Genomic DNA, 53,208 nt, shown 5'->3' with positions numbered 1-53,208 from the left:
AAAGCTTGGCGATATTTACGCCGCCGCGCAGCAGCCGTAGCCATTCCTTCGGATCGCGCAGCCGCGCTGCATAATGCGAGCGGATCGCGGCGGCGGGGGGCAGATCGTCGGTCGATTCGATCGTCCAGGGATTGGCGAGCAGCAATGCGTCGATCCCCGCCTGCCTGTGGAAGAAGGCGAGCGAGGTGGCGGCGTCGCAATTCCCGAACGCGACGATGCGCGTGGCACCGGCGGCGCGGAAGGCGGTGGCGGCGGCGGCGATATCGTCCGCGGTGCTTTCGAAGCCCTCATTCTCTCCAGTCGAATCGCCGATGCCGCGGCGGTCGAAGCGGAGGACGGGGTGTCCGGCCTCGGCGACGCGGGCGGCGAGCAGCGCCATGCCGCGATGTGCTCCCATGCGGATTTCATTGCCGCCGGAGACGATCAGGAGGCCGGTAGTGCCCTCAGCCTCATCGAGCGAGCCGATCAGCGTTTCGCCGGCACAGGGGAATTGGATCAGCCTTCGCATGCGCGGACCCAGGTGGCGATGTCGTCGGCGAGGAATTGAGCCAGGGCGGGATCGTTATCAGGCTCGGCACGCCGCCAGAGGGGAGCGCCGGGGACCTTGAAGTCCGCCGCCTTGGCGTCAGTTTCGTGGCGGACGATGCGTGCAGACTCGGTGATGGCTAGCTCAAGTTCGGCCAGCAGGGTGGAGCCTAATCGATTGCCGCCGAAATCGTCTGTGCCGCCGGTCTGGCGCAGGCGATTCAGCTCTCGGAGCAGTTCGGAGCCTTGTTGGGGCGCGAAATGCCAGCGGCCCCTGCGCTCCCCATCGTCGAGCAGCGCGCCGCTGCGGATCGCTAGCGTGTACTCGCCGGGCACGGCTGCGAAGGCGCCGCGCATGTCTGCAAGGGACGCGGCTTCGGTGGGAATCATGCTCTCGCCCTGGCCTGGCAGATCAGGCAGCGCGCTTGCTATCCCGCGTTCCGCTAGGGCACGCAGCAGTGTCACCACGAAGGTCCGCGTGCGATTCGCTTCCTCGAAGAGCGGCAGCGCCGCGACTATGACCGGGCCGGTATCGGGACCGAAACGGAGCATCGCTTCTCGGCCCCCTTCCCAATCATAGTAATCGATCACCCGAGCGCCTTGGACTGGGCGAAGCGGGTGAGGGCGCCGAAGGTCTCGAGCATCTCGCCATCGACTTCGTCATCCTCGATCAGGATGCCGAGCCGGTCCTCGATTTCGGTCAGCACGCCAGCAACGGCCAGCGAGTCGAGCTCGGGCAGGGCTCCGAACAGGGGAGTGGCCTCGCGGAAGGCGGCGGCGCGCTCGGCGCTGAGGCCAAGCACGTCGCGGAGCACCGCGCGGACTGCGTTTTCGACTTCGAGCGACCCGTCGGGCTGCACTGATACCCCCTGCGACAATTTTTCATGGCCGTAAGGCTATGCGAAGGTCCTGCCAAGTATAAGGGTGCGACCATGGTGCCGCTCGATCCCGCTCCGCATCCCATCGACGCGCTTCCCTTGCGAGGCGCGCGCAATGCCGTGGCGCTAGAGGACAAGGGCGGAACGCTGACTTATGCCGAGCTGGAAGCCGCGGTCGGCGGGATGGCGCATTGGCTTTCGCGGCTGGGCTTGGCCAAGGGGGAGCGCGTGGCGACGTGGCTGCCCAAGACACGCACGGCATGCCTGATGCCGCTGGCGGCTCCGAGAGCGGGACTGGTGCATGTGCCGATCAATCCGGTGCTCAAGCGGGCGCAGGTGGCCCATATCCTGACCGATAGCGGCGCGCGGGTGCTGGTGACCCAGAGCGCGCGGATCGCATCGCTGGAGCCGGGCGACGTGCCGGCCGATTGCCGCGTGGTGACGGAGGAGGAGCTGATCTGGTCTGACGCCATGCCGGTGTCCAGGGCCGACACCAACGCGCTGGCGGCCATTCTTTATACATCCGGATCGACCGGAAGGCCCAAGGGCGTGATGCTCAGTCACGCGAATTTATGGCTCGGCGCGATCAGCGTGGCGCATTATCTTAAGATTGAGTCTGAAGATCGGGTGCTCGGCGTCTTGCCGCTCAGTTTCGACTACGGGCAGAACCAGTTATTTTCGACCTGGGCTGCCGGAGCGAGGATCGTTCCGCTCGACTATCTTACCGCGCGCGACGTGGTGAAGGCAGTGGATCGCTTCGGGGCCACTTCGCTCGCCGGGGTTCCGCCGCTCTGGGTCCAGTTGCTGGAGGTGGAATGGCCGGCGGAGACCGCCGCAAGGCTCAGGCGGCTGACCAATTCGGGCGGGGCGCTGACGCGGGGCATGGTGAAGGGGTTGCGCGAGCGGTTTCCGAACGCCGATCTCTATCCGATGTATGGGCTGACCGAGGCGTTTCGCTCGACGTACTTGCCGCCCGAGCTCGTCGATGCGCATCCCGATTCGATCGGGCGCGCAATTCCCTTTGCCGAGGTACTGGTGGTCGGGCCTGACGGCAAGCGTGCCAAGCAGGGCGAGCTGGTCCATGCCGGGCCGCTGGTGGCGCAGGGCTATTGGCGCGACGCCGAGCGGACCGCGCAGCGCTTTCGCCCGGCTCCGGAATTCGCCACAAGCGGCGGCATGGCAGTGTGGTCGGGGGATACAGTGAGCGAGGACGAGCAGAGCCTGCTGCGCTTCGTCGGGCGTGACGACGAGATGATAAAATCGGCCGGCAACCGGATCAGCCCCAGCGAAATCGAGGAAGCCGTGCTCTCGGGCGGCGAGGTGGCCGAAGCGGCGGCCTTTGGTGTGGCGGATGCGCGGCTGGGCCAGGCGATCGTGGTAGTGGCGCGGGGCGATGCGGCACGAGAGGATGATCTGCGCGAGCGGCTGCGGCGCGAACTGCCTAGCTTCATGCAGCCGGCGCGCTATGACTGGCGCGAGGAATTGCCGCGTAATGCCAATGGCAAGCTGGATCGAAGCGCGTTGAAGCTACAAGTCTCCGCTCACCCTGAGCCTGTCGAAGGGTCGTCGCATGGCCTTCGACAAGCTCAGGCTGAGCGGGGTGGGGATTTGCAATGAAGGCGTTTGGGCCGATCCCGCCTGAGTTCAAGGAACTGCGCGCGTTGCAGTGGGTGAGCGAGGCGACGCCGGCTTATATCTATGACTTCGCCATCGTCTCCGCCCGGATCGCGGGACTACGCGCGGCGATGCCCAAGGCGCTCGATATTCATTACGCGATCAAGGCCAACCCCATGCCGGCCCTGCTCGCCGCCATTGCGCCGCTGGTGGATGGCATGGATGTGGCTTCGGCGGGCGAGATGACTCGCGCTCTTGGCGTCATGGCCGGCAACCGGATCAGTTTTGCCGGCCCGGGCAAGCGGGATGCCGAACTGGAGGCCGCGATTCGGGCGGGAGTGACGCTGAACCTCGAATCGATCAGCGAATCGCAGCGTGCATTGGCGATCGGCAAGGCGCTGGGCGTTCGGCCTCGGCTGGCGATCCGGGTCAATCCCGACTTCGAATTGCGCGGATCGGGGATGAAGATGGGCGGGCGCGCCTCGCCGTTCGGAGTCGAGGTGGAGCACGTGCCCGAGCTGGTGCGCGGCATCGTGGCGGGCGGCGGGGATTGGCGCGGCTTTCATATCTTTGCCGGCTCGCAATCGCTGGACACCCAGGCGATCATCGAGACGCAGGCGGCCACGGTGGCGCTGGCGGGGAGGCTGGCAAAACTCGCCAAGCTCGCGCCGCCGCTGGTCAATCTGGGCGGCGGATTCGGCATTCCCTATTTTGCCGGAGACACTCCGGTCGATATCGTCGCGATCGGAACGGCGCTGGGAAAGGCGTTGAAAAAGCTTCCGAAAATCCTCTCCGGCACGCAGTTCGCCATCGAGCTGGGGCGGTATATCGTGGGCGAGGCCGGCGTGTATCTGGCCCGTGTCATCGATCGCAAGATCAGCAGCGGCGAGACCTTCCTGATCGTTGATGGGGGCCTCAATCATCATCTGGCCGCGACGGGCAATTTCGGCACGGTAGTGAAGCGCAATTATCCAGTGGCGGTGACGCACAGGATGCAGGATGTGGCCGAGGAGACCGTCACTATCGTCGGGCCGCTCTGCACTCCGCTTGACAGGCTGGCAGACCGGGTTGCGCTGCCACGGGCCGAAATGGGGGATGTCATCGCCATTTTCGCGTCCGGCGCCTATGGCGCTAGCGCCTCTCCGAGCGCCTTTTTGGGACACGCTCCGGTTCGGGAATTGCTGGTCGATTCGCGCGGGCATTAGTCGCGGAAATCCTCCGAAAAGCGGCAAATCCTAACCCGATGTTTACCTCTACCTTGCATAGCTGAGGCTGACCCAGCCGGGTTTGCTGTCGAGACGTCGGCCGCTTTTACCCCGGATGGCGAGGAGCTCGAACATGCGTTTTTTCTCCGTTGGCAGGGCCTTGCTGGCCCCCGTATTCGCCGCGGCTTTCCTCTCCGGCTGTGTCGGCGGCGGAGGCCGTCCCGAACTGCCGCCCGCCAGCGCGGTGGCCGGGCGCGAGACCCCGAGCGAGGAATATATCATCGGTCCGATGGACCAGCTCAACATTTTCGTGTGGCGCAATGCCGAGCTTTCTACGAAGGTTCAGGTGCGCCCCGATGGCCGCATCACCGTGCCGCTGATCAACGACATGCCCGCAGTCGGCAAGACGCCGGCGATGCTGGCGGACGACCTGAAATATGCGCTTGGCGAATATATCAAGGACCCGATCGTATCGGTGATCGTAGAGAATTTCTCGGGCACTTATAGCCAGCAGGTCCGCGTCGTGGGCGCGACCGAGAAGCCGGCTTCGATTCCTTATCGCGCCAACATGACTGCGCTCGATGCGATGATCGCAGTCGGTGGCCTCAGCGAATTCGCCTCGGGCAATCGCTCGCGGCTGGTGCGCGTAGACAGGGCGACGGGGCGGCAGCGCGAATATACCGTTCGCCTGAACGATCTGCTCAAGAACGGCGACATCAGCGCGAACGTGAAGCTAGAGCCGGGCGACGTGCTCATCATCCCCCAGAGCATGTTCTAGGGAGCGCGCCGGGGATGGGCAGCCTTTTCGACGAAGTGCGCGCAGCGCTCCACGCCGTCTGGATGCGGCGCTGGGTGGCGCTCGCGGTCGCCTGGGGGCTTTGCCTCGTGGGGTGGCTGGTGGTGTCGCAGATGCCCAACAATTATGAATCGCGTGCGCGGATATTCGTCCAGCTTCGCCAGATCCTGCCCGGCGCCGATGGCGCTAACCAGGCGGCGCAGCAGCGCGACATCGATCGCGTGCGCCAGACGCTGACTTCGGCGGTGAACCTGGAGAAGGTGGTGCGCGGCACCGATCTTGCCCGCACCGTGGCAAACGATCGCGACATCGCGGACCGGATCGCGGGGCTGCAAAAGGCGATCAAGCTGACCGCGCAGCAGGACAATCTCTTCGAAATCTCGGTGACTGCCCCCAGCGGCAAGCTGGCCAAGCAGATCGCGCAGAAGCTGATCGACATCTTCGTCGAGGGCAATCTGGCCGACAATCGCGATGCCAGCAGCCAATCGATGCAGTTCCTGGACCAGCAGCTCGATGCGCGGCAGAAGCAGCTTCAGGAAGCCGAGGCAAAGAAGGCTGACTTCCAGGCGCGCTACCTGGGCTCGCTGCCGGGCACGGGATCGCTCAACGATCGCATCGCGGCCGCGCGGACGCAGCTTGCTCAGGTCCAATCGGACCTTGCCGCGGCACAGAGCGGCCTCAACGCCGTCAACGGCCAGATGGCGGGCACTCCGGCCAGTGTGGCGGGCGCGGGCGGCGGCGCGGTCGCGGGCCCGGCGCGTGCGCGGCTGCAGGCGATCCAGGGCCAGATCGCCAACGGCCAGTCGCAAGGCTGGACCGACAATCATCCGGATATGGTGGCGCTTCGCCGCCAGCTCGCCCAGGCGACCGCGGCTGCGCGCGGGGAACCGATGGTCGGCGGGGGTGGAAGCTCCTCGTCGAACCCGCTCTATCTGAGCCTGAGGGCCATGCAGGCCGACAAGAGCGCGCAAGTCGCGGCCCTGGTCCAGCGCAAGAACCAGATCGAAGGCGATCTGGGGGCGCTGGAGGCGAAGATTGCCGAGGCGCCCGGCGTCGCCGCCGAGCAGGGCCAGATCGACCGCGAATATCAGGTGCTCAAGGACCAGTATGACAAGCTGCTGACCGATCGCGAGCAGCTCAAGGTCACGAGCTCGGCGCAGACCGTGTCGGACACAGTGAAGTTCAACGTCATCGATCCGCCCACCCAGCCGCGCAGCCCGACCGCGCCCAACCGGCCCATGCTGCTGACGGCGGTGCTGATCGCTGGCCTGGGCGCAGGCGCGGCGGCGGCGTTCGCGCTCGCCAAGCTCAAGGCGACCTTTTCGACTGCGACGCGGCTGGAGAAAACCAGCGGGATGCCAGTGATCGGATCGATCGGAGAGGTGCTTACCCAGGCGCAAGTCGCGATGCGGCGCAAGAAGCTGACGCTGTTCGCGGGCGGGATCGGCGCGCTGTGCCTTGCCTATGTCGGGCTGATCGGGGTCGAGTTCCTCCAGCGTGGAATGGGGGCCTGATCGCATGAACGACCAGACGCCTCGCAAGTATCGCGGCACCCTGCTCGAACGGGCGGCTGCGCAATTCCATTATGCGCCGACCGGCGCTGTTGCGCCTGCGCCTGCGCCGGCGCATCGCGCGCCCGTCGCCCCGATGCCGGCTTACGAGCCCGAGGGTCCCGCGCTTCGCCGTGGCGGCCCCGAGCATGACTCGGTCAGCATCGCAGTGCCGCGCGCGGAAGGCCGCCGCACCGCGCCGATCGACCGCACGGCGTTACGCGCCGGCGGAATGATCGTGCCGGGCAGCGCGATCACGCCGCTGGCGGAGGAATTCCGCATGGTGAAGCGCCAGCTGCTGCTCACCGCGCGCGCCGTCGCGGCCAAGGACGACGCCAAGGCCGCCGACCGGGCCCGGATGGTGCTGGTGTGCTCGGCCAATCCGGACGAGGGCAAGACCTTTTGCGCGATCAACCTGGCGCTTTCGATGGCGGCGGAGAAGGACGTGGAAATCCTGCTGGTCGATGCGGACATCGCCAAGCCCGACATTCTCGAACGGCTCGGTATTCCCAGCGGCCCCGGCCTGCTCGATGCGCTTTCGGGCGCGGTGGCGAGCGTCGAGGACTGCATCATCGACACCGACGTGCCCCAGCTTTCGGTGCTGCCAGCCGGCGCGAAGAGCAACAGCGACACCGAATTGCTCGCCAGCGACCGCGCGCGCGCGATCCTGGACGGGCTCGCGAGCGCCAACCCGCGCCGCATCGTGATCTTCGATTCGCCCCCCGCGCTCGCGGCGTCACCGGCTTCGGTGCTCGCGCTGCATGTGGGGCAAGTTCTGGTCGTCGTCCGCGCCGATCAGACCAGTGAAGGCGACCTCAAGGCCGCCGTGAATAGTCTCGACGGGTGCGAGCATATCCAGCTCGTTCTCAATTCGGTCTCGTTCCAGCCCGGCGGCCGCCGGTTTGGAAGCTATTATGAGGAGGCGGGCAAGTGACCCGGCTGATCTTCGTTACCCTGAGCATCGCCTGCACGGCAGGAATCGCATCGCCCGCCAGCGCCCAGCGCACTCGCGTGAGCCCGTATATCGAGGCGAGCCAGGTGGTGGCCGCCGACCTTAACGGCGGCGACGTGCTGACCTATTCCACCGTGGCGGTGGGGGTCGATGCGTCGGTGCACACGCGGCGCATCGAAGTGCAGGGCAGCTACAAATACGAGCGCCGCTTCGACTATCAGAAACCGCTCAGCAAGGATGACATGCATTCGGGCCTGGTGCGCGCCAAGGCGGCGCTCGCCCCCGGCTTCAGTATCGAGGCGGGCGGCATCGCGACGCGGACACGCTCCGACAATCGCGGCGATGCGCTGCTGACCAGCCAGGGCAATACGCGCAATTCGGCGCAGGTCTATTCGGCCTATGTGGGGCCCAATCTCGCCTCGCGCATCGGCCCACTCTTCGCGAACGCGGCCTATCGCTTCGGCTACACCAAGGTCGAGGCGCCGGGCGCCACGGGCGTTGCCCCCGGGCAACCGCGGCTGGATGCCTATGACGATTCCACGGTGCATGTCGCCACCGCCAGCCTGGGCGTGAAATCGGGCACGGTGCTGCCCATCGGCGTAACCGCAAGCGCTTCGTACACCCGCGAAGACGCCGGCCAGCTCGACCAGCGCTATGAGGGCAAGTTCGGCCGTGTTGACGCGGTGCTGCCGATCGCGCGCGGCTTCGCCATCGGGGGCGGCATCGGCTATGAGAAAATCCAGATCCGCCAGCGCGACGCCGTGCGCGATGCGGCCAACAACCCGGTGGTCGACGCCAATGGCCGCTTCGTGACCAATCCGGCATCGCCGCGCCGACTGGCCTATAATATCGACGGCATGTTCTGGGACGCGGGCGTGATCTGGAAACCCAGCCGCCGGACCTTCCTGGAAGCGCGGGTGGGCCGGCGCTACAATTCGATGAGCTATACCGGATCGCTGAGTTTCCAGCCTTCGCCGGGCAGCGGCGCGCAGATCGGCGTCTATGATTCGGTCCAGACTTTCGGCCAGCAACTGAACGGCTCGCTTTCGGCGCTGCCGACCAGCTTCGTCACCACCACCGATCCATTCGGCAATCAATATGGCGGCTGCGTCTACGGCACGGTAGGAAGCGCCGCGGGCGGATGTCTCAACAACGTGTTCTCGTCCGCGGCCACTTCGGCCTATCGCTCGCGCGGCGCAACGGCGGTCGCAGTATCGCGGATCGGGCGCAGCCGGGTGGGCATGGGCTTTGGATATGCGCGCCGCGACTTCATCGCGCCGACGGGTACTCCCGGCTTCACGGTCAACGGGGTTTCGGACCAGAGCTTGTACGGCAATGTCTTCGCATCGACCGAAATGGGCCGCAACGGCTCGCTTTCCGGCAGCGCTTTCGGCAGCTATGCCACGACCGATATCCCCGGCAATGACGGGGTGATCGGCTGGGGCGCGAACACCGCCTATACGCATCGCTTCGGCCCCTTGGGCGCCACGCTTTCGGCGGGCGTCTTCGGGTTCGAGAACCAGAGCAATGGATCGAGCGCGGCCGCACAGGCGCTGCTCGGCCTGCGCTACGGTTTCTGACGGACCGGGGATAGCAGAATGTATGACGACCATTATGGATTGACCGGCCGGCCCTTTCAGCTGACCCCCGATCCGAAATTCTGGTTCGACACCGCCACGCACCGCAAGGCGATGGCCTATCTCGGTTATGGCTTGAGCCAGGGCGAAGGCTTCGTGGTGATCACCGGCGATCCCGGCGTGGGCAAGACCACGCTGATGGGGCATCTGCTGGGTGAGATCGACCGCGAGCGGCTGAACGTCATCAAGATCGTCTCGTCGCAATTGCGGCCCGAGGATTTGTTGCGGCTGGTGTGCTCCGGGCTCGACGTGGATGCGGCCAACGCCTCCAAGGCCGCTATGCTCGCTACGATCGAAAAGGGCCTGCACAATGTGGCGCGCTCTGGCCGCCGCACGCTGCTGGTGGTCGATGAAGCGCAGGCGCTGCCGATCGAAAGCCTGGAGGAGCTGCGCATGCTCTCCAATTTCCAGGCCGGCGGATATCCGCTGCTCCAGATCTTCCTGCTGGGGCAGCCGGAATTCCGGCTCACTCTTGCCGATACGCGGCTCGAGCAGTTGCGTCAGCGCGTTATCGCGATGCACCATCTCGAGCCGATGGAAGCCGACGAAGTCGAACCCTATCTGATCCACCGCCTGTCGTGCGTCGGCTGGCGCGGAAAGCCGCGTTTCACCAACGATGCGGTGGCGGCGATGTATCGCTGGTCGAACGGATCGCCGCGACTGCTCAACCAGCTTGCCAGCCGCGTGCTGCTGTTCGGCGCGGTCGAGCATATCGAGACCTTTGGGGAGGCAGAGCTGGCGACGGTGATCGCCGACCTGCATGGCGACACGCCCGTTTCGGCACAAACGCCGCTTGCCGAGCCCGAGCCGCTGGAATTGCAACAGATTGCCCCAATGGCGATGGGCACGCCCAGTCCTTCGACGCCCGCCGATCCGATGCCGCTGCGCGCTGCCGCGCCGATTGCCGGCGACGACCTTTCCCAGCGCGTTGCTCGGCTGGAGCAGCAGCTAAAGGATCAGGACGAGGCGCTCCGCCGCGTGCTGACCCTGCTGGTCGATTGGGTCGAGGCCGGGGAAACCGGCCGTCGTCCCGACTTGTCGGCGCTGCGTGGAAACGCGGCCTGAGCTGGATGGTCACCAACGCCCTTTCCGTCGATGTAGAGGACTGGTTCCAGGTCGGCGCGTTCGAGAATACGATCTCGCGCACGGACTGGGACGGGCTGGAGCATCGCGTCGAGGGGAATACCGATGCCGTTCTGGCATTGTTCGGCGAGAGCAGCGTTAAGGCGACGTTCTTCACGCTTGGCTGGGTGGCGAAGCGCTACCCGGCGCTGATCCGACGCATCGCCGATGCGGGGCATGAAGTCGCGAGCCACGGCTGGGACCACAAGCGAGTCTTCATGCTGTCGCCCGAGCAGTTCCGCGCGGATATCGACAGCGCGAAGAAGGCGCTGGAGGATGCTTCGGGCGCCAAGGTGACCGGTTATCGCGCGCCGAGTTTCTCGATCGATACCCGCACGCCCTGGGCGCACGCGGTGCTGGCCGAGCAGGGCTATCTCTATTCCTCCAGCATCGCGCCGATCGCGCATGATCATTATGGCTGGCCCGACGCGCCACGCGGCGCTTTCAAGCCCGTGGAGGGTAGCGAGCTCATCGAGCTGCCGATCACCATCGCGCAGTTTTTTGGCAAGGAGATCACGGCGGGCGGCGGTTTCTTCCGGCTGCTGCCGGGGCAGGTGACCGGTGACGCCGTGCGCGCCGCCAACAGTCGCGAGCAGCCGGCGGTCTTTTATTTCCACCCCTGGGAGATCGATCCCGGCCAGCCGCGCGTCAAGAACGCTCCGCTCAAGTCGCGGCTTCGTCATTATGCCCGGCTAGGAGCAATGGCCGGCAAGCTGAAAACCCTGATCGGCAACCATCAATGGGGGCGCATGGATGTGATCGCGGCGCGCGAAGCGGAGAAGCTGGCGTGAACGCGCCGATGCTCTCGCGCCCCGTGGGCCTGCGCGTCGCCGATCTGGAGGACGCGATCGAGCGCGCGCGAATTGGGGCATTCGTCCATGATCATGCCGAGGGCACTCCGTTTCACCTTCCGGCCTGGAGCGTGGCGGTCGCGCGGGGGTGTGGGCAGGAGAATCATTATTTGCTGGCCGAGGGTGGAAACGGCCAGCTCGCCGGCGTGATGCCGCTCACCGAAATGCATTCGCCCTTGTTCGGGCGTGCGCTGGTGTCGGCCGCGTTCGGCGTGGGCGGGGGCATTCTTGCCGACAACTCGCATGTCGTTGCTGAACTGGCCGAGGCCGCGTGGACGCTGGCGGTCAAGCTGAGCTGCCCGGTAATGGAAGTGCGTGGCGGTCCGCTCCCCGGCCCCGAGTGGGATGCGGATAGCGCACGCTATCTAGGCTTCGCTCGCGATCTTGCGGAGAACGACGAGGCGGAGTTGCTCGCCATTCCCCGCAAGCAGCGCGCCGACGTGCGCAAATCGCTCGAGACCGCGCTCGAAATCAGCGTCGGCAATGGCGCAAGCGAGCGCGCGGAGCATTATGCGATCTATGCGGAATGCGTCCGAAATCTTGGAACGCCCGTATTTCCATCGAGCCTGTTTGCCGAGGTCCTGCGGGAATTGGGCGCATCGGCGGACATCCTGACGGTCCGTCACGATGGAGTAGCGGTGTCGAGCGTATTGAGCCTCTATTGGAAAGGGACGGTCTATCCCTATTGGGGAGGCGGCACCGCCGCCGCCCGCGCGCTGCGCGCCAATGACCGCATGTATTTCGAATTGATGCGCCATGCTCGCGAACGCGGCTGCACGCGCTTCGATTTCGGGCGCTCCAAGACCGGCACCGGCCCCGCTGCCTTCAAGAAGAACTGGGGCTTCGAGCCGCAGCCGCTCACATATTACGAACGCGTGGCGGAAGGCGCGAAGGCGCGCGATGCGAGCCCTGCCAATCCAAAATACAGCCTTCAGGTCGCGCTCTGGAGCAAGCTGCCGCTGGCCGTGGCCAATCGCGTGGGCCCGTGGATTTCGCGGGGCCTCGGCTGATGGGCGACATCCTCTTTCTCGCACACCGTGTGCCTTATCCGCCCGATCGGGGGGACAAGATCCGCGGCTTCAACATCCTGAAATATCTTTCGACGAAGAAACGCGTCCACCTGATCGCGTTCGCCGACGATCCCAAGGATCTGAAGCACAAGAATGCGCTGGCCAAGCATACCGGCAACCGCTCGATCATCTGGCGCGCGAAGAGCCAGGCGACGGCCGGCATTCAGGCGCTGATGTCGCACCGGCCCATTTCGCTGACCGCGTTCGACAACGATGCCCTGCGCCAATCAGTCGACGACATCCTGGCGCGGCACGCGATCGATACGATCTTCGTCTTTTCGAGCCAGATGGCGCAATATCTGCCCGCGCGCCCGCACCAGCGCGTGATCATGGATTTCGTCGACATGGATTCGGCGAAGTTCGCGTCCTATGCGAAGACCAGCAAGGGGCCGATGAGCTGGATGCTGGCCCGCGAGGCGCGACTGTTGCTCCAGCACGAAAAGTCGGTCGCGGCGCGGGCGGATGCCAGCCTGTTCGTAAGCGAGGCGGAGGCACAGCTCTTTCGCGACCGCACCGGCGCGGACCGCGTCCATGTCGTGGAAAACGGCATCGACACCGATTATTTCGATCCTTCCGCGGTGTTCAAGCGCATCGACGCAATGAGCTCGCTGATCGTATTCACGGGGCAGATGGACTACCGCCCCAACATTGAGGGTGTCACCTGGTTCGCCGAGACGATCCTGCCGCATATAAGGCTGGTCCATCCCGACGCCCGCTTCATGATCGTGGGGCGCAACCCGACCGACGCGGTGAAGGCGCTGGGCAAGCAGCCGGGCGTGGCGGTGATCGGCGAAGTCGCCGACGTGCGCGGCTGGCTGAGCCAGGCTGCGGTGGTGGTGGCTCCGCTGAAGCTGGCTCGGGGCATCCAGAACAAAGTGCTTGAGGGAATGGCGATGGCGCGGCCCGTGGTCGCCTCCGCGGCCGCGGCGACAGGCATCGATCACGGGGGCACGATCCTTGTCGGCTCGACGGTGGGCGAGATCGCGGAGCATGTGACGCAATTGCTGTCCGACCGGCGCAAGGCGACCGCACTGGGCGAATCCGCGCGCAAGCAAGTGATGGATCATTATAGCTGGGCCGCGCGCCTTGCTCCGCTGGACGATGTGCTCGGGCTGCCGCTGCGCGACGCCAAGAAGGAGCGGACCGCGCGCGCGACCGATGTGGTCAAGCCGCCCAAGCGGCGCAGCGCGGCATGACCGCGGCAATTCCGGCGGGCGATTTCACGCCCGCATCGACATTGTTCGATGCCCGCTGGAAGCGGCATGCCGCCTTGCTCGGCGCGACATGGCTGGCGATGCTGGCAGTTTTCCATCGCGACACGATCGACCTCGCGACGATATACTGGACCAACACGACCTTTGGACATTGCCTGTTCGTCGCACCGGTGATCGCCTGGCTGGTGTGGCAGCGGCGGAACGAGCTTGGGCTGGTTGCGCCGCAAAGCTGGTGGCCGGGCCTGGCGCTGGTCGGGGCTGGCGGGTTTTCCTGGGTGCTGGGGGATGCCGCGAGCGTCGCATTGTTTCGCCACGCGGGGCTGGTGATGATGCTGCAAGGCGCAGTGGTGACGGTGCTCGGGCCCAATGTGGCGCGCGCTTTGCTGTTTCCGCTCTGCTACATGGCCTTCCTGGTGCCCTTCGGCGATTTCCTGGAAGGGCCGCTGCAGGAGATCACGACCGCGATGGTGATCCCGCTGCTTCACGTCTTCGGCGTGCCCGCAGTGGTGGACGGCGTGCTGATCACGACGCCCAACGGCTATTTCGAGATCGCGGAGGCCTGTTCAGGCGCGAAGTTCGTGATCGCGATGATCGCTTATGGCGCGCTGGTGGCGAACGTCTGCTATATTTCGTGGCGCAAGCGCGCGGCTTTCCTGGCGGTGGCGCTTGTCGTGCCGGTGCTGGCCAACGGGATACGCGCCTTCGCGACCATTTATGTGGCGTGGTGGACCTCGGTAGAGCGGGCGACCGGCATGGACCATATTCTTTACGGCTGGGTCTTCTTCGCGCTGGTGATGGCGGCAGTGCTCGCGATCGGCTGGAAATGGTTCGACCGTGATCCGGATGCGGCGTGGCTCGATCCGATGACATTGCAGACGCCGCCGACGCGCCGGATCGAGGCTCCGATCGCTTCGCTGCTGGTGCTTACCGTGGCAAGCCTGTTTCTCGGCTGGTCGAGCCTCAACGCGGCGCGTGCGGCACCACTGCCCGCCCGGGTCGAGCTGCCCCAGGTTCCTGGTTGGGAACGGACGGGGCTGAGCACCCGCGCTGCGTGGACACCCAATTATCCGAACGCGGATCATTTCCTGATCGGGCGCTATATGGATGCGCGGGGCAGGGCGGTGGACCTGGCGGTAGCGGTCTATGCCAATCAATATGAAGGCAAGGAGCTGGTCGGCTTCGGCATCGGGGCGATCCGGGAGAATGATCGCTGGGTGCGAATCGAGGGGCTTGCGCGCGCAGACGGGGGCCAGGCCCTGCGGATGGTCGGACCGGCGCGCGTCGAGCGCGAGACGGTCACCTGGTATCGCATTGGGGGAGAGCTGACCGGAAGCGGCAACCGCGTGAAGCTGGCGACGCTGAAGAACAAGATGCTGGGCGGCGATCAGGCGGCTGCCGCGGTGCTGGTTTCCGCCGAACAGGATGCGGATGGGCGCGCGCACGCGGCGATCGAGGATTTCCTGCGCGCGCTCGGCCCCGTGAATGTCTTCGCGGATCGCATGACGGGTGCGCGCTGAGCTTGCCTAATGCACGCATCCCGGCGAAGGCCGCGGCGAACGCGTTGGCGCCGGGGGCATAGCAATCGAATGTGCGGCATTGCCGGTCTTTATTATCCCGCTCAGGCGCGGCCGGTGGACCCGGCGCGGATCGTCCAGATGAGCGATGCGCTGACGCACCGCGGGCCGGACGGCTCGGGGGTTTGGACGACGGCGGGCGTCGGGCTGGGGCATCGCCGGCTGGCCATCATCGATCTCGAAGGCGGCGTGCAGCCGATGGCGACGCCGGACCAGAATGTGGTCGTCACCTACAATGGCGAGATCTATAATTTCCAGGAAGTCCGCGCGGACCTCGAGAAGCTGGGTGCGCGCTTCGTGACGGACAGCGATACCGAAGTGCTGCTGCATGGCTGGCGCGCCTGGGGCCCGCTCATGCTCGATCGGCTGAACGGCATGTTCGCCTTCGCGCTTTACGACAACGACAAGCGCAGCCTGTTCCTCGCGCGAGACCGGTTCGGGGTGAAGCCGCTGCACTATGCCGAGCTCTCGGATGGTGCAGTCGCGTTCGCGTCTGAATTGAAGGGACTCCTCGCGCACCCGCTGTTCCGCCGTTCGCCCGATTTCCGGGCGGTCGAGGACTATCTGGGGCTGGGCTATGTGCCTGACGATGCCTCGATGCTCCAAGGGGTGAAGAAGCTGCCGGCGGGGCATTTTCTGCTGCTCGAGCGCGGCAAGCCGATCCCGCAGCCGGTGCGGTGGTGGGATGTGGATTTCTCCCGGCGCGCGGGGGGGAAACAGAAGGATCTGGAGGTAGAACTGGTCGATCTGATGCGGCAGGCCGTGCGCAGCCGGATGATCGCGGATGTGCCGCTGGGGGCGTTCCTTTCAGGCGGCGTGGACAGCTCGGCGGTGGTCGCGCTCATGGCTGAGGCGAGCAAGTCGGCGGTGAAGACCTGCACGATCGGATTCGACGAAGCCGACCATGACGAGACTTCGCACGCGAAGCTGGTGGCGGAGCGCTTCGCCACCGCGCATCGCACCCGCACTGTCGCCGCGGACGATTACGCGCTGATCGACACGCTGGTCGCAGCCTTTGACGAGCCCTTTGCCGATGCCTCGGCTCTGCCGACCTATCGCGTGTGCGAACTGGCGCGCGAGAAGGTGACCGTGGCGCTTTCGGGGGACGGGGCGGACGAGGCGTTCGCGGGATACCGCCGCTACAAATTCTTCGCGGGCGAAGAGCGCCTCCGGGGCATGTTTTCCGAGAATATGCGCACCAAGGTGTTCGGGACGCTGGGGCGGCTATATCCCAAGGCGGATTGGGCGCCGCGCGCCTTTCGCGCCAAGACGACCTTGTTGGCGCTCGCGGAGAATGGCGAGTTCGCCTATCCCAAGGCCGTCGGCGTGACCGCTCCCGCGCTTCGCCAGCAGCTTTACAGCGATGCCGCGAAGAAGGCGCTGGGCGGGCATACCGCGGAACAACGCTATACCGATTCGATGAAGCGCGCGCCCGCGCGCGACGGGCTGGACCGTGCGCAATATGCCGATATCCAGCATTGGCTGCCCGGCGATATCCTGACCAAGGTAGACCGCACGAGCATGGCCGTGAGCCTGGAGGCGCGCGAGCCCTTGCTCGACTATCGCCTCGTGCAATTCGCCGCGACCCTGCCGCCGGAACTCCGGATCAAGGCGGGGCAGGGCAAGTGGCTGATGAAGAAGGCGCTGGAGCCCTATCTGCCGCGCGAAATCCTTTACCGCCCCAAGATGGGCTTCGTCACTCCGATCAGCGCCTGGTTCCGCAAGGCGCTGGCCGAGGATGCGGCGGCGCTGTCGCAATCCAAACTGCTCGCTTCGACGGGCTGGTTCGATCTCGGCACGATTGAAAAGCTCGCAGCCGATCACCGCTCGGGCCGCGCCGAGCATGGCAGGACGCTGTGGCAGCTCCTGATGCTCGAACGCAGCCTGAAGCGGCTGTTCGGCTAGCGGCTGGCGACACTCTCCACGAGCGGGGCCGGCTGAGCGTTCCAGATCGCCATTCCGGCATGCGCGGTGAGCATCATCAGCGCGAGCGAGGAAAGCGCGAAGAGCATGAAGCGAACCGAGATCTTGTTGAAGGTCGCCTGCACCAGGCTGTGGACGACACGCAAGCCGACATAGGCCCAGGCGATGGTGGCGTTGAACCCATTGCCCTGGCCGAGCAATGCGAGGGTGATCGCGATCGCGTAGAAAAGCGTGGGCTGCTCGACCAGGTGGATATAGTTATGCGCCGGCCACTGCGCCTTCTCCTCCAGCACGCCATCGAGCGCGCCGGGGCGTCCGCCGCGAGCCTTGGACAAGTCGATCCCGGCCTTCTTCATCGCGGGCAGGCGGACCACGATCATCCAGACCATCATGACGAGCGTCCACGCGACCAGTGCCACTATCGGCGCGAGTATTTCACTGTGCATATTGCTTCCCCTGCTGTTCAGCTAGGAAAGCTGCCGGAATCAGTTCGTGAATGCAACGTATCCTGTGATAGCTGCCCGCCCGGGCCCTGGGCGTTAGCGCTTCCGCCGCCGGCGGCGCGCGACTACGAGCCCAGCGAGGCCGCTCCCCAGCAACGTGATGGTGCCCGGCTCCGGAACGGGGGTAGGGCCGCTGCCACTGTAGGGCGGGGCCGAGCCGTCCGGACCCTCGCCCTCGCTGCCGGAATAGCCGCTGCTGCTCGCCAGGCCGGAACTGCCCGGCATGTTGCCGCTGGTATAAGGCGGCGCCGAGCCGTCCGGACCCTCGCCTTCGCTGCCCGAAAAGCCGCTGCTGCCGCTGGAACCCGTGGCGGAGGCGGGCAGCGATACCCCGAGCGCAAGCATCGCGGCGATGGAAACGAGAATGCGGACGCGGGGCATGGTCTTCTCCCTAATTGACGGGTGAAGTGCATCATCGATGCCAAGCGGCGAAAAGGGCGCAATTCCGCCGCTGCGCCGGTTAACGCGCTTGGGCTTAATATGGTGAATGTAAGGTAAACCGACTGGCGAGCGGAAAATTCCACCCGCCATTACGGATACTTAGGCAAACAACTTCGCCCAGGCGCGCTTGGCGCGGGTCTTCCAGTGGCCGCGGTGATAGGCGTCCGAGGCCAGCAGCGGCATGACGCTCCCGGCTTCGGCAAACACCATCTGCTCGATGCCTGTGTTGACCTTGCCCCAGCTAGCGGCCTCCTGAAGCGTCGAGGACGAGCAGGCACCGTCGCGGACATCCGCCACGGTGATCTGGACGGCATATTTGTGAACCGCGACGTCCTCATGGCCAAGGATTTCGGCGCAGACGACCGTGTCCTGGATGAAGTTCTTGGGCACGCCGCCGCCGATCATGAGAAGCCCCGTGGTGCCCGCCTTGATCTTGATCTCGGTGAGCTCACGGAAATCCGCGATCGCATCGAGCATCAGATAAGGCTTGCCCGCCTTGGCAGCATCAACCTGGTGCTTGACCAGGCCGAAGCCCGCCGAGCTGTCGACGAACGCCGGGCAGAAGATCGGCACGTCATGCTCATAAGCGAGCTTGACGAGACTGTTGTCCTTCTTCCCATGCTCCATCAGATACTTGCCCATCTCGCGGATGAACGCACGCGACGAATAAGCCTTGGGCGGCAGCGATTCCGCGATCTCGAAGATCGTGTGATCGACGTGCTGGAGCTCTTCCTCATCGATATAGGTGTCGTAGATGCGGTCGATATAGAGCGAGCGCAGCGTATCGTCGTCGGGGATTTCGAGCGCCTGATAGTGCTTGTGGCCCAGGCCCTCGAAGAAATCCATGTCCACGATCGTGGCGCCGGTGGCGACGATGCAATCGACCATGTTCGAGCGGACGAGTTCGGCATAGAGGTCCATGCAGCCGCCCGCCGAAGTCGAGCCGGCGATGACGAGCACGATGGTGCAATCCGGATCGGCCAGCATCTGATTATAGATGTTGGTCGCGCGGCCCAGATCGCGGCTGGTGAAGCTCATGTCGGCCATCGCATCGACGATCGGGCGTGCGTCGAAGCTGGTGATGTCGATATGCTTTACCTGCTTGGAAAGCAGCTCCGCCTTGCGGGTGTCGTTGGGTACGAGGGTATCGGTCATCTTCTCTTCCTTATTCCCTCCCGCTTGCGGAAGGGGCTAGGGGAGGGCCTGTTCGGCGCACCTCCCATGACAGGCCCTCCCCCGGCTCCTCCCGCAAGCGGGAGGGGGGAAGAAGGCCGTAATTCATCAGTTCAATTACAGCTTGACGACGTTTGAAGGCAGCGCGCGTTCCTCGGCGGGAGCGAGATAGAGCGAGGCCATCGGCTCGTCATCCACCGTCACGGTCTCATCCGATCCGAAGCCGTTGAACGCCGTCCGCATTGCCGAGCCATAAGCCCCGAGCATGCCGATCTCGATATAATCGCCGGCGCGGGTATCCGCGGGGAGCGCGAACGGGCCGGCCATGTGATCGAGATCGTCGCACGTAGGTCCGTAGAAGCTGAACTCCATGTCGCGCGTATTCGATTCGGGCTCACGCAACAGGCGGACGGGGAAGCGCCAGCCGATATGCGCCGCATCGAACAGCGCGCCATACGCGCCGTCGTTGATGTACAGTTCATCGCCCCGCCGCTTTTCGACGCGGACGACCAGCGAACTGTATTCGGCGCACAAGGCGCGGCCCGGCTCCGCCCAGAGCTCGGCCGAATAGGAAATCGGCAGACTCTCGAACGCGCGGTGGATCGTCGCGAAATAGAGCTCGAGCGGTGGAGGCTCCATTCCCGGATAGATCGAAGGAAAGCCGCCGCCCACATCGATGACATCGACGGTCACCGCCGCTTCGACGATCGCCGCGCGGACGCGCTCCATTGCCTGGGCATAGGCATCGGGGGACATGGCCTGGCTGCCGACATGGAAGCAGATGCCTAGGGCATCCGCCGCCTGGCGGGCCGCCATCAGCAGATCCTTGGTCTCGCCCGGGCCGGCGCCGAACTTCGACGCGAGGCTGAGCTTCGACAGGTCCGAGGACACGCGGATGCGGACGCACAGCGTCAGATCCTCGGCGCCGCGGGTGGCGCTGACGATCTTCTCCAGCTCCTCAAGCGAATCCAAGCTGAACACGCGGACCTTATGCTCGAAATAGGCCTGGTGGATCGCTTCCTCGGCCTTGACCGGGTGCATGAAGCACAAAGTCGCTTCCGGAAGCGTGCGCGAGACGAGGCGCACTTCGGCGATCGAGGCCACGTCATAATGCGTGACGCCGCTATCCCACAGGATACGGAGCAGCTCGGGCGACGGATTCGCCTTCACGGCATACATCGAGCGGCCCGGAAACTTCTCTACGAAGAAGCGGGCGGCGCGCTGGGCGGCGTGCGGACGAACCAGCGTTACCGGCTGAACCGGGCTGGTCTGGGCGATTTCGATGCCGGATGCGGCAATCGAGGGGGCAGCTAGCCCCAGCGCGTTATGATGCTTGTGCAACTCAAGGGACCTCCAAGTGGCTCTCGCCAACGGTAGAAAAACACTGCCTTGCGGTTGGAAGTCCCATGGGGCAGCGGAAGCGGCATGTAGGGTCCATGGGTTCGTGTGTAAAGCGATTCGATGGAGCGTTTCTCGCAGCGGGGATGAAGTGTGACGATTGTGCGACAACCCACCCGGGCAGGGGTCCGCGATGCTGCAGCGAAGGTTGCAGCAATCCTGCCGCAAACCCCGTTGTTCACGGCAGAAATCCGCGGGGTTCCCGTGTCGTTCAAGGCCGAGTGCCTGCAGCCCGTGGGTGCATTCAAGATACGCGGGGCGTGGCACCGGCTGACGGCCCTGGATGCGGCATCGCGCGAAAGGGGCGTGGTGGCGTTCTCGTCGGGCAACCATGCGCAGGGCATAGCCTGGGCGGCGAGGCGCCTGGGCATCCCGGCAGTGATCGTGATGCCCGCGGACGCACCGCAGGTGAAACGTGAATCGACCATGGCGATGGGCGCGGAAGTGGTCTCATACGACCGGATGACCGAAAATCGCGCCAAGATCGCAGCGCATCTGGCGCATGCGCGGGGCGCGGCGCTGGTGCCTCCCTTCGATGACCCCTGGATCATCGAGGGGCAGGGCAGCGCCGGCATCGAGGCGATGACGCAGATGGTGGAGGCGAAACTGCCCGATCCGTCGCACGTCGTCATTCCCTGTGGCGGCGGCGGGCTGGCGGCGGGGGTCGCACTGGCCTTGCCCGATGCCCAGGTCACCATCGTCGAGCCCGAAGGCTGGGACGATATGTGCAGGAGCCTGGAGGCAGGATGGATCGAGTCCGTTGGGCCGAATCCCCCCCCAACCGCTTGCGATGCCCTCCAGACGCTCGAACCGTCGCCGCTCACCTTCGATGTGCTCGCGCGGCGCGGAGCCACGGGCCTGACGGTGAGCGAGGCGGAGGTTCGCGCGGCGCAGCGCTGGGCCGCGGCGAAGTTGCGTGTGGTGGTCGAGCCGGGCGGGGCGGTGGCGTTGGCGGCCGTATTGGCGGGCAAGGTGGAGCTGAAGCCGGGACTGCTGGTGATCCTCTCCGGCGGCAATGTCGATCCGGATGCCTATGCCGCGGTGCTGAGCGGGAGCGATTGATGGGAAGCCGATTCGGCGCGCTGGTGGCCAACACGATGAGCGCAGTGGCGCGCGTGCTGGGCGTGGCGATCTATTATCTGCTCCGCGCAATATATCGCCCGCGCGAGCGGATGATCGCGCTTGCGGGGCTGGCCGTGATCGCAGCGCTTGTCGTCGCGCTGGTCTACGCGCTGTGACCGATCCCGCGCTCATGCCGATCCTGCTCAGCATCGCGGTGCTGGCGATGTTCGCGCTCGTCTGGGGCGGCGTGAGGCTGCTAAGGACGGACCGCACCAAAAGCGTGCTGATGATCGTCTGCGCGCTGGTCCTCCTCGGCAATCTGCTGATCTGGACCTTGTGAGGGCGCTGTCCGGTTCGATGCTCGACCGCGGCTGAGCAGCGGCAATAACCGATCGATCCCGGCCGCGACCGCCACCGAAGCGATGATAGCCATTGCCGTTGCGACGCCGACATTGCCCAGCCCCGCTCGCGCATAGACTTCGACCGCTACACGGGCCATCATCGGGTGGAACAGGTATAACGGGTACGAAACCGCGCCCAGCAACAGCAAGGGGCGGGGGATTCGAATCCCCTCCAGAGACACCGCCGCCCACACCGCCACCGCGGCAGGAAGGCCGGCCCCGATCAAGCGGGGCGCGCCGTCCCATGTTTGGGGGGAGAACAGGATGATCAGTGCGCCGCAGAGCGAGACAGCCGCCAGCGGCCTGTCGATTGTCCAGCCGCGAAGCACGGCTTCCCGCACCGCCATGCCCAAGCAGAATTCCAGCGAAAGCGGGCTGAGGGGCACGGACCATGCCCCCGCGCGATCCCCTAGCACCGTTCCCAGCAACGCGAGACCGCCGAGCCCCAGCAGCGCCGCCTTTCGAGTATCCACGCGCAGCGCGAGCGCGAACGTCAGAACTCCATAGAAGACCGCTTCGAGTATCAAGGTCCAGCCGACCGCCAGTATCGGCTTGGGATCGCCGTGCGTGTCCCATGAGGGAAACAGGAAATACGACGCCACGACGTGACCGATATTCTGGGCCTGCCCTGCGAGCAGGGTCAGGGCCAGGGCCAGTGTCGTTGCAATCCAATAGAGCGGAAGGATGCGGATCGCGCGCGCCGTTGCGAAGCTGCGCCAGCCTTGCGCCCGTTCGGCCGCGGAGCCGACCACGAACCCTGAGATCACGAAGAACAGGTCCACGCCGTAGCCGCCCGCGCCCCAAGACGAGAAAGCGGGATCCAGCTTCTGCGTTGCGTAGTACGTGGAATGTGTCAGCATGACCGCGACCGCCGCCAATCCCCGCAGCATGTCGAGGGTTTCAATGCGCTGTTGGGGCACTTGGACGTGTGGCATCGCCGGAGTTTGACGCAAAGCGTTCACGGCGCAAGGTTTCAAGGGAGCGCTGATGATCGCCTGCGCACTGGTCCCTCGGCAATCTGCTGATCCAGGCTGGGTGACGGCACTGGCCGGTCCGACGCTCGACCGCTGCTGCGCCGCTGCAATAATTCGACACCACCTGCGACCGCTATCGAGGCGATTATCGCAACTGCGGTCGCGACCCTGACATTGCCCAAACCCGCTCGCGCATAGATTTCGACTGCCGCTCGCGCGACGATCGGGTGGAACAGGTATAGCGGGTAGGAGATTGCGCCGGCCCAGACCGCCCAGCGCGGAATGCGAACCTTGTCTTCCAGCGATACGGCCGCCCAAACGGCGATCCCGGCGGGGAGACCAGTCGCGAACACGCGCGGCACGCCAATCCATGCCTCCGGCACATTCAGCGCCAGCAGCGCCGTGGCCAGCGCGAACACCGCGTTCCCGGAAGGCATCCGGCCACCTTGCCGTAGCAGATGCGCCAGGATCATCCCGAACAGGAACTCGAGCATCAGCGGGTTCAGATACGTGACGGTCGAATCCGGCAGTGCAAAGCCGCCCAGCGCACAGGCCCCGAGCACCAGCGTGCACAGTCTGGTCGGGCTCACCTTCAGAACCAGCGCGGCGGCGATGGCCGCGTAGAAGAATGCTTCGAGCACCAGCGTCCACCCGACCGCCAGCAGGGGCACCAAATACCCACCGGCGTCAACCGTGGGCAGCAAAAGAAAGGATTCGGTCAGATGTCGCAGCGAAGGCGCGGGCAGCCCCATGCCCAGCGACAGCACAAGCATCATGCTCGTCGCCAGCCAGTATAGCGGCAGGATGCGCCTTGCCCGGGCGATCACGAAGCTTTGCCAATCGCGCGCCCGATCGGCTGTGAAGACCATCACGAAGCCGGAGATGACGAAGAACAGGTCCACCCCGTGTCCGCCGCCTACCCAGATGGGAAAGCTTGGATCCAATCGTTGCGCCGTATAGTATCCCGCGTGGGTGATCAGCACCGCCAGGGCCGCTACACCCCTGAGCACATCCAAGGAAAAGTAACGATCCGCTTCGTCTTTGGGAGCTAGGCGTGCCATTGCGAGAGTCATCCGCCTATTCGACTTTGTAGCGGCGACAGAGGCGCACCAATTCAGATTCGGCTTCCCCGGTCGCTACGGCCAACACGGCAAGGAGTGCGGGTCGGAAGTCAGCGGCAACACCTCCCTCTTCCTGAGGTAACAGACCGGTTGCCCGCACTGCGGAGAGGATCGATACCGGCTCTGAAACGTCGGTGTTGGGATATTCCACCTGGAAGCGTGCGAGATCATCGAGCAGGCTCACTTCGCTTCTCCCATTGCGATCAGGAGGTTTCTGATGGCTCCAAGCGAGGCACGAGCTTCGACATCGACGAAGTTGCCGCCCGTGGGTGCCGTTAGCGTGGTGGCGATCACAGTGCTGGCGGCATTGGAGATCGCAGCGGCCGTGAAGGTCCCGCTCACATTCTTGATCCGGGCCTCGTCGCAAGTGCTCGTTGCGCGCACCCCGAAATAGACATTGCTGTCGTTCTCGGTGAGGATCACCCCGTCCACATCGACCAGCGCGACATTCTGGTGGTCCATTGCGATCGATGCAGTGGACAGGCCCGTCCCGTTGCCGCTGCCCTGCACCTTCCCAACGATGCAGCGCGCGACCCCGTCCACTGCGGAGACGCGATTCTCATTGTTATTGAAGTTGCCCGACAAGAAGACCGAGCCGTTTCCGGCATTGTAGTCCGCGTTGTCGTTTGTGACCGAGATGACGACGCCGCCGCAGCTCTCAATGATTGTTTCTGGAAGCACCCGGACGTAAGATGCACCGCGCGCAGAAATGGCTGACCCGCCGCACCCGACCATGACCCCGCGATAGGTGATCGAGGGCAAGCCGGTCTCTTCAGTCGCGAGTGCGAAGATGCCATGTCGGTCGCAGTTGGTGATCGTACAATTCGTGTCGATGCTTGTCTGGCCGAAGAGCACAATCCCGTCGCCCTGCTCGGCACCATCCGGATATTCCGTCGGCTCCTTTACGCCATCGATGCGACCGCCTTGAACGCGGGTTCCCCCGCAGGTGACATAAATCCCGGCTCCCCAGACATTGGTGATGTCGGGCTCCAGCACGACAAGCCGATGGTCGAAGTCAAATGCGCCGCCTAGGTGAAATTCCAGTGCGATTCCGCCACCGGCGCCGGCCGGATGCGTGCCGTCGTTGTTACCGTTATCCCAAACCTTCGGATGCTGAAAAAACACGTCCTTCGCGCCAAACGAACCGATGCCGAAACCCCGGTTGCCCGAGGCCTTGAAGCGGACGACCTGGCTGCTGCTCCATGTGGATGGTATATCCGGATCGAATGTCGGATGATTATATTCGATGCTGCCGCCATTGTCGTAAACGGAGTCGTGGCCCTCGCAGTCAATCCAGCGGACGTCACGACACTGGAAAGACCGTAGCCCGCAGGTCAGCCCGTTGCGGGCTATGACGCGCTCCGCAAGTGCCCCGTCCACCCACTTGAAGAGCAGACACGGGTTATCGCCCGATATGGGGTTGCCGGTGTCATAGACATAGCCCACCACATTCGAGCCGTTGCCGTTGATCTCCACCGGCCCGATGATGCCGACATTCAGCAGCAGGTTGTCGATCGTGCCTCGGAAGCTCACCGCTGCGCAGGCCGTCGTGGAAGTCAGGTTGAGCACCGGATCCATGAACCGCAGGAACGTGTTGGGCGTCGTTACGATGATCTCGCGGCTGATCTCATAGCCGCCGATGTACGGAAATTCGAGGATGACGCCCCCGCCGCGCTCCTCGATCCAGGCGAGTGCTTCGTCAACGACATCGATGCAATCGGTGAGAGCCGCGATCGTGCCGAAGCGTTGAACGGGCACGGGCTTGAGATCGAGGAGGTCAATGGCCGCCTGGACGGTCGTTATGCAAGCTTTCGCCCCTTCGATTGCCGACTGGATGTCCACTTCCCCCCCCCCCCGAGGATTGCTGCCGGCGGGCCTACCTGATCGGCGAGTTCGGGTCGAGCCGCATGTCCAGATACTTGTCCACCGAGCCCATCAGGTCTTCCATCTCATGCTCGAAAAAGTGATTCGCGCCCGGGATGGTGTCGTGGTGGATGGTGATGTGGCGCTGGGTTCGCAGCTTGTCGACGAGCTTCTGGACCGCGCCGGGGGTGACGACTTCGTCATTCTCGCCCTGGATGATGATGCCAGAGGAGGGGCAGGGCGCGAGAAACGTGAAGTCGAACATATTGGCCGGGGGCGCGACCGAGATGAACCCGCGGATCTCCGGACGGCGCATCAGAAGCTGCATGCCGATCCATGCGCCGAAGCCGAAGCCGGCGACCCAGGTGGTCGATGCTTCGGGGTGGAAGCTCTGGACCCAATCGAGCGCGCTGGCCGCATCGGAGAGTTCGCCGATGCCGTTGTCGAATACGCCCTGGCTCTTGCCGACCCCGCGGAAATTGAAGCGGAGCGTCGCGAAGCCGCGGCGCTGGAAGGTCTTGTAGAGCTCCTGGACGATGCGGTTGTTCATCGTGCCGCCCGCATTGGGATGCGGATGGAGGATCATCGCGACCGGCGCGCGGGGGCGCGGGGCGGGAGCGAAACGGCCTTCAAGGCGACCTTCGGGACCGGGGAAAATTACTTCGGGCAAACTTGCACCTGCTGAATCTGTGCGCGCCCTGTGGCGCGGGAAGCTGGGCGCTATATAGGCAGAGACCGCTTTTGCGCAATTATAACGAAGAGCCCCGGTGACCCGCATCTATCTCGACCACGCCGCGACGACGCCGATGCTGCCGCAAGCTGTGGCAGCGGTGGCCGAAGGCATGGCGCGCTGGGCCAATCCGAGCTCGCCGCATGCCGAAGGCCGGGCGGCGCGGGCGGCGCTGGAAGATGCGCGTAGCCGGATCGCCGCGGCTTACGGCTGGGCGCATGAGACGGTGTTGACGAGCGGAGCGAGCGAATCGCTCTATATCGGACTGCGACGTTCGATGGCGGAGCGCGTGTTGATCACCGCTGTCGAGCATGATTCGGTGCTGCGTCATGCTGAGGGCGCCCAGGTGCTGCCGGTGCTGGCGGACGGGACTCTGAATTTGGACGCGTTGCGCGCCGCGATCGGGCCGTGCGTGCTGCTTTGCGTGCAGCGGACCAATAGCGAGACCGGCGTGATCCAGCCGATCGAGGCAATCGGGCAGATCGTGCGGGAGGCGGGGGGCATATTGCTCGTGGACGCGGCGCAGATGCCGGTGCGCACGTCTGCGGCGGTACTTCGGTATGCCGATCTGGTTGCGGTCTCGGCGCACAAGCGCGGGGGGCCGCCGGGGATCGGCGCACTGTTCGTGCGGAGCTTCGCGACGCTGATGCCGATGGGCGGACAGGAAAAAGGCTATCGCGCCGGGACAGAGAATCTGCCGGGGGCCCTGGGATTTGCTGCCGCGGTGGAGATCCCCGATGACATGGACAGAATCTATAAATTGCGCTGGCGACTGGAGACGGCGTTGGAGGGGGCCAAGATTGTCGGCGCGGAGAATTCGCGGTCGCCGCTAATTGGGTCTTACCGGATGCCGGGGGTCTCATCGGCAGCGCAGTTGATCCGCTTCGACATGGCTGGTTTCGCAGTGTCGGCGGGGAGCGCCTGCTCGTCGGGGAGCATGCGGCCCAGCCATGTGCTGTCGGCGATGGGATGGAGCGAGCCGGCCCTACGCGAAGTGGTGCGGGTGAGCTTCGGACGCGAGACTACAGAGGCGGAAGTCGATGCGTTCGCGGCGCTGTGGCGCGAGATCGCCACGGATGCGCGGGCGGCATGATCTACCTCGATTATCAGGCGACCACGCCGCTTGCCCCGGAGGCGCTGGCCGCGATGCTGCCTTGGCTGGAGAGCCAGCACGCCAATCCTCACTCGGCGCATGCCTTGGGGCGGGCAGCGAAGGCGGCTGTCGAGGTGGCGCGTGAGCAGGTTGCCGATCTGATGCCCGAAGGCGGCGCGGTCAGCTTCACCAGTGGCGCGACCGAGGCGCTCAATTGGGCGATCAAGGGCACTAGCGGCCCGATCGTCACGCTGGCGACCGAGCATGCCGCGGTGCTGGACACTGTGGAGGCGGAGGCAAGGAGTGGACGACAAGTTGCGATAGTGCCGGTCGGCTCGGACGGACTCCCCGATTTCCCCGCTCTGCGCGCCGCGATCCGGCCTGGCACGGGGCTCGTCACCGCCATGCTGGTGAACAATGAGATCGGCGTGATCCAGCCGGTCGCGCAGATCGCCGCACTGGCGCGTGCAGCCGGCGCAGTGTTCCTGTGCGACGCCGTGCAAGGCTATGGCCGCGAGTTGATCCCGGACGAATGCGACCTGGTCGCGATATCCGCGCACAAGATCCACGGGCCCAAGGGCATCGGCGCGTTATGGATCCGCGACGGGATAGATATCGAACCGCTCATGCACGGCGGCGGGCAGGAAAGGTCCGGCCGATCCGGCACGCTTTCGCCGGCGCTGTGCGCCGGGTTCGGCGCGGCGGCGCAGCTTGCCAAGCAGCGCTTCGGCGCGGATCATGCGCATGCCGAGCAGCTCTTCCGCGCCGCACTCGCGCATGTGGCGGTGGACTGGCAGCTCAACGGATCGCGGGATGAGCGTTATCACGGCAACCTCAATCTCCGCCGCCCGGGACTCGACGTAGCGCGGCTGATGTCCGAGCTTCGCGATGTGGCCTTCTCGGCAGGCTCCGCGTGCGCGAGCGGCTCCGGGCGGCCGAGCCATGTGCTCCGCGCGATCGGGTTGAGCGATGCCCAGGCAAAATCGAGCATCCGGCTGGGCTTCGGGCGCTATACCAGCGAAGAAGAGCTGATCGCCGCGCTTGATCGGATCAACCATGCGGCGCGCGCGCAAAAGGTGTCCGCATGATCCGAATCCGTTTCATCAGTGCCGATGGGGAGACTCGCGAGGCCTTTGCCAGGGAGGGCGACCGCCTGCTCGAAGTCGCGCAGAATGACGGGCAGCCGCTGGAAGGGACCTGCGAGGGGCAGATGGCCTGCTCGACCTGTCACGTCCTGATCGCGGCCGCGGATTTCGCCCGCCTTCCGCCCGCGAGCGAAGACGAGGAGGATATGCTCGACCTGGCGATGGGAGCGGGGCGCACAAGCCGGCTGGCATGCCAGATCGTGCTGAGTCCAGACCTGGACGGACTGACGGTGCGCATGCCCTCCGGCCATCGCGACATGCAGGGACGTTAACATAGGTTGGAACAGCCGGGGGCTACACCCGTTGGGCAGCGATGGGTGAAACGACTTTGCGCCAGAAGCTGTACGCGCTTGGCTGCCGCGTTTCCGACGTCGGCGCCAATATCGCCGGCCACCCCGTAGCGCTGATCGGCGTATTGCTGTTCTGCTGCGGCTGGTTCCTGCTGCCGCTTGGCGACACGGCGACGGCGGTGCTCACGCTGGTTCTCTCCGTGATGGCGATCACGCTTACGCAAATGGTGCTGAACCAGCAGAAACGGCACGAAAGTCGCGCTCCACCTCAAGATCGACGAGCTGATCCATGCCATGCGCGGCGCGCGCGACGAGGTGATGGGAGTCGAGGGAAAGAGCGAGAAGGAGCTGGAGGCATTGCGGCTGCGCGGTGACCGCGCCGAGGAGGTGCTGGCAGAGCGCCGCGGCAAGGCGACCTCGGTACAATCGGCCAGCTGATACGGAACCTGCCCCTATTCCTGTTGTTTGCAGACTGCGCGGACAGCGCATTGTTAGGAGAGAGAGATGAAAACATTTGCCATTCTGGCCGCTGCTGCCGCGGCGATGTTCGCGGTTCCCGCGAGTGCCGCGACGGTTACCGCTGCGCCCTCGACGGTTGTCACTGCAACGGCGCTTGCCAGCAGTGCACAGGTTCGAGTCGTGGTCCGCGAGAATCGCGGCCGGCATCGCGGATGGAGCCGCGGGCACAATCGCCGCGCTTCCTGGCGCCGCGTGTGCAACAATCGCTGGCGCAACGGCCATCGCGTGCGCGTCTGCCGCAACGTGCGCTACTGGCGGCGCTAAGCCCCGGGAACCACGGGAGCGCTTACGGCGCTCCCGTACTTGCACCAACGCCAGCCTTCGCCCATATGCGCCGCGGGAGTCGGGCGGACGATGCCGTCGCCAACCCGGTCAGATCCGGAAGGAAGCAGCCGCAACGATTTCGTGTCGGGTCGTTCCGGCTCCCACCAGCGCCGCCAAGATTTAGCCATGCTAAATCGCGTTTGAGCGGCGCTGCGGCCGGCGGCGCTGGTGCGCCGACCGACGACGCGGCTCCGCCGCGGCGCTGACCTGGCCAGACCCCTTCGACAATCGCCCGCTGCCGACCTAGACAGGGGCCAATGTCCGATTCCCTTCTTGGCCTAGACGAACCCCCGCAGCCGCGCGATCAGGCGTATCGCGTACTGGCGCGCAAATATCGGCCGCAGACCTTTTCGGAGCTGATCGGGCAGGATGCCATGGTCACTACGCTGGGCAACGCGATCAAGCGCGACCGGCTGGCGCATGCGTTCCTGCTCACCGGCGTGCGCGGAGTCGGCAAGACTTCGACCGCGCGGCTGATCGCGAAGGCGCTCAATTGCATCGGGCCGGACGGGCAAGGCGGGCCCACGATCGATCCGTGCGGCAGTTGCGAGCCTTGCGTCGCGATTGCGGAGGGCCGCCATATCGACGTGATCGAAATGGACGCCGCGAGCCATACCGGCATCGACGATATCCGCGAGATCATCGAGGCGTCGCGCTATTCGGCGGTCTCGGCGCGCTACAAGATCTACATCATCGACGAAGTCCACATGCTGTCCAAGGCCGCGTTCAACGGCTTGCTGAAGACGTTGGAAGAGCCGCCCGCGCATGTGAAGTTCCTTTTCGCGACCACCGAAGTGAACAAGGTGCCGGTGACCGTGCTGTCGCGGTGCCAGCGCTTCGACTTGCGGCGGATTTCGGCGGAAGCGCTGTCCGCACATTTCGCGATGGTGTCCGAAAAGGAAGGCGTCGTCGCCGAGCCTGAAGCGCTGGCGATGATCGCGCGTGCGGCGGAGGGATCGGCACGCGACGGGCTTTCGATCCTGGACCAGGCGATCGCGCATGCCGGCATCGAGGGCGAGGGCGTCAAGGCCGATGCCGTGCGCCAGATGCTCGGCCTGTCTGATCGTGGCGCGATCCGCGAATTGTTCGGGCTTTTGCTCGCGGGGGACGCCGGTGGGACACTCGCTGCGCTTCGCCTGCAATACGACATGGGAGTCGATCCCCAGGCCGTGCTCAAGACCCTGCTCGAAACGGTGCACGGGGTGACGCTCGCGAAGCTGGGGACCGAAGCTACCGCCGGGCAATCCGCCGAGGAACTCAAGGCGCTGGAGCGCTGGGCGGCGGGGCTCAGTTTCCCGATGCTGCACCGGCTCTGGCAGCTCCTGCTCAGGGGACATGACGAAGTCGCGCGCGCGGCTCTGCCGATCGAGGCATGCGAAATGGCGCTGTTGCGAGTTATCCACGCCTCTCAGCTTCCCGATCCGGGCGATCTTGCCCGCCAGATCGCCAGCGGCGCCATCACGCCCGCACCCGCCGCGCCCGCCGCGTCCAAGGAGCCGGGCTTGCCGAGCACGATGGCGGAGCTTGCCGACCATCTGGAACGCAATCGCCGGCTCCAGCTCGCTACCCAGGTGCGCGATTGCCTGCGCCCGGTGCGTTTCGAAGGCAGCGAGGCGGAATTCGGCGCGACGCGCACGCTGCCGAATGATTTCCTGCGCGATCTTGCCGCCGCATTGCGCGATACGACGGGGGTCAACTGGCGGCTGAGGCTTGTGGAAGGCGCGACCGAGCCTACCTTGCGTGAGCAGCAAGCGGCCAGCGAAGCAGCCGAGCGTGACGCGGTGCTGCGCTCGCCCGTCGTCGCCGCGGCGATGGAAGCTTTTCCCGAAGCCGAACTGATCGGCTGGACGAAGACAGGAACGCATTGAGATGGATCTCGAAAAGATGATGGCCATGGCGCAGAACGTCCAGGCCGAGCTTACCAAGGCGCAAGCCACGCTCGATACGATCGAAGTGGAAGGTCAATCGGGGGGCGGGCTGGTGAAGATCCGCGCCTCGGCAAAGGGCCGGATCATTGGGATGCACATCGACGATTCGCTGCTCAATCCGAACGAGAAGGGAATGCTCGAGGATCTGCTGGCCGCGGCATTCAACGATGCGCGCGCCAAGGCCGATGCCGCCTCACACGAATCGATGAGCAAGATGACCAGCGGACTGCCGCTGCCGCCTGGGTTCAAGCTGCCGTTCTGACCTAGACGAGGTCGAACCTTAGGTGCTTCCCCAAGGTGGAGGCCGCGCGAGCGACCGTTTCCAGGGTCACATTATGTGCTTCCGGATCGAGCAATCGATCCAGCTGAGCACGACTTGTCCCCATGCGCTTTGCCATATCGGTCTTTGAAATCTTCTGGTCGTCCATTTCAGTGGATAACTTCATAGCCAATATACGCTTGAACGCTCGTGCCTGGATAACATCTCGGATGCCTTCGCCATTGAGCACATCGGTAAGAGATAAAAGGCGCTCCCGGGGATCGATCCCCGCTAAATCCTTAGACATAAAAAACCTATCTATATGCCTTCAGGACTCCATAGGCATGGCGCAAATCATGTCGCGCGGTGCCTTCTCTCCCCGCCCGGAATCCATGAAGGACTATGTAGACATTGCTTTCCGATAACAGCGCAAACAACAAGACAGCATATCTGCCAGGCGCAACAGCGCGGCGATATTCCCAGACGCCTCTCCCCATATCACAACATTCCAAGGCTTCCGGCCCCTCGTGCGCAATGATGCAGAGGTCTTCCAAGACTATATGTTGATAGTCGCCTAGCGAAATCAGAAAGTTGCCAACATCGTGATCAGCACCGTTATTGTGAAAGTACACCTCTCGCATGTTGCGGACTCCAATGACGAGGGATGGCGCTACCAGCGCTTTGATTCCCAGCATAAGTGATAGAAAACATTAGATTACTCCCTCTTCGAGTACGGTCGCCAAAAAATGCGGTACAGCGTACCATATATGATACGCGAATGGATTTGGCAAGCGCTCCGGGAACATTCTGCGAGCAGCCCGGTTGCTTTGAAAGCAATGGGAGTAAAGCGATGGTAGAACGCGTAACCGAACGAACCGACGGCGTGATCACCGAGCGCGTGACCGAGACCGATAGCGGGGGCGAAACCGTAGTCGTGCAAAGCCGCGGCGGCGGAGGTGGCGGTATTCTGGTCGGCTTCGCGATCCTGCTGCTCGTCGTGATCGGCGCGGTCTATCTGCTCAATCAGAACTCGCGCGAAAACGCCAAGACCAGCGCCGTGACCGAGGCCGCGGACAAGGTGGGCGATGCCGCGAAGGACGTGGGCGACGCCGCGAAGGATGCGGCGAAGAAGATCCAGTAGTCAGCGCAGGCAGGTGTCCAGCCCGTCGCCGCGCACGACGCCTATCCGCGCACTAATCGCATTGCTGTAGCGCCGCGTGAAGCCCCTGGGGTCGATCGCGGCGCGCTTCTTGGGGAGCGGAAGCACTGCGGCGATCTGCGCGGCTTCGCGCGTCGAGAGCCGGGATGCGTCGTGCTTGAAATAGCGCATGGCACCGGCATTCACGCCATAGGTGCCGATGCCGGTCTCGGCGACGTTGAGGTACACCTCCATGATCCGGCGCTTGCCCCAGATATTTTCGATCAGCATGGTGAAATAGGCTTCCAGGCCTTTACGGAGATAGCCTCCGCCCTGCCACAGGAATACGTTCTTGGCGGTCTGCTGGCTGATCGTCGAGCCGCCGCGGATGCGCCCGCCCTTCTGGTTGCGGCGATACGCTTCCTCCAGCGCCGCGATGTCGAAGCCGTGATGCTGGCAGAAGCGCGAATCCTCCGCCGCGATGGCGGCGCGGGCCATGCTGGGGTCGATGCGACTGAGCGGCATCCACCGCTTGGTGACGCCGTGCCCGCCGATCACGTCACCGATCATCGTCCAGGTCACCGGCGGCCCTGCGAAGCGATAGATCGCCACCATGGTGACCGAGACCAGCAGGAAAGCGAGGATGAGTTTGAGGATCGACATCAGGAGGCGGCGCAACAACCCTTTGCGCCTTGCACCCCTCCCCGGCGAAGGCCGGGCCCCAGTCGCAGGTGGTTCGGGGGGAGGGTCGGAATGTGGAATTGCGTGCTCGAAACCGGGCCCCGGCCTCCGCCGGGTAGCAGTAACGGGTGGGAGGGGTTCGAGATCGGGGAGCGGGCGCTCGCCTAGCGGCTGCGGCCGTACTTCGCCCAACTCGCCCGGTAACTCCGGCGCAGAGTCCTGCGGCTCCTTGTCCTGATTGCCATCAGCCATGCTGACAGAATTGCCGCAGCGCGCCTCCTATCGCAACCGCCCGGCAAACCCATGATCGTGCCACAGTGAAGCGGCGGGGGCTCAGCCCGCCGTCACCAATCGCCTGTCGCCCGCGAGACGCATCATCGCCTTTTGGAGCTTCTCGAACGCGCGCACTTCGATCTGGCGGACGCGTTCGCGGCTGACGCCGTAGACCTGCGAGAGTTCCTCGAGGGTCTTGGGGTCGTCGGTCAGGCGGCGCTCGGTGAGAATGTGCTTCTCGCGCTCGTTGAGGTCGTCCATCGCCGAAGTCAGCATCTCGTGGCGGACATCCGCTTCCTGGGCATCCGCGACGACCGCGTCCTGCAAGGGCGCATCGTCCTGCAGCCAATCCTGCCACTGGCTTTCGCCATCCTCGCGCATCGGCACGTTGAGCGACGTATCGCCGCCCATGGCCATGCGGCGGTTCATGGATGTGACCTCTTCCTCGGTCACGCCCAGATCGGTGGCGATCTTGGCGAGATGCTCGGGGGACAAGTCGCCATCCTCGAACGCATCAAGTTTGGCCTTCATTCGCCTGAGGTTGAAGAACAATTTCTTCTGAGCGGCCGTGGTGCCCATCTTCACGAGCGACCAACTGCGCAGGATGAATTCCTGGATCGAGGCGCGGATCCACCACATCGCGTAGGTCGCCAGGCGGAAGCCGCGATCGGGCTCGAACTTCTTCACGCCCTGCATCAGCCCGATATTCCCTTCGGAAATCAGCTCGCTGACGGGCAGGCCATAGCCGCGATAGCCCATCGCGATCTTCGCCACGAGGCGCAGATGCGAGGTCACCAGCTGCGCGGCGGCTTCGGTATCGCCATGCTCCTGAAAGCGCTTGGCGAGCATATATTCCTGCTCGGGCGCCAGGATCGGAAACTTCTTGATCTCGGACAGATAGCGGTTGAGGCTCGCCTCACCGCCAAGCGCGGGGATCGTCGCCGGGACATTGCTGCCGTTTGCCATGATCCAATCTCCCTTTCACGCGACGCGGTGGTCAGAAAACCGATGCGCCGAAAATCATACGATGAGGTTAGCGTACAGTTCCTGCATATCCGCAGGCATTTCGCTATCGAACGCCAAAGCGTTACTATTGATGGGGTGAATGAACCCCAGATGGGCGGCATGCAAGGCCTGGCGCCGGAAATTCAAGGTTTCCAGAAGCGCGCGATGCTTGCCGGGGCTCCCATAAACCGGGTCCCCCAATAGCGGATGGCCGATTGATGTCATGTGAACGCGGACCTGGTGGGTGCGTCCGGTTTCCAGGCGGCATTCGACAAGATCCGCATGCCGAAGTTCGCACAGGCGGCGCCAATGCGTGATTGCGTGGCGACCGGTTCCCTCTCGAACGACGGCAATCTTCTTCCGATTGTTGGGCGAGCGCGCGAGCGACGCATTCACTGTCCCCGTCGGCGTTTTGACATTGCCGTTGACGATCGCCTTGTAGCGGCGGTCGATGGTGTGCGCCTTAAACTGCCGGGCGAGGCCGACATGGGCGGGATCGGTCTTCGCCGCGACCATCAGCCCTGACGTGTCCTTGTCGATCCGGTGGACGATCCCCGGGCGTGCGACGCCGCCGATGCCCGAGAGCTGCCCGGCGCAATGGTGCAGCAACGCGTTGACCAGAGTACCGTCCAGATTGCCGGCGGCGGGATGCACGACGAGACCGGCGGGCTTGTCGATCACGATGAGATGCTCGTCCTCGAACACGATTTTCAGCGCGATATCCTGCGCTTCGTTGTGCGCGGGCGTCGGATCGGGGATCTCGAGGGTGAACAGCGCACCACCGGCGGCCTTGCGGGCGGGATCGCGGACCAGTCCATCCGGTCCCGTGACCTGTCCGGTGGAGATCAGCGCCTTGATCCGCTCGCGCGACAAGGTGGGCAGGGCATCCGCCAGCGCGCGATCGAGACGCCAGCCACCGGCTGTGTCCGCGATGCGCGCTTCGACGATGGAAACCCCCCGGCTCATTAGGCTAGTGAGATGGCGATGCGGGTAAGAATTTCAAGGTGTGTTATCGAAGCAATTCAGCGCGCGGCCGCAGAGGCGGAGCCGCGCGAGGCTTGCGGACTGTTGTTCGGTGCGGACGGCCAAATCGCGGAAATGCAAGTGACGGAAAATGTGTCGGAAAATCCCGATCGCGAATTCGAGATCGACCCGCTCGCATTGTTCGCGGCGCTGAAGGCGGAGCGGGCAGGGGGGCAGAAGATTGCCGGGTATTGGCACTCCCACCCGAGCGGCGACGCAACGCCGTCCGCCACCGACGCCGCGATGGCCGCCCCCGATGGCAAGTTGTGGCTGATCATCGCCGGTGACGACGCCCGGCTGTGGCGGGCAACGGGCGGGAGCGCTTTCAACCCGGTCGCGATGGCAGTCGATCTGGTTTGAATTCGGCCCGCTTCGTGGCAGAAGCTGCCGGGGGAGAGGACAGCCATGCACTTAGCCAGGCGGATTGTAGGTGGGCGGATCGCGGCGACGGTCCTGCTGCTGGCATTGGCCCTTCATCCGGCTTCCGCTCTGCCTCAATCGATGACGGAAAGCGCCGATAATCACATCACGGTGACCGGGCGGCTCCGCAAGGTCGGCATCAATTACGCGCTTCGCGGCCGTCAATTGAAGGTTTGCGTGGCGCGGCGGCGGGGCGAGGATGCGGAAGCGGTCCGGCTGATGTGCAGGATCCTGCGGGCCTGCGCGCTGAAGGGTTACCACAGAGAAAAGGTCGCGCAACAGTGCGTCAGCGCCACGCTAGACGAACTGGAGAAAATCTACCCTGGGGCCGACACGCCCGACGCGGCGATCGCGGCGGCGGTGCGGCCCCCAGATGAGAACCCGTCGAAGGCGAAGCGACCGGAATGAGGCGCGGATAGGGCGCACGCCTCGCATGGAACGTTTCGCTTCCGGCCCCGTTGGCGACTCATCAACAGGGAGAGTAGCCATGCTTTGGACCATCGCCGTCATACTTCTCGTGCTCTGGCTGCTGGGCTTCACGCTCAACGTGGCGGGCGGGCTGATCCACATCCTGCTTGTAGTCGCGCTAATCGTAGGCCTGATCCAGTTGTTCAGCGGCCGCAAAGTCGTCTAGCCGCGCCTTGCAGCATCCAGCGTGGTGCGCCAATAGGTGCGCGACACGCTGGAGTGCACCCATTTGAACATTTCGCCGACCGACTTCGCCAGCCTGCTCTGCTCGCGGCTTTGCCATGACCTGCTCAGCCCCGTTGGCGCGCTCAACAATGGCCTGGAACTGCTCGCCGACGAGCATGATCCGGAAATGCGCGCGCGCTGCCTGGAACTGCTCAGCGAAAGCGCCAAGGCTTCGGCCAACAAGCTGAAATTCTTCAGGCTTGCTTTCGGCGCCGCGGGTGGCTTCGGCGAAACCGTCGATACGCGCGAAGCCGCGGCGGCGATCGACGGCCTGTTCGGCGAGAACCATCGCGTGAATGTCGGCTGGATGGTTGAAGATCCGGTGCTTCCCAAACAGGCGATCAAGGTGCTGCTCAACCTGGCGCTGATCGGGGGCGACGCGCTGGTCCGGGGCGGCGATCTGGCGATCGGCGCGGAGATCGTGGACGGAAATATAGAGATCGTCGTGCGCGCGGACGGCCCGCGGATCGTGCTCGACCCCGAGCTGCGCAGCGCGCTGGCGGGCGGCAAGGACGACCTGCCTATCACGCCGCGCGCGGCGGCGGCGTATCTGGCGCATGCGCTGGTCACGCAGGGCGGCGGCGTGCTGCAGGTGAGCCCGCCGGATGCGGAAGTGTTGCTGTTTGGGGCGAGCTTTAGAGTCGGCTAGGAGTCTGGCGATTGCTCATGAGATCGGCGAACAGAAGTGTGAGGGCGGCGGGCAAAGTATCGACATCACCTTCGCGCGAATACGGATAAATCCGGTCCACGGCATACCCGATGCCCAACGCGCCAAGCGTCATTATGCCGCCATTTTGAATTTGCGAAATGGCTCGGAGCATATCTCGCCAGAGATAGGACGGTCCGTTTTCCATTAACGTGGAATCGTCGACCGGTGCGCCGTCTGACATCACTATCAGCAGCTTATGTGCGTGCGGCAACGCCGCTAGGCGGCTTGCTGCCCAATCCAGCGCTTCGCCATCGATGTTCTCGCGCAAAAGATCAGGGTGGAGCATTGCGCGCTTTGACTGTTCCAACCACTCCGTTTCGCCGGCGGACTTATAGATCACGTGCAGCAGGGCACACAGGCGGCCGGGCCGCCTTGGCCGACCGGATCGGAGCCATTTGTCGCGTGCGAAGCCTCCTCTCCACCCAGCGGTGGAAAACCCAAGAACTTCGGTGCTAGCGCCAGCTGCGGCTAGCGCGGATTGCACCGCAGATACTGAAGCAGCGACGGCACAAATCGGCTTCCCTTTCATCGAGCCCGATTGATCAATCAAGAAGGTGACCGCGAAACTCGCGGCATCACTTCCCAGAACCGCGCGGATCGCATCGTTCGTTGGGATCTGATCTGTAATGAAGTGGCTGGCTTGATCTTGCGCCTTCTGCCAGGCCACGCCCTGCTCATCGCACCATTCGCGCCGATCAGGGCTGATCGAGCGCAATTTTTCAGGAATATCGAGCGCTGCCAGTTCCACGTCGTAAGCGCGTGTGAAGATTCGATAAGGCTCTTCAGGCGCCCCGTCCTTGGCCGGGCGGCGCTTGAGTCCCAATAGTGTGCGCCAATCGATCATAGGCCCTCAAGCAGCCATGCACGGCATGATACCCAGAGTACGGTGCGAACACCAAGGCTAACCCGCCCTTAACCCTCTATCCCGCAGAACGTCCGGGCAAATTTGCTTCGGGGCCGCATGGACGATCTGCTTCAGGAATTCATTGCCGAGACGCGCGAGACGCTTGAGGCGCTTTCGGGCGAGATCGTGGCGTGGGAAGCGCATCCTGACGACAAGGGCCGGCTCGATGCGATCTTCCGGTTCGTTCACACCGTTAAGGGAAGCTGCGGCTTTCTCGATCTGCCCCGGCTCGCGCGGCTGAGCCACGCGGCCGAAGATGTGCTCGACCAAGTGCGCAGGGGCGAGCGCGTGCCCGATGTCGGGCTGGTCAACGCAGTGCTGGCGGTGGTCGATCGGATCGGCGTGATCGTGGAGGCGATCGATTCGGGCGACAGCCTGGACGATAGCGGCGAAGACCTGCTGATTGCGGCCCTGGCCGAAGGCACCGATACAGTGGCGGCCACGCCGGTGGGCGGGGCGCAACGCGCGCCGGCGCGCAGCGTTCGGCTGAGCGTCGACCTGCTCGATCGGATGATGTCGGGCATGTCGGACATGGTGCTCGCACGCAACGAGCTCGCCCGGCATGTGCGTGAGGGGGATATGGACCCGGCGCTGGAATCGGCGCTCGAGCGGCTTTCGCTTACCGTCGGCGAAATGCGTGACACGGTTACGCGCACGCGGATGCAGAAGATCGACGCCCTGTTCTCCGCGCTGCCGCGCATGGTGCGCGATACGGCGGCCGGGCTGGGCAAGTCGGTCACGCTGCACGTCGAGGGATCGGACGTCGAGCTGGACCGCGAGATGATCGAGATGATGCGCGATCCGCTTGTTCATATCGTGCGCAATTCGATTGATCACGGCATTGAAGCTCCCGGCGAACGACGCAAGGCGGGCAAGCGCGAAAATGGGCGGCTGATCGTCTCGGCGCGTCAATCGGGCAACCAGATCATCATCGAGATTGCGGACGACGGCCGCGGCATCGACACCGAGCGGCTGATCGCCAAGCGTGTGCAGAGCGGCGGCGACGAGCGCGAGCTTCGGGCGCTGCCCGAACGCGCCAAGCTCGACCTGGTTTTCGAGCCAGGCCTTTCGAGCAAGGACGAAGTTACCGAGATTTCGGGGCGCGGCGTGGGCATGGACGTGGTCCGCGCGGCGATCGAGCAGATCGGCGGACGTGTCGAGCTGGACAACAATCCAGGCAAGGGCCTGCGGATCGCGATCCATGTGCCGCTGACCCTGTCGATCATCTCCGCGATCGTCATCGGCGCAGGGGGGCAGCGCTTCGCGGTGCCGCGCCAGGCGATCGAGGAGATCGTCACGGATTGCGGCGAGGCGATCCGCATCGACACGATCGGCGGCGCGCTGATGCTCACTCTTCGCGGGCGGCGGATGCCGATGCTCAACCTGTGCAGCGTGCTGGGGCTGGAGCGCGCGCAGCTGGATGGGAGGCGGATGATCGCGATCGTCAGCGTGCCCGAGGGAAGCTACGCATTGGGCGCCGACACCGTTTTCGACACCGAAGAACTCGTGATCAAGCCGGCATCGCCCGCCGTAATGGCGTGCGGAACCTATGCCGGGCAGACGCTGCCCGATTCGGGGCTGCCCATGCTGCTGCTCGATTGCGCGGGCCTGGCCAGCGTCGCCGGACTGGATTTTGGCAACGGCGGGCACAAGTCGTTCGACGACGAAGAAGCCGAAGCGGCGGTGAAGGGCATTCCAGCCTTGTTGTTCCGAGACCTGGACGGGGTGCGGCGCGCAGTGCCGGTGGTCGCGGTCGACCGCATCGAGCAGATCGACGCCGCCAACGTCCGCTTTGCCGCGGGGCGACTGCGGCTCGCGATCGACGGCCGCATCATTCCGCTCGCCGCGTGCGCAGAGCTGGGTGGGCGCGAGAGGCTGAACGTGATGCGGCTGAAGGACGGCGCCAACGAAGTCAGTTACGCGATCGAGGAAGCGATCGATATCGTGATGCTCCCTGATGACATAACGCCGGCGCGGGAAGCCGGGCCGATTTCCGGCGTAGTGCTGTTCGAGGGCGAACAGATCGAATTGCTCGATATCCTGTGGGTGTTCGACGCACATTCCGATCGCGATGGCGAGAATGACGAAGTTCGCCCGATATGCCTTATCGCGGGCGACGAAGATGGCTGGATCGCCTCCTTCGTCCGTCCCTTGCTCGAAACATCCGGTTACCGCGTCGCCTTCAAGCTCGCACCGGGCGAATCCGCATCCGTCGTTCTCTCATCCGACGATGCCTCGCTCGCGCCTGCCGAGGCCGCGCCGGTGGTGCGCCTACGCCGCCGGCGCGTTGCCGCGGGAACCGCGGATGACAGCGTCTATCGCTACGACCGCGCCGGACTCCTCTCCGCGCTGGAGGCCAAGATGGCCGGAAAGGCCGGCCGCTGATGGCGCACCTCTATCTCATCGCCAGGATCGCCGGCCGCTCAGTTGCGATCGATTCGGATCAGGTCGAATCGGTGGTCGATATCGGGAAGGTCACGCCGGTGCCGCGCGCGAGCCAGCATGTGCGCGGGCTCGCGGCGCTCAGGAGCAAGGTGGTGACGGTAATCGACACTCAATCCGCTCTGGGGGTCGCCGGGACCAGCGAAGCGCGGCGCGCGGTGATCACGCGGGTCGAGGGGCATCATTATGCGATGCTTGTCGATGGCCTGGACGATGTGGCTCCGTTCGAGCTTCAGCCGCTGGCCGGCGGAGTTTCGCTGGATGCCGCCTGGAGCGTCGCGGGCCGCGGCGTGGTGTCGCGCGATGGCGAGCCGATCCTTGCGATCGATCTCGCCAGCCTAGTGCCGAGCCAGGCGGCGATAAACTAATTTCCGAGATTAACGCGAAGCTTACGTCTTGCGATGCACAGTGAAAGTCCAGGCACCTGGCTTACGGGGAACAGGGTAAAATGAAGACTTGTCTCGTCGTTGACGACTCCAAGGTGATCCGCAAGGTCGCCCGGCATATCCTCGAAACGCTCGACTTCGAAGTGCGCGAGGCCGGCGACGGCCGCGAGGCGCTCGACAGTTGTCTTGAGACCCCGCCCGACGTGATCCTGCTCGACTGGAACATGCCTGTGATGAGCGGAATGGATTTCCTGCGCGCGCTGAAGGATTCAGGGCTGCCGGTGCGGCCCAAGGTGGTGTTTTGCACCACCGAGAACGGCATGGCCTATATTCGCGCCGCGATCGAAGCGGGCGCCGACGACTATGTGATGAAGCCGTTCGATCGCGAAACGCTCGAAAGCAAGCTGCAGATCGTCGGCGTCGCCTGAGCTTCGGCTGAGGGATAAGCGATGTCGCGCACCAATCTCGCCAACCACGCCGCTCCGCCATCGCGCGTGCTGATCATCGATGATTCGGTGGTCGCGCGATCGGTGCTGGGCAGGATGGTGGAGGGCACGCGGCGCTTCGCGGTGGCCGGGGCGTTCAGCGACGCGCGCGCGGCGCTGAGCTGGCTCGCCAAGAATCGCGTCGATGTGATCCTGCTGGATATCGAAATGCCCGGTATCGACGGGCTCACCGCGCTTCCCGACCTGTTGATCGCCAGCGAGGGCGCCAAGGTGCTGATCGTTTCCTCTTCGGCCGATGAAGGCGCGGGCGTGAGCGTTCAGGCATTGGCGCTGGGCGCGGCGGACACGCTGGTGAAACCGAGCATCGGCGCATTCGGCGGGCGCTTTGCGGAAGTGCTCGAGGAGCGGCTGTCGAGGCTGTTCGAGACCCCAGCAGACACGCACCGTTCCCCCAGCGGCTATGGCCCGGTGGCCGCGCCGCGCGATTTCGATCTGGTCGCGATCGGAGCCTCGACCGGCGGCATTCACGCGCTAAGCCAGTTTCTCCGGGCGATCCCGACCAGCTTCCAGAAACCCATCCTGGTCACCCAGCATTTACCGGCGACGTTCATGAGCTATTTCGCCGCGCAACTGGCGGTGCTCGGCGGGCGGCCTTGCCAAGTAGCGACCGACAGCATGCGCATTCGTCCGGGCCGGATCATCGTCGCGCCCGGCGACGCGCACATGCGGGTCGTGCGCACTTCCGGCGGCGCGGCGATCCGGCTGACGCGCGAAAAGGCCGCGAGCGGCTGCATGCCGTCTGTCGATCCGATGTTCGAGACCATCGCCCAGGTATATGGCAAGCGAGCGCTTGGCGTCGTGCTGAGCGGCATGGGGCGCGATGGATGCGACGGCGCGGGGAACATGATCGACGCGGGCGCGCGGGTACTGGTCCAGGACCAGGCGACTTCGGTCGTGTGGGGGATGCCCGGCGCGATCGCCAATGCCGGCCGGGCCAGCGCCGTGCTGCCGCCGGACGAAATCGGCCGCCTGGTCGCGGGTCGGGGAGGCGGGGCATGATCCCGCCGGCCCAGTCTCCCGCGTCGCCAGGCGCTATGAACATGATCACGGCCCTTCTCGAGCAGCGCGCGGGCCAGCAGATCGCTGCCAATCGCGCGTGGCGAATCGAGACGGCGCTGAAGCCGATCCTGCGTGAGCGCGGACTGGCGAGCCTCGACGAACTGGTGGCGCAACTGGTGGCCGCGAGGACGGGGGAGCTGGGAGACCAGGTGGTGGATGCATTGCTCAATCAGGAAACGAGCTTCTTCCGCGATGCCGCGGTGCTCGAAGCGGTGGGCGCGGCGGCGCGCGAAATGCAGATTGAAGCCGGAGCCCGCCGGCTGCGCGTTTGGTCCGCCGGATGCTCTACCGGGCAGGAACCGCTGAGCCTGACGATGCTCTTTTCGGAGGCGGCATCGGCCGAGGGGGAGGCAGTCCCGGAAATCATAGCGACCGACATTTCGCCGGCCGCGCTGACGCGCGCCCGAGCCGGCAAGTTCTCCCAATTCGAAATCCAGCGCGGGCTTCCCGTCCGGCGCATGATGACCTGGTTCGACACGATCGGCGGCGACTGGGCAGCCAAGCCCGAACTGCTTCGCCGCGTGCAGTTTCGCCAGCAGAACCTCACCGCGGATCCCGCGCCTCCCGGCAAGTTCGACATCATATTGTGCCGCAACGTGCTGCTCTATTTCTCGCACAGCATGCGGCGCCGGGTGTTCGACACGCTCTCCACCGCGATCCGCCCGGGCGGGCTATTGGTGCTCGGCGCGGGCGAGACCGTAATCGGCCAGACCGAGCATTTCACGCCAAGCGAGGCCTATCGCGGCTTCTATCGCGCGGCGATCCCTTCGCTGCTTACCTCGCGGACCGCGGCGGCGGGTTGATCGCGGCCCCCAAGCGGCCATAACTATGCGGGTGAGCGATCTTTCGATCATCGACGCGCCGTCTCCGAATTTCAACGAGCGCAAGCTGCCGGTGAGCATGATCGTGCTCCACTATACCGGCATGGAAACCGCCCGGGCCGCGATCGACCGGCTGCGCGACCCCACTGCCGAAGTCTCCGCGCATTATGTGGTCGATGAAGACGGCACGATCCTGCGCCTGGTGGATGAGAGCAAGCGCGCCTGGCATGCGGGCCGCGCGCATTGGCGCGGGATAAAGGACGTGAATTCTGCCTCGATTGGGATCGAGATCGTCAACCCCGGCCACGAGCATGGCTATCGTAATTTCACCGATGCGCAGATGAGCTCGGTGGTTCCACTCGTCGCAGAGATCAAGGCGCGGCACGGCATCACGCGGGGCAATGTGGTAGGCCATTCGGACGTAGCCCCGGCGCGCAAACAGGACCCGGGGGAGTTGTTCAATTGGCACGCCTTGGCCCGACTGCGGCTGGCGCTGCCCCGCCCGACGAAGAATTTGATCGATCCGGGCTGGCCCGATGCCGGGTTCATGCTGGCGCTGGAGCGGTTCGGATATGACGTGGAGGACCGGCGGGCGGCGGTGGTCGCGTTCCAGCGGCGCTTCCGGCCCGAGATGATCGATGGCGAGATCGACGGAGAGTGCCGGTGCCTGTTGCTGGCATTGCTGCTGCCCAGGCCGCAGGGGGATGATTGATGGAATTCACCCCGATGGAATTGGCGGCGCTGCGCTCGATTTTCTCCGAGACGCCCGAACACGCGGCAGCGCTCGAACGGCAGATCGCTGTCGCCATCGTGACCGCGCGCGAAAATACAGGTGGCGGCTTCTATACCGACATCGCCGTCCCCGACAGGGTGCCCCTCGTTGAGGGTCACTGGACGCCGGGAGAGCAGACCCTGGCTTGCATCGACGGCTTCCCGGATCCGATTCATTTCATCTTGTCCCTGGAAGAGGGAAAAGTGCGTCTTCTGGAAGGCTATACGTTTGGCAGCGGGAGCACTGCGGCGTTCGACCTCGCAAACCTCAGATTTAAGGTGACTAGGTCTTCCATGCGCGCGAGCTAGATGCGGGACTTACATTTGCCGCAGACTGGGCTACAGCGTTCCCGCCAGAGGGTTGGGCGGCCGCGGGTGCGCAAGCACGCGAGGAAAGTCCGGGCTCCACGGAAAAACGGTGCCGGGTAACGCCCGGCGGGCCAGAGAGCGATTTTTGGCCCAGGGAAAGTGCCACAGAGAGCAGACCGCTCACTGGTTCCCAAGTCTTCGGACGGCGGGACTAAGAGCAAGGGTGAAAGGGTGCGGCAAGAGCGCACCGCGCGACTGGCAACAGAAGCGGCATGGTAAACCCCACCGGGAGCAAGACCGAATAGGGACGGCACATGAGGTTTTCCGCCTCGTCGTCCGGGTTGGTTGCTTGAGGGGCGGAGCAATCCGCCTCCTAGAGGAATGGCCGCACATCGCCGCTCAGGGAGACTTGGGAAGCGAGGACAGAACCCGGCTTATAGACCCTCTGGCATTTTTCTTCTCATTCCCCCACCCTGCAAGGGAGGGGTTAAGGGTGGGTATGGCGCGTCAGCGCCAATTCGGCAGAGCGCTCGCTTCGCTCGCAACCCACCCCCAGCCCCTCCCTTCCACGGAGGGGAGAAAGAAGAGCGCGACGGCTAGCCTTTAGGCCCCCGCGCCCCTATCTGCCCCATCCTATGGCGCGCTCGACACGTAACACCGACTGGGGTTTCCCGCGCTGGCGCGCTTATGGGGCTGAGCGTGAGGCCGTGGCTGTGCGCCTGTGCGACCGGCATGGCTGCAGCGAACCCGGCGACCGGCCCGCGCCCAAATCGCCGAACAGCCCCGAGCGCTGGTATTTCTGCGAGAACCACGCGGGCGAATACAATCGCAACTGGAATTATTTCGAAGGCCTGACCGCGGAGGAAGCGGCGCAGCGCGAAGCCGAGGAGCGGCGCGATGCGGGCGGCTTCGCGGAGAGCAAGCACAATAGCTGGGCCGGCCCCGGCGACGGCACGCGCTCACGCGACGAAATGCGCGCGCTCGACTTGCTCGAACTCGAAGTGGACGCCGATTTCGAAACCGTGCGGCTGGCGTGGCGGCGATTGGCCAAGGCGAATCATCCCGATCTCAAGCCCGGCGATGCGGACGCGGCCAGGCGCTTCCAGGCGATCCAGGCGGCATATGACGTGCTTAAGTCCGCCGAGGAGGCGCGGAACTGGAAGCCGGAAGAGCGCTAAGCGTATCGGCGCGCGGTCTCGCGGATCAGCGCGATCATGTTGGGAATGCCCTGGGTCCGGTTCGAGCTGAGTTGGTTGCCCAGATCGAAGGGGGCGAGGGCGGACGCGATATCGGTGGCTAGGATATCGGCCGGGGCGCGGTCCTGGACGGTCAGCAGGACCAGGGCGATGATCCCCTTGGTGATCGCTGCGTTGGAATCCGCTAGGAAATGCAGGCGGCCGTCCTCCAGCCGGGTGGGATATACCCACACCGAGGCCGAGCAGCCGCGAACGAGGGTGGCGTCGGTCTTGAGGGCATCGGGCATTGGATCCAGCGCGCGGCCAAGATCGATCAACAGGCGATAGCGATCGTCGGTTTCGAGAAACTCATACTCATCGTGGACGCTGGAGAGGGTTCGCATCCGAGCGATATAGCGCGGGCTGCCTCGTTTCCAATCGCCAAGCGACTTCGGCGATCAATTGCCCAAGCACATCTTGAAGACGACTGCATAGGGCCCGGTTTCGAGCTCGGAAAGAGCCGTGCTTGGGGGCGCCTTGACCAGCGCATAACTGCCGTCGGCTTCCTTCTTGAAATGCGCGCGTCCAAAGGCGCCGTCCTGCATGCGCCGGCGCAGCGTCATTTCGAAAGCTCCGGCTTTCTCGATCGTATCGGGAGCGTCGGGAAAGACGACCAGCTCCCCCGCGCGGCACGGTTGGTTGAAGCTGTAGCTGGGGCCTTGCCGCAACACGAGCATGCCGCCAGTCACCCGATAAGCAATTCCGAATTCGCCGCGCGCACCCTTGGCGGCTTCGCCCGGGAGCCGACTGGCGAGGAATTCGACGGCCTCGACGCGCATCTTGGCGATTGGGACGAACGGCGCATATTCGGGCGGGACGGCGGGGCAGGCGCGCTCCCCGGTTTTCAGTCCGTAAGCCTTGCGCGCGGCGCACAGTAAATTGAGGTCGGTGATCGTCTCGCGCTGGACGGTTTCCGCCCATGCCTTGAACTGCGCGGGCTGACTGGCGGCGAACTGCTTTTCCAGCGTCGACCGCAGCGGCTCGCCCGCACTGACCGAAGCGAGGGGGATGTTAACCAGCCCCTGGCCCCACCCGGCTTGCTGGGTGAGGTCATACATGACGCGCTGGCGTGTCAGCCACTCGAGCGCGGCCTGCGCGGCATAGGTCTGGGACTGCATGTCGACCGGGCCTCCGCACGCTTCCGCCCTGGGGAGAGGGGTGTACGGCACTTCCTGGCCGGTGTCCGCCTTGGCGCGGCTGTTAGTGAAGAATGTGGCTACACCGACCGTCACGCCGAGCGCTGGCTGTTGCCAACGGCATTCGCGCGACTGGGCGGCGTAACGGCCGCTGCCGACCTCGACGGCGGTCGCATCCGCGAGGGTGACCTTCTGGGCCAATGCGGGTGACGCAAGCCCCAAGACGATCGCCGTCAGTGCCAGGATCTTCCCCATCATCCGCCCCCTTCACTTGCGCAAGCGAAGAGGTATCGGCCTGATGAAGTCCCTGCAAGTGATTACAGGGCTTACAGATCCACGCCTGCCGCGATCGCTTCGAGCTTGCGGATGCGCTCCTTGAGGTCCGCGACTTCGATGCGCGAGCCTATCGAGGGGCCGGAAGTTCCGGTCTGTGCATCGGCGGCGTGGCGCTCGATCAGTTCCTGCCGCTTGAGAGCGAGCCAGCTACGCCAGCCCGAAAGGCTCGCCGCAGTGACCATGCCGAGGCCCGAAAGGCCCGAAATGGCGAGGGTGATGTAGAGATTGGGATCGTTGGTCACGTCATTCCTCCCTGGACAGACGTTATTAGCGGTCGCGCAGCGATTCGATCTCGCGATCGAGACGCACACTGCTGGTTTCGCTGTCGGTGATTACGCGCTCGAGAACCTGGACACGCTCCTTGAGCGAGCGGACTTCGTCCCTGAGCCGGGCCTTTTCGACATCCGCTACGGGGTCGTGGCCACCGCGATAGGATTCGTTGCCCCATTTGTCCTTGTGAATGCCGTAGCGCGCCTTCAGGACGCCGCCGATCGTGGCGATCACTACGATTGCGACGACCATTTCAAACGGATTCATTGCATAAACCTCCCTTTGGCGCGCCGTGTCGGCGCTATCAGTTTTGCGGTGCCGCCTGGGCAAGCCGCTCGGCGCGGCGGCGGGGGCGATCCCGGCTTTCGGCGAGGGCAATACCTCCCCCGCACAGTGCCGTCAGCACTGCGAATACGATCAGCATTGGGTTTTCCTTGTGTTGCCGCGCCATGCGCAGCGGGGCATGTCAGTTGAGCGGCGCGTCGCGCAGCTTGTCGATTTCATCGGCGAGAGCGACCCCGCGATCGGTGATGATCCTCTCGAGGACCTGGACCCGTTGTTCGAGCCGCTCGGTCTGGGCCGCATATTGCGCGGCCTTTTCGGCGACCAATTGGGCTTCAATCTCCATCTTGCGCTGCTGCATCGCGAGCCAGGGCTTGAAGAACACGCCCCCGACGATCGCGAGTAGGCCGCAGGAAATTCCGAGAAGGGGGATCAGGATGCTGCTCATTTCTGTTCCTTCTTTCTCAGCGCAGGCTGTCGATCTCGTCGGCGAGACGCGTGTTGCGGCTCGTATAGTACATTTCGATATCCGCCAGGCGGCGATCGATGTCGCGGAACTTCGAGCGGACCTCGCTGGTGGTGCGCCGCGGATTGCTGCGCACGCCCTGCCAGAACTTCGCTTCCTCCGGGCCTTCATAGAGGCCGGCGGGCTTGTTCGGGGCCAGCCAGGCGATCAGCAGATAGCCGATGATCACGGTGCCGCTGGTCGAGAGCGCGAGGACGACCATGCCGACACGCAGCCAGATCGCTTCGATGCCGGTATAATCGGCGAGCCCGGAGCAGACGCCCATGACCTTGGAATTCTGCTTGTCCAGGTAGAACTTGGTACGGCTCGACATCTCAATTCCTCCTTGAGAGATCAAATTCCTCGTCGCGCTCGGGGCGCAGCGGGCGGAAATCGGGGTTATCGGCGGCAATGATCCGCTCGACGGTGATTAGGCGCTCTTCGAGCTGGCGGGCGACATAGTGGAGCTCGTCCAAGAGCTTCTCGTCTTCGCCCGTGATCGTCCCGGACTGCTTCCATTTGGTTACGTAATGGAAGATCAGCCAGGGCAGCCCAAGGAAGAGGATGGAGACCACGAAGATCGGGATCAGGACCTCGTCCATCTGATCAGGCCCCCTTGCCGACGCGCTTCTTCAGCGCTTCGAGTTCGGCATCGACCTTTTCGCTCGACCGCAGCTCGGCGATTTCCTCTTCGAGTGTCTTGGGGATAGCGCCCAGGCCGGCCGCTTCGGCGCGACCCTCGGCGAAATCCACTCGGCGATCGAGCACGTCGAAGCGCGAGAAGGCGTCCTGCATCTTCGATCCGTTGGTCATCTCGCGAAGCCGGGTGCGGTTGTTCGCGCTTTCCAGCCGGGCAGTGACCGAATTCTGGCGCGTGCGGGCCTCGCGCAGCTTGGTCTGGAGCTTGGTGATGTCCTCTTCCGAAGCGCGAAGCGTCTCGTCGAGCACCGAAATCTCTGCGGTCAGCTGCTCGCACATGTCGGCGGCCTTCTGCTTCTCGACCAAAGCGGCCTTGGCGAGGTCCTCGCGGCCTTTCGACAGCGCCAGTTCGGCCTTTTCGGTCCAGCTCGCCTGAAGCCCTTCGAGCTTCGAGATGTGCCGGCGCATTTCCTTCTGGTCCGCGATCGTGCGGGCCGCGGAAGCGCGGACTTCGACCAGGGTCTCCTCCATCTCGAGGATGATCATGCGGATCATCTTGGCCGGGTCTTCGGCCTTGTCGAGCAGATCGGTGACGTTCGCGGCGATGATGTCGCGGGTTCGAGAGAAGATACCCATAATCAATACTCCTTCGGGGATGGGGTTGCCGGGAGGGCCTAGGGGGACACCCTCCCGGCTGTGCCGCTCGCCGGGGCAGGCGAGCGGTAGACTGCTTTAGGCGACCAGCGGCGCCGAAACCGTGCCGGCGAGCAGCAGGACGCTGCTTATCAGGGCGAAGGAGACGGCGAAGAGGGCGCTGCGGAAGTTGTTGGCGGTGTAAGTCATGATGAGTTCCCTGAACCTCGGCCCACTTGGGCTTGTTTTCGTTGGCCCGTTGATCGAGCTTGCCTGATACTCAGCATAAGCCGTGCCAGTTTGCGAAAATCGCGGTTTTTCGCCGTTTTAACCGTTCATCAGACGTTCAGCCGCATTTTACGGCTTGCCAATGTTTGGGAAAATTCGCCAAGGGTTCGGTATGGAACGGACAATTCACGTTATCGGGCAGTCGCCACCTTTTCTTGAGGCGCTTGAGCGCGCGAGCCGGGCCGCCGCGCTCGATCGCCCGGTGTTGGTCATCGGCGAGCGGGGAACGGGCAAGGAACTCGTCGCCGAGCGGCTGCATCGCCTCTCCCCGCGCTGGGACCAGCCGATGGTGGTGATGAACTGCGCCGCCTTGCCCGAGACGCTGATCGAGGCCGAATTGTTCGGGCACGAAGCTGGCGCGTTCACCGGCGCGACCAAGGCGCGGACGGGGCGCTTCGAGGAAGCCCATCGAGGGACGCTGTTCCTCGATGAGCTTGGCACGCTTTCGATGGGTGCGCAGGAAAGGCTGCTGCGCGCCGTGGAATATGGCGAGATTCACCGGATCGGGTCGCCGCGCCCGGTGCAGGTGGATGTCCGCATCGTCGCGGCTACCAACGAGCATCTGCCCGATCGCGTCGAGAAGGGCAGTTTCCGCCCCGATCTGCTCGACCGGCTGAGTTTCGAAGTTGTGACCCTGCCGCCGCTGAGGCACCGCAAGGGCGACGTGCGGGTGCTTGCCGATTTCTATGGCCGGCGCATGGCTTCCGAGATCGGGATGGACGACTGGCCCGGCTGGGGCCCGAATGCGCTGGACGCGCTCGAGCATTACGAATGGCCGGGCAATGTGCGCGAGCTGCGCAACGTAGTCGAGCGCGCGGTGTATCGATGGGAGCATTCCGGCCCGGTGGACGCGATCGAGATCGACCCGTTCCAGTCGCCCTTCCGTCCGCGGGGGGGGACGGGGAGCCCTGCGCCCGTGGCGACCGCCGCGGCGGAACAGTCGCCCGCGCCGCTTCCCGGGGTGGACAGCGGCAGCGACTTCAAGACGCGAGTGAACCGCTTCGAGCGCGAGCTGCTGTCGCGCGCGCTGGCCGAGCACCGCTTCAACCAGCGCTCGACCGCCGAGGCGCTGGGACTGAGCTATGACCAGTTGCGGCATGCGCTGAAGCGGCATGAGCTGCTGGGGGCGGGGGGCTGACCTCCCGTCTCCCCTCCCTTGAAAGGGAGGGGAGAAGAAGGATCAATGCATATTGGTCATCGCCAGCAGCATCGGGATCGACAGCATGACGTTGAAGCGCGAGGCCATCATCGCGGTCTTGCCGGCCTTGGCCTTGGTGGCGTCGTCGGCTTCGACCAGGCCCAGCGCCTTCTTCTGGTTTGGCCAGATCACGAACCAGACATTCGCGGCCATGATCAGCGCCAGCCACATGCCCACGCCGATGAGCTGATAGCCGGCCTGGAAGGTCAGGCCCTCGTGCAGTTCGTCATAGAGCCAGGCGAGGATCGCGCCGGTGATCACGGTGAGCAAGGCGGACCAGCGGAAGTAGAACAATGCCTTGGGCGCGATATGCTTGGTGACGCCGGGCTTATGCTCGGCGGGGATCAAGGGCATCGTCGGGATCTGGACGAAGTTGAAATAATAAAGCAGCCCGATCCAGATTATTCCGAAAAATACGTGGAGCCACTGGAAGATGTGATTGGCGTCGAGCGTCACGTAATCGGTGTAGAAGGGCGACAGCAGGATGCCGATCGCGAGGACGAATCCTACCGCGAGCACCGCGTGCAGATTGCCGAAAAACTTGTCCATGAAATGCTCCCCTGACTGACTGGCCGGCCAGCTGCCCCGCTGGCTTGATCACGCACTCTATGATCGCTTTTCCGCTTTGTCACACGCAATGAAATTTGTGGGACCGACAGTCTGATTGCGATTAGGCGGGGGGCCGCAAGCCTGGCGGGTGCGTTGGGCTTGGCAAGTCCAATTCCCAGGAGTGCCCACGCATGGCTTTCGAACTTCCCCCGCTCCCTTACGACAAGGGCGCGCTGGCGCCGCACATGTCCGCCGAGACGCTCGAATTTCATCATGGCAAGCATCACAAGGCCTATGTCGACAAAACCAATGGCTTCGTCGTGGACAAGGGACTCGAGGGCCGCAAGCTGAGCGAAGTGATCGCGCACGCCAAGGAAACCGGCGACCGCGGCCTATTCAATAACAGCGCGCAGATCTGGAACCACAGCTTCTTCTGGCAATGCCTCACCCCCACTCAGGCCGCGCCCAGCGGCAAGCTGGCCGACCTGATTACCTCCGAATTCGGCAGCGCCGACGAACTGGTGAAGAAGATCGTGGCGGAATCGACCGCGCACTTCTCGAATGGCTGGGGCTGGCTGGTGCTCGACGGCGGCAAGCTCAAGGTGACCTCGCTGCACGATGCCGACACGCCGGTGGCGCATGAGGGCATGCAGCCGCTGCTCACGATCGATGTGTGGGAGCATGCTTATTACATTGATTACCGCAACTCGCGGCCGGGCTATCTGGAGGCGGTGACGGCGAATTTGATCAACTGGGAGTTCGTCGCGCGCAATCTGGATGGCGCGGGGGTCAGTCGGGCGGATCAGGAGGGGTAACTCCCTCTCCCTTTGGGAGAGGGCAGGGGCCCGCCGCGTAGCGGTGG

The 53,208-nt window shown here is 64.6% G+C and carries 63 protein-coding genes and 2 other RNA genes (1 of these 65 only partly in view); 38 read left to right on the top strand and 27 right to left on the bottom strand.

Annotation, left to right across the window (positions count from 1 at the left end):
• The 3 genes in view from VF617_RS12730 to VF617_RS12720 are tightly spaced (each overlapping or abutting the next) and all read right to left on the bottom strand, a layout consistent with a single transcriptional unit that may run on beyond the window.
• Positions 1-508, bottom strand: partial view of a hydrolase 1, exosortase A system-associated gene (locus VF617_RS12730; protein ID WP_331015272.1) — the 5' portion only. The gene continues 278 nt to the left of window position 1, outside the view; 508 of the gene's 786 nt are visible here — the first part of the coding sequence; the start codon lies at positions 506-508; its stop codon lies off the left edge, out of view.
• Entirely contained in the window at positions 496-1,116 is a 621-nt protein-coding gene (locus VF617_RS12725; protein ID WP_331015271.1) for a hypothetical protein, read from the bottom strand. Before VF617_RS12725 ends, VF617_RS12730 begins: the two co-directional genes overlap by 13 nt.
• On the bottom strand, positions 1,113-1,385 hold the full coding sequence (locus VF617_RS12720; RefSeq protein WP_331015270.1) for a phosphopantetheine-binding protein: 273 nt from the start codon (positions 1,383-1,385) through the stop codon (positions 1,113-1,115). The genes VF617_RS12725 and VF617_RS12720 overlap by 4 nt, the downstream gene beginning before the upstream one ends.
• Before the next feature lie 72 nt (positions 1,386-1,457).
• On the opposite strand from VF617_RS12720, the gene VF617_RS12715 reads away from it, so the two are divergent.
• From VF617_RS12715 to VF617_RS12660, 12 genes are all read left to right on the top strand, one after another.
• Positions 1,458-3,020 carry an acyl-CoA ligase (AMP-forming), exosortase A system-associated gene (locus VF617_RS12715; RefSeq protein WP_331015533.1) on the top strand — a complete coding sequence of 521 codons (1,563 nt, stop codon included), beginning with the start codon at positions 1,458-1,460 and terminating at the stop codon, positions 3,018-3,020.
• On the top strand, positions 3,017-4,222 hold the full coding sequence (locus tag VF617_RS12710) for a pyridoxal-dependent decarboxylase, exosortase A system-associated (RefSeq protein WP_331015269.1): 1,206 nt from the start codon (positions 3,017-3,019) through the stop codon (positions 4,220-4,222). The genes VF617_RS12715 and VF617_RS12710 overlap by 4 nt, the downstream gene beginning before the upstream one ends.
• 133 nt (positions 4,223-4,355) lie before the next feature.
• Positions 4,356-5,000: an XrtA/PEP-CTERM system exopolysaccharide export protein gene (locus tag VF617_RS12705; protein ID WP_331015268.1), complete on the top strand. Its 645-nt coding sequence runs from the start codon at positions 4,356-4,358 to the stop codon at positions 4,998-5,000.
• A 14-nt stretch (positions 5,001-5,014) separates the two neighbouring features.
• A complete protein-coding gene (locus VF617_RS12700) occupies positions 5,015-6,532 on the top strand; it encodes an XrtA system polysaccharide chain length determinant (RefSeq protein WP_331015267.1) in 1,518 nt (505 codons plus the stop codon).
• A gap of 4 nt (positions 6,533-6,536) precedes the next feature.
• Positions 6,537-7,502 carry an AAA family ATPase gene (locus VF617_RS12695; RefSeq protein ID WP_331015266.1) on the top strand — a complete coding sequence of 322 codons (966 nt, stop codon included), beginning with the start codon at positions 6,537-6,539 and terminating at the stop codon, positions 7,500-7,502.
• A complete protein-coding gene (locus VF617_RS12690) occupies positions 7,499-9,100 on the top strand; it encodes a hypothetical protein (RefSeq protein ID WP_331015265.1) in 1,602 nt (533 codons plus the stop codon). Before VF617_RS12695 ends, VF617_RS12690 begins: the two co-directional genes overlap by 4 nt.
• An 18-nt stretch (positions 9,101-9,118) precedes the next feature.
• Positions 9,119-10,222, top strand: coding sequence for an AAA family ATPase (locus VF617_RS12685; protein ID WP_331015264.1), 1,104 nt, complete (start codon positions 9,119-9,121; stop codon positions 10,220-10,222).
• Positions 10,223-10,227: 5 nt separating this feature from the next.
• On the top strand, positions 10,228-11,070 hold the full coding sequence (locus VF617_RS12680; protein ID WP_331015263.1) for an XrtA system polysaccharide deacetylase: 843 nt from the start codon (positions 10,228-10,230) through the stop codon (positions 11,068-11,070).
• Positions 11,067-12,140: a FemAB family XrtA/PEP-CTERM system-associated protein gene (locus VF617_RS12675; protein ID WP_331015262.1), complete on the top strand. Its 1,074-nt coding sequence runs from the start codon at positions 11,067-11,069 to the stop codon at positions 12,138-12,140. Before VF617_RS12680 ends, VF617_RS12675 begins: the two co-directional genes overlap by 4 nt.
• On the top strand, positions 12,140-13,396 hold the full coding sequence (locus VF617_RS12670; RefSeq protein ID WP_331015261.1) for a TIGR03087 family PEP-CTERM/XrtA system glycosyltransferase: 1,257 nt from the start codon (positions 12,140-12,142) through the stop codon (positions 13,394-13,396). Before VF617_RS12675 ends, VF617_RS12670 begins: the two co-directional genes overlap by 1 nt.
• Complete coding sequence (xrtA, locus tag VF617_RS12665) at positions 13,393-14,931, top strand: exosortase A (protein ID WP_331015260.1); 1,539 nt, start codon at positions 13,393-13,395, stop codon at positions 14,929-14,931. Before VF617_RS12670 ends, xrtA begins: the two co-directional genes overlap by 4 nt.
• 69 nt (positions 14,932-15,000) lie before the next feature.
• Positions 15,001-16,893, top strand: coding sequence for an XrtA/PEP-CTERM system amidotransferase (locus tag VF617_RS12660; RefSeq protein WP_331015259.1), 1,893 nt, complete (start codon positions 15,001-15,003; stop codon positions 16,891-16,893).
• Here VF617_RS12660 and VF617_RS12655 read toward each other — a convergent pair.
• The 4 genes from VF617_RS12655 to VF617_RS12640 all read right to left on the bottom strand — a co-directional run bounded on the left by VF617_RS12655 (position 16,890) and on the right by VF617_RS12640 (position 20,369).
• Entirely contained in the window at positions 16,890-17,357 is a 468-nt protein-coding gene (locus VF617_RS12655) for an MAPEG family protein (RefSeq protein WP_331015258.1), read from the bottom strand. The two genes, VF617_RS12660 and VF617_RS12655, sit on opposite strands and share 4 nt — an antisense overlap.
• Positions 17,358-17,450: 93 nt before the next feature.
• Complete coding sequence (locus VF617_RS12650; protein WP_331015257.1) at positions 17,451-17,795, bottom strand: PEP-CTERM sorting domain-containing protein; 345 nt, start codon at positions 17,793-17,795, stop codon at positions 17,451-17,453.
• Positions 17,796-17,954: 159 nt separating this feature from the next.
• Positions 17,955-19,010: a 1,9-bis(guanidino)-5-aza-nonane synthase gene (locus VF617_RS12645; protein ID WP_331015256.1), complete on the bottom strand. Its 1,056-nt coding sequence runs from the start codon at positions 19,008-19,010 to the stop codon at positions 17,955-17,957.
• Positions 19,011-19,145: 135 nt separating this feature from the next.
• Entirely contained in the window at positions 19,146-20,369 is a 1,224-nt protein-coding gene (locus VF617_RS12640) for a type III PLP-dependent enzyme (RefSeq protein WP_331015255.1), read from the bottom strand.
• A gap of 150 nt (positions 20,370-20,519) precedes the next feature.
• Between VF617_RS12640 and VF617_RS12635 the strand changes: the two genes are divergently transcribed.
• Positions 20,520-21,488: a threonine/serine dehydratase gene (locus VF617_RS12635; protein ID WP_331015254.1), complete on the top strand. Its 969-nt coding sequence runs from the start codon at positions 20,520-20,522 to the stop codon at positions 21,486-21,488.
• Complete coding sequence (locus VF617_RS12630) at positions 21,488-21,664, top strand: hypothetical protein (RefSeq protein ID WP_331015253.1); 177 nt, start codon at positions 21,488-21,490, stop codon at positions 21,662-21,664. Before VF617_RS12635 ends, VF617_RS12630 begins: the two co-directional genes overlap by 1 nt.
• Before the next feature lie 80 nt (positions 21,665-21,744).
• Here VF617_RS12630 and VF617_RS12625 read toward each other — a convergent pair whose 3' ends face one another.
• From VF617_RS12625 to VF617_RS12605, 5 genes are all read right to left on the bottom strand, one after another.
• Positions 21,745-22,779: an acyltransferase gene (locus VF617_RS12625; protein WP_331015252.1), complete on the bottom strand. Its 1,035-nt coding sequence runs from the start codon at positions 22,777-22,779 to the stop codon at positions 21,745-21,747.
• 83 nt (positions 22,780-22,862) lie between these two features.
• The gene (locus tag VF617_RS12620; protein WP_331015251.1) at positions 22,863-23,924 is read right to left on the bottom strand and encodes an acyltransferase; all 1,062 of its coding nucleotides are present in this window, start codon (positions 23,922-23,924) and stop codon (positions 22,863-22,865) included.
• 16 nt (positions 23,925-23,940) lie between these two features.
• On the bottom strand, positions 23,941-24,168 hold the full coding sequence (locus VF617_RS12615; protein ID WP_331015250.1) for a hypothetical protein: 228 nt from the start codon (positions 24,166-24,168) through the stop codon (positions 23,941-23,943).
• Positions 24,165-25,826 (bottom strand): hypothetical protein, encoded by a 1,662-nt coding sequence (locus tag VF617_RS12610; protein ID WP_331015249.1) that lies wholly within the window; start codon positions 25,824-25,826, stop codon positions 24,165-24,167. Before VF617_RS12610 ends, VF617_RS12615 begins: the two co-directional genes overlap by 4 nt.
• Before the next feature lie 34 nt (positions 25,827-25,860).
• A complete protein-coding gene (locus VF617_RS12605) occupies positions 25,861-26,517 on the bottom strand; it encodes an alpha/beta hydrolase (RefSeq protein ID WP_331015248.1) in 657 nt (218 codons plus the stop codon).
• 136 nt (positions 26,518-26,653) lie between these two features.
• Between VF617_RS12605 and VF617_RS12600 the strand changes: the two genes are divergently transcribed.
• The 3 genes from VF617_RS12600 to VF617_RS12590 are packed head-to-tail and all read left to right on the top strand — an operon-like array spanning position 26,654 to position 29,087.
• A complete protein-coding gene (locus VF617_RS12600; RefSeq protein WP_414714061.1) occupies positions 26,654-27,670 on the top strand; it encodes a cysteine desulfurase family protein in 1,017 nt (338 codons plus the stop codon).
• Complete coding sequence (locus VF617_RS12595) at positions 27,667-28,758, top strand: cysteine desulfurase family protein (RefSeq protein WP_331015246.1); 1,092 nt, start codon at positions 27,667-27,669, stop codon at positions 28,756-28,758. The genes VF617_RS12600 and VF617_RS12595 overlap by 4 nt, the downstream gene beginning before the upstream one ends.
• Positions 28,755-29,087 (top strand): 2Fe-2S iron-sulfur cluster-binding protein, encoded by a 333-nt coding sequence (locus VF617_RS12590; RefSeq protein ID WP_331015245.1) that lies wholly within the window; start codon positions 28,755-28,757, stop codon positions 29,085-29,087. The genes VF617_RS12595 and VF617_RS12590 overlap by 4 nt, the downstream gene beginning before the upstream one ends.
• Here VF617_RS12590 and VF617_RS16520 read toward each other — a convergent pair.
• On the bottom strand, positions 29,084-29,401 hold the full coding sequence (locus VF617_RS16520) for a hypothetical protein (protein WP_414714047.1): 318 nt from the start codon (positions 29,399-29,401) through the stop codon (positions 29,084-29,086). The genes VF617_RS12590 and VF617_RS16520 overlap by 4 nt on opposite strands.
• On the opposite strand from VF617_RS16520, the gene VF617_RS16515 reads away from it, so the two are divergent.
• From VF617_RS16515 to VF617_RS12565, 5 genes are all read left to right on the top strand, one after another.
• On the top strand, positions 29,400-29,543 hold the full coding sequence (locus VF617_RS16515; protein ID WP_414714045.1) for a hypothetical protein: 144 nt from the start codon (positions 29,400-29,402) through the stop codon (positions 29,541-29,543). The genes VF617_RS16520 and VF617_RS16515 overlap by 2 nt on opposite strands.
• Positions 29,544-29,609: 66 nt before the next feature.
• Positions 29,610-29,888 carry a hypothetical protein gene (locus tag VF617_RS12580; protein WP_331015243.1) on the top strand — a complete coding sequence of 93 codons (279 nt, stop codon included), beginning with the start codon at positions 29,610-29,612 and terminating at the stop codon, positions 29,886-29,888.
• Positions 29,889-29,960: 72 nt separating this feature from the next.
• Positions 29,961-30,056, top strand: an RNA gene (gene ffs, locus VF617_RS12575) — signal recognition particle sRNA small type.
• A gap of 149 nt (positions 30,057-30,205) precedes the next feature.
• On the top strand, positions 30,206-31,816 hold the full coding sequence (locus tag VF617_RS12570; protein ID WP_331015242.1) for a DNA polymerase III subunit gamma/tau: 1,611 nt from the start codon (positions 30,206-30,208) through the stop codon (positions 31,814-31,816).
• Between the two features lies 1 nt (position 31,817).
• Positions 31,818-32,138, top strand: a complete 321-nt coding sequence (locus VF617_RS12565; RefSeq protein ID WP_331015241.1) for a YbaB/EbfC family nucleoid-associated protein — start codon at positions 31,818-31,820, stop codon at positions 32,136-32,138.
• Between the two features lies 1 nt (position 32,139).
• Here VF617_RS12565 and VF617_RS12560 read toward each other — a convergent pair whose 3' ends face one another.
• Complete coding sequence (locus tag VF617_RS12560) at positions 32,140-32,442, bottom strand: helix-turn-helix transcriptional regulator (RefSeq protein ID WP_331015240.1); 303 nt, start codon at positions 32,440-32,442, stop codon at positions 32,140-32,142.
• Between the two features lie 543 nt (positions 32,443-32,985).
• On the opposite strand from VF617_RS12560, the gene VF617_RS12555 reads away from it, so the two are divergent.
• Entirely contained in the window at positions 32,986-33,276 is a 291-nt protein-coding gene (locus VF617_RS12555) for a hypothetical protein (RefSeq protein WP_331015239.1), read from the top strand.
• Here VF617_RS12555 and mtgA read toward each other — a convergent pair whose 3' ends face one another.
• The 3 genes from mtgA to VF617_RS12540 all read right to left on the bottom strand — a co-directional run bounded on the left by mtgA (position 33,277) and on the right by VF617_RS12540 (position 36,198).
• Entirely contained in the window at positions 33,277-33,936 is a 660-nt protein-coding gene (gene mtgA, locus VF617_RS12550) for a monofunctional biosynthetic peptidoglycan transglycosylase (RefSeq protein WP_331015532.1), read from the bottom strand.
• 351 nt (positions 33,937-34,287) lie between these two features.
• Positions 34,288-35,193, bottom strand: coding sequence for an RNA polymerase sigma factor RpoH (rpoH, locus tag VF617_RS12545; RefSeq protein ID WP_331015238.1), 906 nt, complete (start codon positions 35,191-35,193; stop codon positions 34,288-34,290).
• Positions 35,194-35,247: 54 nt separating this feature from the next.
• On the bottom strand, positions 35,248-36,198 hold the full coding sequence (locus VF617_RS12540) for an RluA family pseudouridine synthase (protein WP_331015237.1): 951 nt from the start codon (positions 36,196-36,198) through the stop codon (positions 35,248-35,250).
• 12 nt (positions 36,199-36,210) lie between these two features.
• Between VF617_RS12540 and VF617_RS12535 the strand changes: the two genes are divergently transcribed.
• The 4 genes from VF617_RS12535 (at position 36,211) to VF617_RS12520 (ending at position 38,017) form a co-directional block, all read left to right on the top strand.
• Positions 36,211-36,615: a M67 family metallopeptidase gene (locus tag VF617_RS12535; RefSeq protein ID WP_331015236.1), complete on the top strand. Its 405-nt coding sequence runs from the start codon at positions 36,211-36,213 to the stop codon at positions 36,613-36,615.
• Between the two features lie 45 nt (positions 36,616-36,660).
• Positions 36,661-37,083: a hypothetical protein gene (locus VF617_RS12530; protein ID WP_331015235.1), complete on the top strand. Its 423-nt coding sequence runs from the start codon at positions 36,661-36,663 to the stop codon at positions 37,081-37,083.
• Positions 37,084-37,162: 79 nt separating this feature from the next.
• Positions 37,163-37,309 carry a lmo0937 family membrane protein gene (locus VF617_RS12525; RefSeq protein ID WP_331015234.1) on the top strand — a complete coding sequence of 49 codons (147 nt, stop codon included), beginning with the start codon at positions 37,163-37,165 and terminating at the stop codon, positions 37,307-37,309.
• Between the two features lie 63 nt (positions 37,310-37,372).
• Positions 37,373-38,017 (top strand): histidine phosphotransferase family protein, encoded by a 645-nt coding sequence (locus VF617_RS12520; protein ID WP_331015233.1) that lies wholly within the window; start codon positions 37,373-37,375, stop codon positions 38,015-38,017.
• Here VF617_RS12520 and VF617_RS12515 read toward each other — a convergent pair.
• A complete protein-coding gene (locus tag VF617_RS12515; RefSeq protein WP_331015232.1) occupies positions 38,004-38,921 on the bottom strand; it encodes a cobaltochelatase CobT-related protein in 918 nt (305 codons plus the stop codon). The genes VF617_RS12520 and VF617_RS12515 overlap by 14 nt on opposite strands.
• A 117-nt stretch (positions 38,922-39,038) precedes the next feature.
• Between VF617_RS12515 and VF617_RS12510 the strand changes: the two genes are divergently transcribed.
• The 9 genes from VF617_RS12510 to VF617_RS12470 all read left to right on the top strand — a co-directional run bounded on the left by VF617_RS12510 (position 39,039) and on the right by VF617_RS12470 (position 46,453).
• On the top strand, positions 39,039-41,366 hold the full coding sequence (locus VF617_RS12510; protein ID WP_331015231.1) for a chemotaxis protein CheA: 2,328 nt from the start codon (positions 39,039-39,041) through the stop codon (positions 41,364-41,366).
• The gene (locus tag VF617_RS12505; protein WP_331015230.1) at positions 41,366-41,791 is read left to right on the top strand and encodes a chemotaxis protein CheW; all 426 of its coding nucleotides are present in this window, start codon (positions 41,366-41,368) and stop codon (positions 41,789-41,791) included. Before VF617_RS12510 ends, VF617_RS12505 begins: the two co-directional genes overlap by 1 nt.
• An 80-nt stretch (positions 41,792-41,871) precedes the next feature.
• Positions 41,872-42,237 (top strand): response regulator, encoded by a 366-nt coding sequence (locus tag VF617_RS12500; protein ID WP_331015229.1) that lies wholly within the window; start codon positions 41,872-41,874, stop codon positions 42,235-42,237.
• 21 nt (positions 42,238-42,258) lie between these two features.
• Positions 42,259-43,314, top strand: a complete 1,056-nt coding sequence (gene cheB / locus VF617_RS12495) for a chemotaxis-specific protein-glutamate methyltransferase CheB (protein WP_331015228.1) — start codon at positions 42,259-42,261, stop codon at positions 43,312-43,314.
• A 35-nt stretch (positions 43,315-43,349) separates the two neighbouring features.
• On the top strand, positions 43,350-44,177 hold the full coding sequence (locus VF617_RS12490; protein WP_331015531.1) for a protein-glutamate O-methyltransferase CheR: 828 nt from the start codon (positions 43,350-43,352) through the stop codon (positions 44,175-44,177).
• A 25-nt stretch (positions 44,178-44,202) separates the two neighbouring features.
• Entirely contained in the window at positions 44,203-44,907 is a 705-nt protein-coding gene (locus VF617_RS12485; protein ID WP_331015227.1) for an N-acetylmuramoyl-L-alanine amidase, read from the top strand.
• Positions 44,907-45,275 carry a hypothetical protein gene (locus VF617_RS12480; RefSeq protein WP_331015226.1) on the top strand — a complete coding sequence of 123 codons (369 nt, stop codon included), beginning with the start codon at positions 44,907-44,909 and terminating at the stop codon, positions 45,273-45,275. The genes VF617_RS12485 and VF617_RS12480 overlap by 1 nt, the downstream gene beginning before the upstream one ends.
• A gap of 44 nt (positions 45,276-45,319) precedes the next feature.
• An RNA gene (gene rnpB, locus VF617_RS12475) (RNase P RNA component class A) lies at positions 45,320-45,728 on the top strand.
• 182 nt (positions 45,729-45,910) lie between these two features.
• Complete coding sequence (locus VF617_RS12470) at positions 45,911-46,453, top strand: J domain-containing protein (RefSeq protein WP_331015225.1); 543 nt, start codon at positions 45,911-45,913, stop codon at positions 46,451-46,453.
• On the opposite strand, the gene VF617_RS12465 is transcribed toward VF617_RS12470, so the two are convergent.
• The 8 genes from VF617_RS12465 to pspA all read right to left on the bottom strand — a co-directional run bounded on the left by VF617_RS12465 (position 46,450) and on the right by pspA (position 50,314).
• On the bottom strand, positions 46,450-46,854 hold the full coding sequence (locus VF617_RS12465; protein ID WP_331015224.1) for a SufE family protein: 405 nt from the start codon (positions 46,852-46,854) through the stop codon (positions 46,450-46,452). The genes VF617_RS12470 and VF617_RS12465 overlap by 4 nt on opposite strands.
• Positions 46,855-46,908: 54 nt before the next feature.
• Complete coding sequence (locus VF617_RS12460) at positions 46,909-47,901, bottom strand: hypothetical protein (protein WP_331015223.1); 993 nt, start codon at positions 47,899-47,901, stop codon at positions 46,909-46,911.
• Between the two features lie 71 nt (positions 47,902-47,972).
• Positions 47,973-48,164: a hypothetical protein gene (locus tag VF617_RS12455; RefSeq protein WP_331015530.1), complete on the bottom strand. Its 192-nt coding sequence runs from the start codon at positions 48,162-48,164 to the stop codon at positions 47,973-47,975.
• 85 nt (positions 48,165-48,249) lie between these two features.
• Positions 48,250-48,519: a hypothetical protein gene (locus VF617_RS12450; protein ID WP_331015222.1), complete on the bottom strand. Its 270-nt coding sequence runs from the start codon at positions 48,517-48,519 to the stop codon at positions 48,250-48,252.
• 199 nt (positions 48,520-48,718) lie between these two features.
• Positions 48,719-48,982, bottom strand: coding sequence for a hypothetical protein (locus tag VF617_RS12445; protein WP_331015221.1), 264 nt, complete (start codon positions 48,980-48,982; stop codon positions 48,719-48,721).
• Positions 48,983-48,998: 16 nt separating this feature from the next.
• Complete coding sequence (gene pspC, locus VF617_RS12440) at positions 48,999-49,373, bottom strand: envelope stress response membrane protein PspC (RefSeq protein ID WP_331015220.1); 375 nt, start codon at positions 49,371-49,373, stop codon at positions 48,999-49,001.
• Position 49,374: 1 nt separating this feature from the next.
• The gene (pspB, locus tag VF617_RS12435; protein ID WP_331015219.1) at positions 49,375-49,641 is read right to left on the bottom strand and encodes an envelope stress response membrane protein PspB; all 267 of its coding nucleotides are present in this window, start codon (positions 49,639-49,641) and stop codon (positions 49,375-49,377) included.
• A gap of 4 nt (positions 49,642-49,645) precedes the next feature.
• On the bottom strand, positions 49,646-50,314 hold the full coding sequence (gene pspA / locus VF617_RS12430; RefSeq protein ID WP_331015218.1) for a phage shock protein PspA: 669 nt from the start codon (positions 50,312-50,314) through the stop codon (positions 49,646-49,648).
• Positions 50,315-50,711: 397 nt separating this feature from the next.
• On the opposite strand from pspA, the gene pspF reads away from it, so the two are divergent.
• Positions 50,712-51,737 carry a phage shock protein operon transcriptional activator gene (gene pspF, locus VF617_RS12425; protein WP_331015217.1) on the top strand — a complete coding sequence of 342 codons (1,026 nt, stop codon included), beginning with the start codon at positions 50,712-50,714 and terminating at the stop codon, positions 51,735-51,737.
• A gap of 42 nt (positions 51,738-51,779) precedes the next feature.
• Here the strand turns inward: pspF and VF617_RS12420 are convergent, their stop codons facing one another.
• Positions 51,780-52,346, bottom strand: coding sequence for a urate hydroxylase PuuD (locus tag VF617_RS12420; protein WP_331015216.1), 567 nt, complete (start codon positions 52,344-52,346; stop codon positions 51,780-51,782).
• A 191-nt stretch (positions 52,347-52,537) separates the two neighbouring features.
• On the opposite strand from VF617_RS12420, the gene VF617_RS12415 reads away from it, so the two are divergent.
• Positions 52,538-53,161, top strand: coding sequence for a superoxide dismutase (locus VF617_RS12415; protein ID WP_331015215.1), 624 nt, complete (start codon positions 52,538-52,540; stop codon positions 53,159-53,161).
• The last annotated feature ends 47 nt before the right edge of the window (positions 53,162-53,208 follow it).

The sequence above is a fragment of the Sphingomonas sp. genome (assembly GCF_036388215.1).
Taxonomy (GTDB): Bacteria; Pseudomonadota; Alphaproteobacteria; order Sphingomonadales; family Sphingomonadaceae; genus Sphingomonas.
Note: the sequence above shows the minus strand (reverse complement) of the source record. Positions and strands in the feature narration are given on the sequence as shown.

What these genes read in the sequence shown, in the direction of transcription:
- VF617_RS12470 (WP_331015225.1), top strand. Translation starts at nt 45,911, where the DNA reads ATGGCGCGCTCGACACGTAACACCGACTGGGGTTTCCCGCGCTGGCGC.
- VF617_RS12535 (WP_331015236.1), top strand. Translation starts at nt 36,211, where the DNA reads ATGGCGATGCGGGTAAGAATTTCAAGGTGTGTTATCGAAGCAATTCAG.
- VF617_RS12450 (WP_331015222.1), bottom strand. Translation starts at nt 48,519, where the DNA reads ATGAATCCGTTTGAAATGGTCGTCGCAATCGTAGTGATCGCCACGATC.
- pspA (WP_331015218.1), bottom strand. Translation starts at nt 50,314, where the DNA reads ATGGGTATCTTCTCTCGAACCCGCGACATCATCGCCGCGAACGTCACC.
- VF617_RS12600 (WP_414714061.1), top strand. Translation starts at nt 26,654, where the DNA reads ATGCTGCCGCAAGCTGTGGCAGCGGTGGCCGAAGGCATGGCGCGCTGG.
- VF617_RS12625 (WP_331015252.1), bottom strand. Translation starts at nt 22,779, where the DNA reads ATGCTGCGGGGATTGGCGGCGGTCGCGGTCATGCTGACACATTCCACG.
- VF617_RS12565 (WP_331015241.1), top strand. Translation starts at nt 31,818, where the DNA reads ATGGATCTCGAAAAGATGATGGCCATGGCGCAGAACGTCCAGGCCGAG.
- VF617_RS12445 (WP_331015221.1), bottom strand. Translation starts at nt 48,982, where the DNA reads ATGAGCAGCATCCTGATCCCCCTTCTCGGAATTTCCTGCGGCCTACTC.
- VF617_RS12555 (WP_331015239.1), top strand. Translation starts at nt 32,986, where the DNA reads ATGGTAGAACGCGTAACCGAACGAACCGACGGCGTGATCACCGAGCGC.
- VF617_RS12485 (WP_331015227.1), top strand. Translation starts at nt 44,203, where the DNA reads ATGCGGGTGAGCGATCTTTCGATCATCGACGCGCCGTCTCCGAATTTC.
- VF617_RS16515 (WP_414714045.1), top strand. Translation starts at nt 29,400, where the DNA reads ATGCGCGGCGCGCGCGACGAGGTGATGGGAGTCGAGGGAAAGAGCGAG.
- xrtA (WP_331015260.1), top strand. Translation starts at nt 13,393, where the DNA reads ATGACCGCGGCAATTCCGGCGGGCGATTTCACGCCCGCATCGACATTG.
- VF617_RS12505 (WP_331015230.1), top strand. Translation starts at nt 41,366, where the DNA reads ATGGCGCACCTCTATCTCATCGCCAGGATCGCCGGCCGCTCAGTTGCG.
- VF617_RS12515 (WP_331015232.1), bottom strand. Translation starts at nt 38,921, where the DNA reads ATGATCGATTGGCGCACACTATTGGGACTCAAGCGCCGCCCGGCCAAG.
- VF617_RS12560 (WP_331015240.1), bottom strand. Translation starts at nt 32,442, where the DNA reads ATGTCTAAGGATTTAGCGGGGATCGATCCCCGGGAGCGCCTTTTATCT.
- VF617_RS12510 (WP_331015231.1), top strand. Translation starts at nt 39,039, where the DNA reads ATGGACGATCTGCTTCAGGAATTCATTGCCGAGACGCGCGAGACGCTT.
- VF617_RS12710 (WP_331015269.1), top strand. Translation starts at nt 3,017, where the DNA reads ATGAAGGCGTTTGGGCCGATCCCGCCTGAGTTCAAGGAACTGCGCGCG.
- rpoH (WP_331015238.1), bottom strand. Translation starts at nt 35,193, where the DNA reads ATGGCAAACGGCAGCAATGTCCCGGCGACGATCCCCGCGCTTGGCGGT.
- VF617_RS12685 (WP_331015264.1), top strand. Translation starts at nt 9,119, where the DNA reads ATGTATGACGACCATTATGGATTGACCGGCCGGCCCTTTCAGCTGACC.
- VF617_RS12580 (WP_331015243.1), top strand. Translation starts at nt 29,610, where the DNA reads ATGAAAACATTTGCCATTCTGGCCGCTGCTGCCGCGGCGATGTTCGCG.
- VF617_RS12525 (WP_331015234.1), top strand. Translation starts at nt 37,163, where the DNA reads ATGCTTTGGACCATCGCCGTCATACTTCTCGTGCTCTGGCTGCTGGGC.
- VF617_RS12540 (WP_331015237.1), bottom strand. Translation starts at nt 36,198, where the DNA reads ATGAGCCGGGGGGTTTCCATCGTCGAAGCGCGCATCGCGGACACAGCC.
- VF617_RS12630 (WP_331015253.1), top strand. Translation starts at nt 21,488, where the DNA reads ATGGGAAGCCGATTCGGCGCGCTGGTGGCCAACACGATGAGCGCAGTG.
- VF617_RS16520 (WP_414714047.1), bottom strand. Translation starts at nt 29,401, where the DNA reads ATGGCATGGATCAGCTCGTCGATCTTGAGGTGGAGCGCGACTTTCGTG.
- VF617_RS12500 (WP_331015229.1), top strand. Translation starts at nt 41,872, where the DNA reads ATGAAGACTTGTCTCGTCGTTGACGACTCCAAGGTGATCCGCAAGGTC.
- VF617_RS12715 (WP_331015533.1), top strand. Translation starts at nt 1,458, where the DNA reads ATGGTGCCGCTCGATCCCGCTCCGCATCCCATCGACGCGCTTCCCTTG.
- pspF (WP_331015217.1), top strand. Translation starts at nt 50,712, where the DNA reads ATGGAACGGACAATTCACGTTATCGGGCAGTCGCCACCTTTTCTTGAG.
- VF617_RS12695 (WP_331015266.1), top strand. Translation starts at nt 6,537, where the DNA reads ATGAACGACCAGACGCCTCGCAAGTATCGCGGCACCCTGCTCGAACGG.
- VF617_RS12420 (WP_331015216.1), bottom strand. Translation starts at nt 52,346, where the DNA reads ATGGACAAGTTTTTCGGCAATCTGCACGCGGTGCTCGCGGTAGGATTC.
- mtgA (WP_331015532.1), bottom strand. Translation starts at nt 33,936, where the DNA reads ATGTCGATCCTCAAACTCATCCTCGCTTTCCTGCTGGTCTCGGTCACC.
- VF617_RS12465 (WP_331015224.1), bottom strand. Translation starts at nt 46,854, where the DNA reads ATGCGAACCCTCTCCAGCGTCCACGATGAGTATGAGTTTCTCGAAACC.
- VF617_RS12490 (WP_331015531.1), top strand. Translation starts at nt 43,350, where the DNA reads ATGAACATGATCACGGCCCTTCTCGAGCAGCGCGCGGGCCAGCAGATC.
- VF617_RS12660 (WP_331015259.1), top strand. Translation starts at nt 15,001, where the DNA reads ATGTGCGGCATTGCCGGTCTTTATTATCCCGCTCAGGCGCGGCCGGTG.
- VF617_RS12570 (WP_331015242.1), top strand. Translation starts at nt 30,206, where the DNA reads ATGTCCGATTCCCTTCTTGGCCTAGACGAACCCCCGCAGCCGCGCGAT.
- VF617_RS12700 (WP_331015267.1), top strand. Translation starts at nt 5,015, where the DNA reads ATGGGCAGCCTTTTCGACGAAGTGCGCGCAGCGCTCCACGCCGTCTGG.
- VF617_RS12680 (WP_331015263.1), top strand. Translation starts at nt 10,228, where the DNA reads ATGGTCACCAACGCCCTTTCCGTCGATGTAGAGGACTGGTTCCAGGTC.
- VF617_RS12595 (WP_331015246.1), top strand. Translation starts at nt 27,667, where the DNA reads ATGATCTACCTCGATTATCAGGCGACCACGCCGCTTGCCCCGGAGGCG.
- VF617_RS12590 (WP_331015245.1), top strand. Translation starts at nt 28,755, where the DNA reads ATGATCCGAATCCGTTTCATCAGTGCCGATGGGGAGACTCGCGAGGCC.
- VF617_RS12650 (WP_331015257.1), bottom strand. Translation starts at nt 17,795, where the DNA reads ATGCCCCGCGTCCGCATTCTCGTTTCCATCGCCGCGATGCTTGCGCTC.
- pspB (WP_331015219.1), bottom strand. Translation starts at nt 49,641, where the DNA reads ATGGACGAGGTCCTGATCCCGATCTTCGTGGTCTCCATCCTCTTCCTT.
- VF617_RS12655 (WP_331015258.1), bottom strand. Translation starts at nt 17,357, where the DNA reads ATGCACAGTGAAATACTCGCGCCGATAGTGGCACTGGTCGCGTGGACG.
- VF617_RS12455 (WP_331015530.1), bottom strand. Translation starts at nt 48,164, where the DNA reads ATGGTCACTGCGGCGAGCCTTTCGGGCTGGCGTAGCTGGCTCGCTCTC.
- VF617_RS12480 (WP_331015226.1), top strand. Translation starts at nt 44,907, where the DNA reads ATGGAATTCACCCCGATGGAATTGGCGGCGCTGCGCTCGATTTTCTCC.
- VF617_RS12705 (WP_331015268.1), top strand. Translation starts at nt 4,356, where the DNA reads ATGCGTTTTTTCTCCGTTGGCAGGGCCTTGCTGGCCCCCGTATTCGCC.
- VF617_RS12645 (WP_331015256.1), bottom strand. Translation starts at nt 19,010, where the DNA reads ATGACCGATACCCTCGTACCCAACGACACCCGCAAGGCGGAGCTGCTT.
- VF617_RS12670 (WP_331015261.1), top strand. Translation starts at nt 12,140, where the DNA reads ATGGGCGACATCCTCTTTCTCGCACACCGTGTGCCTTATCCGCCCGAT.
- VF617_RS12620 (WP_331015251.1), bottom strand. Translation starts at nt 23,924, where the DNA reads ATGGCACGCCTAGCTCCCAAAGACGAAGCGGATCGTTACTTTTCCTTG.
- VF617_RS12530 (WP_331015235.1), top strand. Translation starts at nt 36,661, where the DNA reads ATGCACTTAGCCAGGCGGATTGTAGGTGGGCGGATCGCGGCGACGGTC.
- cheB (WP_331015228.1), top strand. Translation starts at nt 42,259, where the DNA reads ATGTCGCGCACCAATCTCGCCAACCACGCCGCTCCGCCATCGCGCGTG.
- VF617_RS12415 (WP_331015215.1), top strand. Translation starts at nt 52,538, where the DNA reads ATGGCTTTCGAACTTCCCCCGCTCCCTTACGACAAGGGCGCGCTGGCG.
- VF617_RS12460 (WP_331015223.1), bottom strand. Translation starts at nt 47,901, where the DNA reads ATGGGGAAGATCCTGGCACTGACGGCGATCGTCTTGGGGCTTGCGTCA.
- pspC (WP_331015220.1), bottom strand. Translation starts at nt 49,373, where the DNA reads ATGTCGAGCCGTACCAAGTTCTACCTGGACAAGCAGAATTCCAAGGTC.